Below are 56,485 nucleotides of genomic sequence, written 5' to 3'. Positions count from 1 at the left end.
TCTGCGAGCGGGCCGAGGACGGGGCGTCCGTCACCGCGCGCGTGCATCCCGCGATGATCCCGCTGAGCCACCCGCTGGCCTCCGTGCGCGGCGCCTACAACGCCGTGTTCGTCGAGTCCGACGCCGCCGGGCAGCTCATGTTCTACGGCCCCGGAGCGGGCGGTTCCCCGACGGCCTCGGCCGTGCTCGGCGACCTCGTCGCCGTCTGCCGCAACCGGCTCAACGGCGCGACCGGACCGGGCGAGTCCGCCTACGCCGCCCTCACCGTGTCCCCGATGGGCGACGTCGTCACGCGCTACCACATCAGCCTGGACGTGGCTGACAAACCGGGTGTTCTCGCCCAGGTCGCGACCGTCTTCGCCGAGCACGGAGTCTCGATCGATACGGTTCGCCAATCGGGGAAGGACGGCGAGGCCTCCCTCGTCGTCGTCACGCACCGCGCGTCCGACGCCGCCCTCACCGGGACCGTCGAGGCGTTGCGCAAGCTCGACACCGTGCGTGGTGTCGCCAGCATCATGCGGGTTGAAGGAGAGTAACCAGCAATGACCCACCAGTGGCGCGGAATCATCGAGGAGTACCGGGACCGTCTGCCGGTATCGGACACCACGCCGGTCGTGACGCTCCGCGAGGGCGGTACGCCGCTCGTGCCCGCGCAGGTGCTCTCCGAGCGCACGGGCTGCGAGGTCCACCTCAAGGTGGAGGGCGCGAACCCGACCGGGTCCTTCAAGGACCGCGGTATGACCATGGCCATCACCCGGGCCAAGGAGGAGGGCGCGAAGGCCGTCATCTGCGCCTCCACCGGCAACACGTCGGCCTCCGCCGCCGCGTACGCCGTGCGGGCCGGGATGGTCTGTGCCGTGCTCGTGCCGCAGGGCAAGATCGCGCTCGGCAAGATGGGCCAGGCCCTCGTGCACGGCGCGAAGATCCTCCAGGTCGACGGCAACTTCGACGACTGCCTCACGCTCGCGCGCGGGCTGAGCGACAACTACCCCGTGGCGCTGGTCAATTCGGTCAACCCCGTGCGTATCGAGGGCCAGAAGACGGCCGCGTTCGAGATCGTGGACATGCTGGGCGACGCCCCCGACATCCACGTCCTGCCGGTGGGCAACGCGGGCAACATCACGGCCTATTGGAAGGGCTACAAGGAGTACGCCGCCGACGGCGTCGCCTCCCGGACGCCCCGGATGTGGGGCTTCCAGGCATCGGGCAGCGCCCCGATCGTGCGGGGCGAGATCGTCAAGGACCCGTCGACCATCGCCACCGCCATCCGCATCGGCAACCCGGCCTCGTGGCAGTACGCGCTCGCCGCGCGGGAGGAGTCGGGCGGCTTCATCGACGAGGTGACGGACCGTGAGATCCTGCGCGCCTACCGGCTGTTGGCCTCGCAGGAGGGTGTCTTCGTCGAGCCCGCGTCCGCCGCGTCCGTCGCCGGTCTGCTGAAGGCCGCCGAGCAGGGCAAGGTCGACCCGGGGCAGCGGATCGTGTGCACCGTCACGGGCAACGGGCTGAAGGACCCCGACTGGGCCGTCGCGGGTGCCCCGCAGCCGGTCACCGTACCCGTCGACTCGGCGGCCGCCGCGGAGCGCCTCGGACTGGTCTGACGTGCGCCGACGCGCCGAGCGCCGGTGTAACGCTCGACACGGTCCGGCGTAAGACGGCGCTTGACCGGGGAGGCTCCCTACGGGGGGTGCACAGGGGGCTTACGACACGCATCGTGCGCCTCCTGTGCGCCCTATGTCGCCACGGAACCTTCCTTCGATAGGCTGTACTGAACCCGCCCGCCGCATATGCCGCGGAGCCGCGCCGTCTCCGCGGCCCCCAGGGTTCTCGTACACCATCGAATGTCCGTCCCACGTCATTCGACAATCACGCAGCTCAAGGAGAGTCATCGAGCGATGGCCGGTCCAGCGTTCCGCGCCGCCGCCGTCCGGGTGCGCGTCCCCGCCACCAGCGCCAACCTCGGCCCGGGCTTCGACGCCCTCGGCCTCGCGCTGGGGTTGTACGACGACGTGGTCGTCCGGGTGGCCGACTCCGGGCTGCACATCGACATCGCGGGGGAGGGCGGCGAGACGCTCCCGCGCGACGAGCGGCACCTTCTCGTACGTTCCCTGCGCACCGCCTTCGATCTGCTGGGCGGACAGCCGCGCGGCCTGGAGATCGTCTGCGCCAACCGCATTCCGCACGGCCGGGGCCTGGGCTCCTCCTCGGCCGCCATCTGCGCCGGAATCGTCGCCGCCCGGGCCGTGACCATAGGCGCCGAGGCCAAGCTCGACGACACCGCGCTGCTGGAGCTCGCCACCGAGATCGAGGGCCACCCCGACAACGTCGCCGCGTGTCTGCTGGGCGGCTTCACGCTGTCCTGGATGGAGGGCGGCGCCGCCCGGGCGATCAGGATGGAGCCCGCCGATTCCATCGTTCCGGTGGTTTTCGTGCCCGGAAAGCCGGTACTCACCGAAACCGCGCGCGGCCTGCTCCCGCGCTCCGTGCCGCACGTCGACGCCGCCACCAACGCGGGCCGGGCCGCCCTGCTCGTCGAGGCCATGACGCGTCGCCCCGAGCTGCTGCTGCCCGCCACCGAGGACCGCCTGCACCAGGAGTACCGCGCCCCGGCCATGCCCGAGAGCGCGGCGCTGGTGGAGCGGCTGCGGGGCGAGGGCGTCCCCGCGGTGATCTCCGGCGCCGGCCCGACGGTCATGGCGCTGACCGACGCGGGCACCGCCGACAAGGTCCAGGCCCTGGCGGGCGCGGACTGGGCCGCGAACCGGCTGAGCCTCGATCCGCAGGGCGCGGTCGTACTGCCGCTCGCGACCTCCAGTGACATTTAAAAGCGCACGGTTGCCGGATTTCGAGAGGGGGAATGTTTGTTGGATCCGGTAGTGTTAACCTCAAGTCTGCACCCGACCCCACCATGGCGAGGTGCCTCGTGTCCCCGTCCGGGACAGACATTCTTCCGGGAGCCCCCCAAGCCGCACTGTGTTCCGTACGTCGGACCGTACGCCGTACACGGACACTGAGCGGGGCGCAGGGCACGCTCCGGAACCGGTGCGACCACGCCGCGTGACACTGACACTGGGTGCCACGGCATACGGAAGCGCCATCACCAGATTCCTCCGCCGCTGAGGCGGACCACCGCCCCGGCACGGTTCACACCAAACGGACCGAAGCCGGACAGCACAACCGGTCGCCGAGCCAGACAGGCCGACGTCCGCTCCAGGGAAGGACCCTTCGTGAGCGACACCACCGATCTGATGGGCGCACGTGTCGAGGAGACCGCTGCCGCGCCCGCCACGGACGCCTCCGCGCCTGCCACCGGTGCCGGCTCCCGGCGGCGCCGCGGTACCGGCCTCGAGGGCATGGTGCTGGCCGAGCTGCAACAGGTCGCATCCGGCCTCGGTATCAGGGGCACCGCGCGTATGCGCAAGAGCCAGCTGATCGAGGTCATCAAGGAGGCGCAGGCATCCGGCGGCGCCGCTCCGGCCGCGAAGGCCGAGGCCCCCGCCGAGACCAAGCCGAAGCGCCGCGCCACCTCCCGGACCCGTACGGGGGACAACGCCGACAAGGCGGAGAAGAAGGCGGACGCGAAGCAGGCCTCCGAGGCCCCCGCCGAGAAGGCCGAGAAGGCCGTGGCCCAGCAGCAGATCGAGATCCCCGGCCAGCCGGCCAGCGATGACGCGCCCTCCGAGCGCCGCCGTCGCCGGGCCACCGCCGACGCCGGTGCCCCGGCCGCCGCCGAGACGGTCGCCGCCGAGGCGAAGAACGAGCCCAAGGGCGAGTCGCAGGCGCAGCAGCAGTCCCAGAACGACGCCAAGTCCGACGGGGGCGAGGGCGGCGAGGGCCGCCGTCGCGACCGCCGTGACCGTGACCGTGACCGCGGTCGGGACCGCGACGGCGGTCGGGACCGCGACGGCGGTCGGGACCGCGACCGTCGTGGCAACAAGGGCGACGACCAGCAGGGCGGCCAGCGCGGCCAGCAGAACCAGCAGCAGGGCGGCGGCCGTCAGGACCGTGACCGTCAGCAGGACGACGACGACTTCGAGGGCGGCCGGCGTGGCCGTCGCGGGCGTTACCGCGACCGCCGTGGCCGTCGCGGCCGCGACGACGTCGCCTCCGAGCCGCAGATCGCCGAGGACGACGTCCTGATCCCCGTCGCGGGCATCCTGGACATCCTCGACAACTACGCCTTCATCCGCACGTCCGGCTACCTGCCCGGGCCGAACGACGTGTACGTCTCCCTCGCCCAGGTCCGCAAGAACGGCCTGCGCAAGGGCGACCACATCACCGGTGCGGTCCGCCAGCCGAAGGAGGGCGAGCGCCGCGAGAAGTTCAACGCGCTGGTGCGCCTGGACTCCGTCAACGGCATGGCGCCCGAACACGGCCGCGGCCGCCCGGAGTTCAACAAGCTCACGCCGCTGTACCCGCAGGACCGGCTCCGCCTGGAGACCGACCCGGGCGTGCTCACCACCCGCATCATCGACCTCGTGTCGCCGATCGGTAAGGGCCAGCGCGGTCTGATCGTGGCCCCGCCGAAGACCGGCAAGACCATGATCATGCAGGCGATCGCCAACGCGATCACGCACAACAACCCCGAGTGCCACCTGATGGTCGTCCTCGTCGACGAGCGTCCGGAAGAGGTCACCGACATGCAGCGGTCGGTCAAGGGCGAGGTCATCTCCTCGACCTTCGACCGCCCGGCCGAGGACCACACCACGGTCGCGGAGCTCGCCATCGAGCGTGCGAAGCGGCTGGTCGAGCTCGGTCACGACGTGGTCGTCCTGCTGGACTCCATCACGCGTCTGGGCCGTGCGTACAACCTCGCCGCCCCGGCCTCCGGCCGCATCCTGTCCGGTGGTGTCGACTCGACGGCGCTGTACCCGCCGAAGCGCTTCTTCGGTGCGGCCCGCAACATCGAGGACGGCGGCTCGCTGACCATCCTCGCCACCGCCCTGGTGGACACCGGGTCCCGCATGGACGAGGTGATCTTCGAGGAGTTCAAGGGCACGGGCAACGCCGAGCTCAAGCTCGACCGGAAGCTCGCCGACAAGCGCATCTTCCCGGCGGTGGACGTCGACGCGTCCGGCACCCGTAAGGAAGAGATCCTGCTCGCCAACGACGAGCTCGCCATCGTCTGGAAGCTGCGCCGGGTGCTGCACGCCCTCGACCAGCAGCAGGCGGTCGAGCTGCTCCTCGACAAGATGAAGCAGACGAAGTCGAACGCCGAGTTCCTGATGCAGATCCAGAAGACCACTCCGACGCCGGGCAACGGCGACTGAGGTAGGCACTGCGCAAAGGGCCGCTCCCGTGCACGGGGGCGGCCCTTTGCCGTGTTCGCGTGCAGGTAGGATCACGCTCTCTTCGAACTTGTGATCCCGAGGGGGGACATTCGTGGGTAGAACCATGCCTGGGGGCGGTCGGCACAGACGCCGGATACGCATCGCCGTTCCCATCGCCGCGGCAGGCGTCGCCGCCGCCGTGGCCGCCGCGCTGCTGACGTCGTCCGCCGGCGCGGCCACCGCACTGCCGCAGCCGACAATCGAGCCCGCCATCAGCTCACCGTCGCTCGCCGAGCTGGAGAAGCGCGTCGCGGGCGCCATGGCCGGTGACGACACCGCGGGCAAGACGAGCAAGGCGTCGCTGAGCGCGAGCACGAACACGAGCCCGTCCACCGTCGACCCGAAGATCATCGGCGGCAACGAGACCACCATCACCTCGGCCCCGTGGATGGCGCAGCTCCACTACTACGACGACCGGGGCACCTCCAGCGCCGGCGACGACATCGGCTTCTTCTGCGGCGGTGCGGTCGTCGCGCCGACGAAGATCCTCACCGCCGCGCACTGCGTCAAGGGCTACAACTGGAACGCCAACGGCGCCATCGTCACCGGCACCGCCCAGCTGCCCTCGGCCGACGGCAGCGACCTGCACGGCGGCACCGTCACCGGTGTCTGGCGGCAGTGGAACCACCCGTCGTACAACGCGACGACCATCGACAACGACATCGCGGTGCTCACCCTGCCCGTCCCGGTCAAGGCCACCCCGATCCGCATGACGACGTCCGGCGACACCACGTCGTACAAGGCCGGCACCAGCGCCAAGGTCTACGGCTGGGGCCGCACCAGCTCCACCAGCGACGCCATCTCCGAGACGCTGAAGACGGCCACGCTGCCCGTCCAGTCCGACACCACCTGCGCCGGGGCGTACGGCAGCGACTTCGTCAAGGGGCACATGGTCTGCGCGGGCCAGCCCGCCACCGGCAGCGACACCGGCACCACCAGCGCCTGCAACGGCGACTCCGGCGGCCCCCTGGTCGTGAACAACCGGATCGTCGGTGTCGTGTCCTGGGGTGTGACGGACTGCGTGGCGAAGGGCGCCTACAGCGTCTTCAGCAAGGTCAGCTCCTACGTCGGCGCGACCTACCCGCGTCTCGACGACACCAACGTCAACGGTGACCACAAGGCCGACCTGTGGGTGCGCAACGCCTCCACCAAGACCGGCTACTCCAAGAACTCCAACGGCACGTCCTTCGCCGCCCGCGAGTCCTGGGGCAACTGGAACGGCGTCAACGTCGTCCTCCAGACCGACCTCGACCGCGACGGCTACCAGGACCTGGTCTACCGGCGCAGCAGTGACGGCGACCTCTTCTGGACCCACTACGTGATCTCCAGCGGCACCTGGTCCACCAAGCAGATCGCCGACAACTGGAGCACCCGCACCCGCATCATCACCCCCGGTGACGTCACCGGCGACTACCTGCCCGACCTGCTCTCGGTCGACTCCGCGGGCGTGATGTGGATCTACCCGGGCAAGGGCAACGGCACCTTCGCGCCCCGTGTGAAGGTCGGCTCCGGCTGGAACCAGTACAACTCCGTGCGCGGCCACGGCGACTTCACCGGGGACGGCAAGACCGACCTGATCGCCCGCAGCAAGTCGGGCGGCTACGTGTACCTCTACAAGGGCACCGGCACGGCCGGCCCGGGCGCGTTCTCCAGCCGTATCAAGGTGCGCACCTGGAGCAGCACGACGTACAACGCCTTCGACGCGACCGGCGACATCACCGGCGACGGCAAGGCCGACTTCCTGGCCCGCACGCCCGGCGGCACGCTCTACCTGTACCCGGGCACCGGCAAGGCGACCAGCGAGATCTTTGCCACAAGGAAGTCCGTCGGTACCGATTTCAAGCAGTACGACATCTTCGGCTGAATCCGCAGGTGAGCGAGGTACCCCTCGCTGTGCCGAACACACACTGTGCCCACCGCCGCACGCGGTGGGCACAGTCCGTTGTGCAACCCTTTCCCGAGTTTCTCCGTCTGACCAGGCGGAGTGACGATGGTGCCAGGAGGAACTCCCCGACCGATCACGCCTGGCACTGACCGCAGGGGGTAACCGACCGTAGACGAGCTGAGGAGCACATGTCTGCCGAGAGCACGCCGGGTCCGGGCATACCGGGCGATACCGGCACCACCGGGTCGCGCCACCGCGCCAAGGGCCGACGCCGCAAGCCCCGTAAGCGTCACACGGGCCTGATGGTGACGGCCTGGACCGCCGCGGGCATCGTCGCCCTGGGCGGCGCCGGGGCGGGGTACCTGTACTTCAAGCTCAACGGCAACCTGAAGAGCGTCGACATCGACCAGGCCCTCGGCACCGACCGGCCCAAGAAGGCCGACAACGGCTCGGAGAACATCCTCGTCCTCGGCTCCGACACCCGCGCCGGCGGCAACAAGAAGCTCGGCGGCGGCACCGACGACGGCAGCGCCCGTTCCGACACGGCGATGATCGTGCACGTCTACAAGGGCCACAAGAAGGCCAGCGTGGTCTCCATCCCGCGTGACACCCTCATCGACCGGCCCGCGTGCACGGACACCAAGGGCGACGAGCACCCCGCCGCGAACGGCGTGATGTTCAACTCCGCGTACTCCACCGGCGGGGCCGCCTGCGCCGTGAAGACCGTCGAGTCGATCACCGACCTGCGCATGGACCACTACCTGGAGGTCGACTTCGCCGGCTTCCAGAAGCTCATCGACGACCTCGGCGGTGTCGAGGTCACCACGACCAAGAGCATCGACGACCCCGACAGCCACCTGAAGCTGAAGGCCGGCACCCACAGACTCGACGGCGAGCAGGCCCTCGGCCTGGTCCGCACCCGCCACGGCGTCGGCGACGGCTCCGACCTGGGCCGCATCCAGCTCCAGCAGGCCTTCATCAAGGCCCTGGTCAGCCAGATCAAGGACGTCGGCGTCTTCACGAACCCCAAGAAGCTGCTCGACCTCGCGGAGACCGCGACCAGGACGGTGACGACCGACTCCGACCTCGGCTCGGTCAACAAGCTCGCGTCCTTCGCGGGAGGCCTCAAGGGCATCACCCCGTCCAACATGCACATGGTCACGATGCCGGTCGCCTACGACCCGGCCGACCCCAACCGCGTCCTCCTCCAGAAGAAGAAGGCCGACCAGATCTGGAAGGCCCTGGAGAACGACAAGCCGATCCCGAAGAGCGCGACCGAGGGCACGGCGACAGGTGAGGCCAAGGGCGTCGTGAGCGGCTCCTGAGGGTCGTGCCCCAAGGGGCGCGGGGCTGTGTCGATGTGCGGCTCCCCGCCTGGGCGCGAACAACCCCCACCGGCCCGCAGGGAATAGATCACAACAACCCCCGGTTTTGGGGGATGGCCCCAGTCCTGGCAGACTGGTACGTCGGCTCCGGTTCACGCTCCCGCACCCCGCGGCAGCGACCCGGCGCCCTCCCGAAACCTAGGAGACACCTTGAAGCGCGACATCCACCCCGCGTACGTCGAGACGCAGGTCAGCTGCACCTGCGGCGCGTCGTTCACCACCCGCAGCACCATCGAGTCCGGCGCGATCCGTGCCGATGTGTGCTCCGAGTGCCACCCGTTCTACACGGGCAAGCAGAAGATCCTCGACACCGGTGGCCGCGTGGCCCGCTTCGAGGCCCGCTTCGGCAAGGCCGCCGGCTCCAAGAAGTAGCGAGCCCCATTTCGCCGGTCCGCGGACGCGCCCCCTCACCGGGCGCTCCGGGACCGGCGTTTTTGGTCGCCGCCCTTCACCCCCGCCAGTACACAGGAGCCCAAGATGTTCGAGGCCGTCGAGGATCTCGTCGCCGAGCACGCCGACCTGGAGAAGAAGCTCGCCGACCCGTCGGTCCACAACGACCAGGCCAACGCGCGCAAGCTGAACAAGCGTTACGCCGAGCTCACCCCGATCGTCGCCACCTACCGCTCCTGGACGCAGACGGGCGACGACATCGAGACCGCGCGCGAGTTCGCCGCCGACGACCCCGACTTCGTGGCCGAGGTCAAGGAGCTGGAACAGCGCCGCGAGGAGCTGACCGAGAAGCTGCGCCTTCTCCTCGTCCCGCGCGACCCCAGCGACGACAAGGACGTCATCCTCGAGATCAAGGCGGGCGCGGGCGGCGACGAGTCGGCCCTGTTCGCCGGCGACCTGCTGCGCATGTACCTGCGGTACGCCGAGCGGGTCGGCTGGAAGACCGAGATCATCGACGCCACCGAGTCCGAGCTGGGCGGCTACAAGGACGTCCAGGTGGCCGTGAAGACCAAGGGCGGCCAGGGCGCGACGGAGCCCGGACAGGGCGTGTGGGCCCGCCTGAAGTACGAGGGCGGCGTGCACCGCGTGCAGCGCGTGCCGGCCACCGAGTCCCAGGGCCGTATCCACACCTCCGCCGCCGGTGTCCTCGTCACCCCCGAGGCCGAGGAGGTCGACGTCGAGATCAACCCGAACGACCTCCGCATCGACGTCTACCGCTCCTCCGGTCCTGGCGGACAGTCCGTCAACACCACCGACTCCGCCGTGCGCATCACGCACGTCCCGACCGGAGTCGTCGCCTCCTGCCAGAACGAGAAGAGCCAGTTGCAGAACAAGGAGCAGGCACTGCGTATCCTGCGCTCCAGGCTGCTCGCCATCGCGCAGGAGGAAGCGGAGAGGAACGCCGCCGACGCCCGCCGCAGCCAGGTCCGCACCGTCGACCGCTCCGAGAAGATCCGCACGTACAACTACCCGGAGAACCGCATCTCGGACCACCGTGTCGGCTACAAGGCGTACAACCTGGACCAGGTCCTGGACGGCGACCTCGACGCGGTGATCCAGGCCTGCGTCGACGCGGACTCGGCGGCGAAGCTCGCGGCCGCGTAGGACCCATTCAGGAGTACCGACTACCGGAGGACATGCGTGCAGCAGTCATTTGGGGGGCGACCCCCAAGCCCCCGCAGCGTGCTGCTCGCGGAGGTGGCCCAGGCCACCCAGCGGCTCGCCGACGCCGGCGTGCCCTCGCCGCGCACCGACGCGGAGGAGCTCGCCGCGTTCGTGCACGGCGTCAAGCGCGGCGAGCTGCACTCCGTCAAGGACTCCGACTTCGACGCCCGCTACTGGGAGGTCATCGCCCGCCGCGAGGCCCGCGAGCCGCTCCAGCACATCACCGGGCGGGCCTACTTCCGGTACCTGGAACTCCAGGTCGGCCCCGGAGTCTTCGTGCCACGGCCCGAGACGGAGTCCGTGGTCGGCTGGGCCATAGACGCGGTACGGGCCATGGACGTCGTCGAGCCGTGCATCGTCGACCTGTGCACCGGCTCCGGCGCCATCGCGCTCGCCCTCGCCCAGGAGGTGCCGCGCTCGCGCGTGTACGCCGTGGAGCTGTCCGAGGACGCCCTCAGGTGGACCCGCAAGAACGTGGAGGGGTCCAGGGTGGAGCTGCGCCAGGGAGACGCCCTGACGGCCTTCCCGGACCTCGACGGACAGGTCGACCTGGTCATCTCCAACCCGCCGTACATCCCGCTCACCGAGTGGGAGTACGTCGCTCCCGAGGCGCGCGACCACGACCCGGAACTGGCCCTCTTCTCCGGCGAGGACGGCCTCGATCTCATCCGCGGCCTGGAGCGCACCGCGCACCGGCTGCTGCGCCCCGGCGGTGTCGTGGTCGTGGAGCACGCCGACACCCAGGGCGGCCAGGTGCCGTGGATCTTCGCCGAGGACCGCGGCTGGACCGACGCCGCCGACCACCCGGACCTGAACAACCGCCCGCGTTTCGCCACGGCCCGCAAGGCACTGCCGTGAGCACACCGGGCACCCCGCGGTCTTCGCGGACTTCATCCCAGCAGCACGTGTACGAGGAGGCCAGCTAAAGATGGCACGGCGATACGACACCAACGACGCGACCGACCGTGTGACCGGTCTGCGCGAGGCAGCGTCCGCCGTCCGCCGTGGCGAGCTCGTGGTGCTGCCGACGGACACGGTGTACGGCATCGGCGCCGACGCGTTCTCCTCGGAGGCGGTCGCCGACCTGCTGGAGGCCAAGGGCCGGGGCCGCAACATGCCCACCCCCGTGCTCATCGGCTCCCCGAACACGCTGCACGGGCTCGTCACGGACTTCTCGGAGCTGGCCTGGGAACTGGTCGACGCCTTCTGGCCGGGCGCGCTGACGCTCGTCGCCAAGCACCAGCCGTCCCTCCAGTGGGACCTGGGCGACACCCGTGGCACGGTCGCCGTGCGCATGCCGCTGCACCCCGTCGCCATCGAGCTGCTGACGGAGGTGGGCCCCATGGCCGTCTCCTCCGCCAACCTGACCGGCCACCCGGCGCCGGAGGACTGCGACGCCGCGCAGGAGATGCTCGGCGACTCCGTCTCCGTCTACCTGGACGGCGGCCCGACCCCCGGCAACGTCCCGTCGTCGATCGTCGACGTGACCCGTGAGGTGCCGCTGCTGCTGCGCGCCGGCGCGCTCTCCGCGGAAGAGCTGCGAAAGGTCGTACCCGACCTCGAGGTGGCGAATTGACGGCCCCTGGAGCGGGGCGTGGCATAGGCAACGGGGAAAGCGCGGCGGAGATCACGACGACGTTCGTGGGGCTGCCGCGCGACAGCTTCCGCATCCTCCACGTCAGCACCGGCAACGTATGCCGCTCGCCCATCACCGAGCGGCTGACCCGCCATTTCGTGCGGGAGCGGCTCGGGATCCTGGGCGGCGGGCTGATCGTGGAGAGCGCGGGCACCTGGGGCCACGAGGGCGCCCCCATGGAGGCCAACGCGGAGACCGTGCTGGCCGACTTCGGCGCGGACGCCTCCGGCTTCACCGGGCGCGAACTCCTCGACGAGCACGTGATCCGCGCCGACCTGGTGCTGACCGCCACCCGGGACCACCGGGCGCAGGTCATCTCCATGGGGCACTCGGCGGGCCTGCGGACCTTCACGCTCAAGGAGTTCACCCGCCTGGTGAAGGCCATCGACCCGGCGACCCTGCCGCCCCTGGAGGAGGGCGTGGTCACCCGCGCGCGTGCGCTGGTGCGTGCCGCGGCGGCTCTACGCGGGTGGCTGCTGGCACCGAACGCCGAGGCGGACGAGGTGTACGACCCGTACGGGGCGCCCCTGACGTTCTTCCGGTCCATCGGGGACGAGATACACCAGGCACTCGATCCGGTCGTCACGGCCCTCACGGGCGTCCCCGCAAAGACGTAACGGCCGAGCGCCCCGGGGGCCCCGGGCCTACATTGGACGTACGTCACCGCCGACGCCGCCCGGAGCCCACCATGACGGTCACCCCTGCCATCGCGGCCGACCTCCTGCGCCGCCAGGACCCCGAACTCGCCGACATCCTGCTCGGCGAGCGGGAGCGGCAGGCGACGACGCTCCAGCTGATCGCCGCCGAGAACTTCAGCTCGCCGGCCGTCCTGGCCGCCCTCGGCTCGCCGCTCGCGAACAAGTACGCCGAGGGCTACCCGGGAGCGCGGCACCACGGCGGCTGCGAGATCGTCGATGTCGCCGAACGCGTCGCCGTGGACCGGGCCAGAGCGCTGTTCGGCGCCGAGCACGCCAACGTGCAGTCCCACTCCGGCTCTTCGGCCGTCCTGGCCGCCTACGCCGCCCTGCTGCGCCCCGGCGACACCGTCCTCGCCCTCGGCCTGCCGTACGGCGGCCATCTCACGCACGGCTCGCCCGCCAACTTCTCCGGCCGCTGGTTCGACTTCGTCGGATACGGCGTGGAGGCCGAGTCCGGGCTGATCGACCACGACCAGGTGCGCACCCTGGCCCGCACGCGCCGGCCCAAGGCGATCGTGTGCGGTTCGATCGCCTACCCCCGGCACATCGACTACGCGTTCTTCCGGGAGGTCGCCGACGAGGTGGGCGCGTACCTCGTCGCGGACGCCGCGCATCCCATCGGCCTCGTCGCCGGGGGAGCGGCGCCGAACCCGGTGCCGTACGCGGACATCGTCTGTGCGACGACCCACAAGGTGCTGCGGGGCCCGCGCGGCGGCATGATCCTGTGCCGCGCGGAGCTGGCCGAGCGGGTGGACCGGGCCGTGTTCCCTTTCACACAGGGCGGTGCGCAGATGCACACGATCGCCGCGAAGGCGGTCGCGTTCGGGGAGGCGGCAACACCGGCGTTCGCCGTGTACGCCCATCAGGTGGTCGCCAATGCGAGGGTTCTCGCGGCCCGGCTGGCCGCCGAGGGCCTGGTCGTCACCACGGGCGGCACGGACACCCACCTGATCACCGCCGACCCGGCGCCGCTCGGCGTCGACGGCCGCACCGCCCGGGGCCGTCTCGCCGCGGCAGGCCTGGTCATGGACTGCTGCGCGCTGCCGCACGGCGACACCCGGGGACTCAGGCTGGGCACGGCCGCCGTCACCACGCAGGGCATGGGGGAGGCGGAGATGGCGCGGATCGCCAAGCTGCTCGCGGGAGTGCTCAGGGGCGTGACCGAGACCGCGAGGGCCCGTGAAGAAGTGCGGGAGCTGGCCGGTGGATTTCCGCCGTATCCGGCTTGAGTCGGGGTAAGCGCACCAGGGTGCACAGCTACTCGTGCAACCATCGTCGCTACCCGGAAGTCCCCACCCATATGCGCGCATCGCTAGGGTGTGGGGCTGAGGATGGCCAGCGAGACCTGTGGGGAAGCCCGTGCGTGAATACCTGCTGACGCTCTGCATCACGGCCGCGGTGACGTATCTGCTGACAGGGCCGGTACGGAAGTTCGCGATCGTGGCCGGAGCGATGCCGGAGATCCGGGCACGTGACGTGCACCGGGAACCCACTCCGCGCCTCGGCGGGATCGCGATGTTCTTCGGCCTGTGCGCCGGCCTGCTGGTCGCCGACCACCTGACCAACCTCAGCCAGGTCTTCGAGACGTCGAACGAACCCCGGGCGCTGCTGTCCGGGGCGGCGGTGATCTGGCTGATCGGTGTGCTGGACGACAAGTTCGAGATCGACGCCCTGATCAAGCTGGGCGGCCAGATGATCGCCGCGGGCGTGATGGTCGTGCAGGGTCTGACGATCCTGTGGCTGCCGATCCCGGGCATCGGCTCGGTCGCGCTCACTCAGTGGCAGGGCACTCTGCTGACGGTGGCGCTGGTCGTCATCACCATCAACGCGGTCAACTTCGTCGACGGCCTGGACGGTCTCGCGGCCGGCATGGTCTGCATCGCCGCCACCGCGTTCTTCCTGTACGCCTACCGGATCTGGTACTCGTACGGCATCGAGGCCGCCGCCCCCGCCACGCTCTTCTCGGCGATCCTGATGGGCATGTGCCTGGGCTTCCTGCCGCACAACATGCACCCGGCGCGGATCTTCATGGGTGACTCGGGCTCGATGCTGATCGGCCTGGTGCTGGCCGCCGGCGCGATCTCCGTCACGGGGCAGGTCGACCCGGACGCGCTCAACCTGTACGTCGGGTCGGAGAAGGAGGCCGTGCACCAGACGGTCCCGGTCTACATCCCGCTGCTGCTGCCGCTCACGATCATCGCGGTCCCGGCCGCCGACCTGATCCTGGCGATCGTGCGCCGCACCTGGCGCGGCCAGTCGCCGTTCGCGGCCGACCGCGGCCACCTGCACCACCGCCTGCTGGAGATCGGCCACTCGCACAGCCGCGCGGTGCTGATCATGTACTTCTGGTCGGCGCTGATCGCCTTCGGGGCGCTGGCCTACTCGGTCAACTCGGCGTCCATGTGGATCGTGCTCGGCATCGTGTTCCTCAGCGCGATCGGCCTGGCCCTGCTCCTGCTGCCGCGCTTCACGCCGCGCACCCCGCGCTGGATGGAGCGGTTCGTGCCGCCGCGCTACCGGCGCCGCGGCATCCCGGCCCTCGCGCCCAACGCCTCGACGCCGGCGTCCGCCGCGGAGCAGGCGGCCTCGGTCGCGCACGAGACCCGTGCCCCCGTCGTGTCCGGCGTCTCAGGAGTCAACGGGGCGACCGCCATCGGCGGCCGCTCGCGTCCGGCGGACCGGCGCAAAGCCGGGACAAGGTAAGAATCTGACTAGAGCATTGCCAAGTCGTGGGGTTGTGATGGGGGAGCGAAGCGCCCCAATACCAGACAAGTCGGTGCTGTTCTTGCACGGACGCGCAGCTTCACTCTCATGTGTGACTGCCCGCACACCCTCAGGTAAAGACTGCATCAAATAGTTTGTGATACGGTTCACGAGAACCCCCCGGATAGAGCCGAAGGACCGTAGTGCGACGGTCCATTGGTGTGAGGTCTCCACTCAGCCCGGGACTACGCTCGTCCATGACGACACCCCTGCCCCCTGCGAAAGCGGAGTTGCCGCCATGCCGTCCAATGACGCCCGGAACCTTCTGCAGTGCGCTGTGCCCACAGCGGCTGCCGGTGTGGCCGTGGTCGCCGTCAGCGGTGTGGTGGCCGGAGGCAAGGGTGCCATCGGGGCCGCCGTCGGTACGGTGCTGGCCATCCTCTTCATGGGGGTCGGCCTGTTCGTTCTCCAGTGGACGGCAAAAACGCTCCCGCAGTTGTTCCAGGCCATGGGGCTGATGCTCTATGTCGCCCAGCTGCTGCTTCTCCTGATCTTCGTCGCCCTCTTCAAGGACACCTCTCTCTTCAACGCGAAGGCGTTCGCCCTCGGGCTCGTCATCGCGACGGTCGTGTGGATGGCCGCGCAGGCTCGTGCGCATATGAAGGCCAAGATCTTCTACATCGATCCGGACTCCGAGAAGAGCGAGAAGCCCGAGAAGACCGGGTCGTCGTCGTGACGAGTAGGGGCGCGATAAAGAGCACTGGGAACTCCTGCTATCGTCCGGTGCCAACTGCGGCATCGCGGGCGCGGGCATCTGAGCTGACGCCTGTTCGAACGCGAGGCTCGATGCCCCTCAGCCGCCCCCACATCCGTAACACCAGTCCGGTGCCGATCCGCGGCTGCGCGCCGCGCCGACACAACGAGGTTGCCGTACCTATGCGTCACGCCGAAGGAGCCCGTGGTGAGTGCTGACCAGACCCAGCTCGCCTTTGACTGGAGCTGTCGGATCATGTCCGACGGGTGTGGTTTTCCGGCACCGGGCCTGCACTCGTTCCTCTTCAAGCCGATCGCCACGGTTGGAGGGTTCGAGTTCAACAAGGTGATGCTGCTCGCGATCATCACCACCATCCTCGTCATCGGCTTCTTCTACGCGGCCTTCGGCAAGGCCAAGGTCGTGCCGGGCAAGCTCCAGATGGTCGGTGAAGCCGGATACGACTTCGTCCGCCGCGGCATCGTCTACGAGACCCTCGGAAAGAAGGAGGGCGAGAAGTACGTCCCCTTGATGGTCTCGCTGTTCTTCTTCATCTGGATCATGAACATCTGGTCCGTGATCCCGCTGGCGCAGTTCCCGGTGTCGTCGATCATCGCCTTCCCGGCGGTCCTCGCCGCGATCGTCTACGTCACCTGGGTCTCGCTGACCTTCAAGCGGCACGGCTTCGTCGGGTTCTTCAAGAACGTCACCGGCTACGACAAGTCGCTCGGCCCGGTGCTGCCGCTCGTGATGGTCATCGAGTTCTTCTCGAACCTGCTCGTCCGGCCGTTCACGCACGCGGTGCGACTGTTCGCCAACATGTTCGCCGGTCACCTGATGCTGGTCATGTTCACCGTCGCCTCCTGGTACCTGCTGAACAGCTGGATGGTCCCGGCGGCTGGCATCTCCTTCGTCATGACCATCGCCATGATCGGCTTCGAGCTTTTCGTGCAGGCCGTCCAGGCGTACGTCTTCGTACTCCTCGCCTGCACGTACATCCAGGGCGCTCTGGCCGAGCACCACTGAGCCACGCCCGCTCCGCAAGTCCCAAGAACGTCCGGTGGCCAACCCCCGCCGGTCCGTGAAAGAGAAGGAAGATTCAGCATGGCTGCCACTGAGACCCTCGCCGCTGTCTCCGGTTCGCTCGGCTCCATCGGCTACGGCCTCTCCGCCATCGGCCCCGGCATCGGCGTCGGCATCATCTTCGGTAACGGCACCCAGGCCCTGGCCCGTCAGCCCGAGGCCGCCGGTCTGATCCGTGCCAACCAGATCCTGGGCTTCGCGTTCTGTGAGGCGCTCGCCCTCATCGGCATCGTTATGCCGTTCGTGTTCGGTAAGTAATCACCCGCTTATCGACACGCATCGACGAAAGGCACTGATGTGATCGCCAACCTGGTACAGCTGGCGGCCGAGGAGGAGCAGAACCCGCTCCTTCCTCCGGGCCCCGAGCTGCTCGTCGGCACCATCGCCTTCGCCATCGTGTTCTTCTTCTTCTGGAAGAAGCTGCTTCCGAACATCAACAAGGTTCTGGAGGAGCGCCGCGCGGCGATCGAAGGCGGTATCGAAGAGGCCGAGACCATGAAGGTCGAGGCCCAGAGCGTCCTTGAGCAGTACAAGGCACAGCTCGCCGAGGCCCGGCACGAGGCCGCGCGCCTGCGCCAGGAGGCGCAGGAGCAGGGTGCCGCCCTCATCGCCGAGATGCGGGCCGAGGGCCAGCGGCAGCGCGAGGAGATCGTCGCCGCCGGTCACGCCCAGATCGAGGCCGACCGCAAGGCCGCGTCGTCCGCGCTGCGTCAGGACGTCGGCAAGCTCGCCACCGACCTGGCCGGCAAGCTCGTCGGCGAGTCCCTCGAGGACCACGCCCGTCAGAGCCGCGTGATCGACCGGTTCCTCGACGACCTCGAGGAGAAGGCCGAGGCCGGCCGATGAACGGAGCGAGCCGCGAGGCCCTGGCAGCCGCACGTGAGCGTCTCGACGCGCTGACGGACTCCACGTCCGTGGACGCCGGCTCGCTCGCCGACGAGCTGGCCGCCGTCACCGCGCTGCTCGACCGCGAGGTGTCGCTGCGTCGGGTCCTCACCGACCCGGCGCAGGCCGGTGAGGCCAAGGCCGAACTGGCCCAGCGCCTGCTCGGCACCCAGGTCAGCGGCCCGGCCGCCGACCTGGTCGCCGGAATGGTGCGCTCCCGCTGGTCGCAGTCGCGCGACCTGGTGGACGCCCTGGAGACGCTGGCCGACACCGCCGACCTCACCGCCGCGCAGCAGGCGGGCAAGCTCGACGACGTCGAGGACGAGCTGTTCCGCTTCGGGCGGATCGTCTCCGGCAGCACCGAGCTGCGTGCCGCGCTGACCGACCGCAAGGCCACCACCTCGGCCAAGAGCCAGCTGCTGCGCGGCCTGCTCGGCGGCCGGGCGCAGGCGGCCACCGAGCGTCTGGTCACGCGCCTTGTGACCGCGCCGCGGGGACGTAGCCTGGAGTCGGGACTGGAGTCCCTGTCCAAGCTCGCCGCCGAGCGCCGGGACCGCATGGTGGCCATCGTCACCTCGGCGGTACCGCTGAGCGACGCGCAGAAGCAGCGCCTGGGCGCCGCCCTCGCGAAGCTCTACGGCCGCAAGATGCACCTCAACCTGGACGTGGACCCCGAGGTCCTCGGCGGGATCCGGGTGCAGGTCGGCGACGAGGTCATCAACGGCTCCCTCGCGGACCGCATCGAGGACGCCAGCCGCCGGCTCGCCGGCTGAGCCAGCAACTCAATAGCAGTACGTACTTACGACGGCCCTGGTTGGGCCGTGCAGAAGAATCCTGGGGGTCGCCCCCAGACCCCCAAAGTGAAACTTCGGGCCCAACAAGGAGAGCAGGGAACCCAGATGGCGGAGCTCACGATCCGGCCGGAGGAGATCCGGGACGCGCTGGAGAACTTCGTCCAGGCGTACAAGCCGGACGCGGCCTCGCGCGAGGAGGTCGGTACGGTCACCTTCGCCGGCGACGGTATCGCGAAGGTCGAGGGTCTGCCCTCGGTCATGGCCAACGAGCTGCTGAAGTTCGAGGACGGCAGCCTCGGTCTCGCCCTCAACCTCGAGGAGCGCGAGATCGGCTGCGTCGTCCTCGGTGAGTTCAGCGGCATCGAGGAGGGGCAGCCGGTCAGCCGTACCGGCGAGGTCCTGTCCGTCGCTGTCGGCGAGGGCTACCTCGGCCGCGTGGTGGACCCCCTCGGCAACCCGATCGACGGCCTCGGCGAGATCGAGACCGACAGCCGTCGCGCCCTGGAGCTTCAGGCTCCGGGCGTCATGGTCCGTAAGTCGGTGCACGAGCCGATGGAGACGGGCTACAAGGCCGTCGACACGATGACCCCGATCGGCCGTGGCCAGCGTCAGCTGATCATCGGTGACCGCCAGACCGGCAAGACCGCCCTGGCCGTCGACACCATCATCAACCAGCGCGACAACTGGCGCACCGGCGACCCGAACAAGCAGGTCCGCTGCATCTACGTCGCCATCGGCCAGAAGGGCTCCACCATCGCCGGCGTGCGCGGCGCTCTGGAGGAGGCCGGCGCGCTGGAGTACACGACCATCGTCGCCGCCCCGGCGTCCGACCCGGCCGGCTTCAAGTACCTGGCGCCGTACACCGGTTCGGCCATCGGCCAGCACTGGATGTACCAGGGCAAGCACGTCCTGATCATCTTCGACGACCTGTCGAAGCAGGCCGACGCCTACCGCGCCGTGTCGCTGCTGCTGCGCCGCCCGCCGGGCCGTGAGGCCTACCCGGGTGACGTCTTCTACCTGCACTCCCGTCTGCTGGAGCGCTGCGCGAAGCTCTCCGACGAGATGGGTGCCGGCTCGATGACCGGTCTGCCGATCGTCGAGACGAAGGCCAACGACGTCTCGGCGTTCATCCCGACCAACGTCATCTCCATCACCGACGGCCAGTGCTTCCTGGAGTCGGACCTGTTCAACGCCGGTCAGCGCCCCGCGCTGAACGTCGGTATCTCGGTCTCCCGAGTCGGTGGTTCCGCCCAGCACAAGGCGATCCGCCAGGTCTCCGGCCGTCTGCGTGTGGACCTCGCCCAGTTCCGTGAGCTGGAGGCGTTCGCCGCCTTCGGTTCCGACCTGGACGCCGCGTCCAAGGCGCAGCTGGAGCGCGGTCAGCGCATGGTCGAGCTGCTGAAGCAGCCGCAGTACCAGCCGATGGCCACCGAGGACCAGGTCGTCTCCATCTGGGCCGGCACCACCGGCAAGATGGACGAGGTTCCGGTCGCCGACATCCGCCGCTTCGAGAAGGAGCTGCTGGAGTACCTGCACCGCAAGGAGCAGGGTCTGCTGACCTCCATCCGCGAGGGCGGGAAGATGTCGGACGACACGCTCCAGGCCATGGCCGACGCCATCGCGGAGTTCAAGAAGCAGTTCGAGACCTCCGACGGCAAGCTGCTCGGCGAGGACGCCCCGGCTGCCGGCAAGTGACGTAAGGAAGGGACCTGACTCATGGGAGCCCAGCTCCGGGTCTACAAGCGTCGCATCCGTTCCGTCACCGCGACCAAGAAGATCACGAAGGCGATGGAGATGATCGCCGCCTCGCGCGTCGTCAAGGCGCAGCGCAAGGTGGCGGCGTCCACGCCGTACGCGACCGAGCTCACCCGGGCGGTCGCGGCGGTCGCCACCGGATCGAACACCAAGCACCCGCTGACGACGGAGCCGGAGAACCCGACCCGCGCCGCGGTCCTGCTCCTCACGAGCGACCGCGGCCTGGCCGGTGCCTTCAATTCCAACGCCATCAAGGCCGCGGAGAGGCTCACGGCGAAGCTCGAAGGTGAGGGCAAGGAGGTCGTCAGCTACATCGTCGGCCGCCGTGGTCTCGCCCACTACAACTTCCGCGAGCGCAAGGTCGCGGAGTCGTTCACGGGCTTCACCGACGAGCCGTCGTACGCGGACGCCAAGAAGGTCGCGGCCCCGCTGATCGAGGCCATCGAGACGGAGACGGCGGAAGGCGGCGTGGACGAGCTCCACATCGTCTACACCGAGTTCGTGTCGATGATGACGCAGACGGCCATCGAGGCCCGGCTGCTGCCGCTCAGCCTCGACGAGGTCGCGCAGGAGGCCAAGCCCAAGGGCGAGATCCTCCCGCTGTTCGACTTCGAGCCCTCGGCGGAGGACGTCCTGGACGCCCTGCTGCCGCGCTACGTGGAGAGCCGGATCTACAACGCGCTGCTCCAGTCGGCCGCCTCCAAGCACGCCGCCACGCGGCGCGCGATGAAGTCGGCCACCGACAACGCCGGAGAGCTCATCGAGACGCTCACCCGGCTTGCCAACCAGGCCCGCCAGGCCGAAATCACCCAGGAAATCAGCGAGATCGTCGGTGGCGCCAGTGCCCTGGCCGACGCGACCGCGGGGAGTGACCGATAAATGACCACCACTGTTGAGACCGCGACGGCTACGGGCCGCGTCGCCCGGGTCATCGGCCCGGTCGTCGACGTGGAGTTCCCCGTCGACGCGATGCCCGAGATCTACAACGCCCTGCACGTCGAGGTCGCCGACCCGGCGCTCGCGGGCGAGAAGAAGACGCTGACCCTGGAGGTCGCCCAGCACCTGGGTGACGGCCTGGTCCGCGCGATCTCCATGCAGCCCACCGACGGCCTGGTCCGCCAGGCTCCCGTCGTCGACACCGGCGCGGGCATCTCCGTCCCGGTCGGCGACTTCACCAAGGGCAAGGTGTTCAACACCCTCGGTGAGGTGCTGAACAGCGACGAGACCTTCGAGGGCGAGCGCTGGCCCATCCACCGCAAGGCTCCCGCGTTCGACCAGCTCGAGTCGAAGACCGAGATGTTCGAGACGGGCCTGAAGGTCGTCGACCTTCTCACCCCGTACGTCAAGGGCGGCAAGATCGGTCTGTTCGGTGGTGCCGGTGTCGGCAAGACCGTGCTGATCCAGGAAATGATCATGCGTGTCGCCAACCTCCACGAGGGCGTCTCCGTCTTCGCGGGCGTCGGCGAGCGCACCCGTGAGGGCAACGACCTCATCGCGGAGATGGAAGAGTCCGGCGTTCTGGACAAGACCGCCCTGGTCTTCGGTCAGATGGACGAGCCCCCGGGCACCCGTCTGCGCGTGGCCCTGGCCGGCCTGACGATGGCGGAGTACTTCCGTGACGTCCAGAAGCAGGACGTGCTGTTCTTCATCGACAACATCTTCCGCTTCACCCAGGCCGGTTCCGAGGTGTCGACCCTGCTCGGCCGTATGCCCTCCGCGGTGGGCTACCAGCCGAACCTGGCCGACGAGATGGGTGTCCTCCAGGAGCGCATCACCTCGACCCGTGGTCACTCGATCACCTCGATGCAGGCGATCTACGTCCCCGCGGACGACCTGACCGACCCGGCCCCGGCCACCACCTTCGCCCACCTCGACGCGACGACGGTGCTCTCCCGTCCGATCTCCGAGAAGGGCATCTACCCGGCCGTGGACCCGCTGGACTCCACGTCCCGGATCCTCGACCCGCGGTACATCTCGGCGGACCACTACAACGCCGCGATGCGCGTGAAGAACATCCTGCAGAAGTACAAGGACCTGCAGGACATCATCGCGATCCTCGGTATCGACGAGCTCGGCGAGGAGGACAAGCTCGTCGTCCACCGTGCCCGTCGCGTGGAGCGCTTCCTGTCCCAGAACACCCACGCCGCCAAGCAGTTCACAGGCGTGGACGGTTCGGACGTGCCGCTGGACGAGTCGATCGCCGCGTTCAACGCGATCTGCGACGGCGAGTACGACCACTTCCCGGAGCAGGCGTTCTTCATGTGCGGTGGTCTCGAGGACCTGAAGAAGAACGCGAAGGAGCTGGGCGTCTCCTGAGCCTCGCGCTCGACATGTGAGCCTCGTGCTCATGACGGAGGGGGCGGGCGCGTCCCGCCCCCTCCGTCACGCCTACTAGACTTGTAACCAACACCCGGCACCCCCGCCGGGTGGTGACCCGAGGAGCCACCCTTGGCTGCTGAGCTGCACGTCGCGCTGGTCGCGGCCGACCGTGAGGTCTGGTCCGGCCAGGCCACCCTGGTCGTCGCGCGCACCACGTCCGGCGACATCGGCGTCATGCCCGGTCACCAGCCGCTGCTCGGTGTGCTGGAGTCGGGCCCGGTGACCATCCGTACGAGTGATGGCGGGACGGTCGTCGCCGCGGTCCACGGCGGTTTCATCTCGTTCGCGGACGACAAGCTCTCGCTGCTGGCCGAAGTCGCGGAGCTGTCGGACGAGATCGATGTCCAGCGCGCGGAGCAGGAGCTCGAGCGTGCGAAGGCGGAGGACGACGCGGAGGCCCAGCGCCGCGCGGACGTCCGTCTGCGTGCGGCCACGGCGGCGCGCTGACCCCGCCCGCCGTGTGATGACGTCACTCAGCCGCGGCTGGGTACCGGAGAGATCCGGACCCAGCCGCGGCTGAGGCGGATGTGGGTGATTTTTACGTTCCGTTACCTAGGAGACGAGGAGGTCGGTGTCGATGGTCCTCGCTCTGACTGTGTGCGGAATTGTCGTGGCTCTCGTCGTGGTGGGACTTTTCGTCTTCGGTCTGCGCCGCCGGCTGATCCAGCGCTCGGGCGGCACCTTCGACGCCAGCCTGCGCTGGGACACCCCGGAGCAGGGTGACGCCAACGGCAAGGGCTGGGCCTACGGAGTGGCCCGGTACAACGGCGACCGCGTCGAGTGGTTCCGTGTCTTCTCGTACTCCCCGCGCCCCCGCCGGATCCTGGAGCGGTCCGCGATCGAGGTGGCCGGCCGCCGGGTCCCGGAGGGCGAGGAGGAGCTGGCGCTCCTCTCCGACCACGTGATCCTCGCGTGTCTGCACCGGGGTACCCGGCTGGAGCTGGCCATGAGCGAGGACGCGCTGACCGGTTTCCTGGCGTGGCTGGAGGCGGCCCCGCCCGGTCAGCGAGTGAATGTGGCGTAGCCACATTCACTCGCTGGGTGGGGGTCCCCCCGGACGAAGTCTGGGGGAGCGTGAATGGTGCCTGGTGTCGTCTGTCAGTCGAGCCCGTTGTCGATGGCGGTCACCAGCTCACCGTTGCCGGTGTCGCCGCTGAACTCCCAGAAGAAGGCGCCGCCCAGGCCCTGGTTCTTGGCCCAGGTCATCTTCCCGGCGATCGTCGAGGGAGTGTCGTACGACCACCAGTTGCTGCCGCAGTGCGCGTACGCGGTGCCCGCGATCGTGCCGGTGGCCGGGCAGGAGTTCTTGAGGACCTTGTAGTCCTCGATGCCCGCCTCGTACGTCCCGGGAGCCGCTCCGGTCGCCGTGCCGCCGGGGGCGGACTGGGTGACGCCGGTCCAGCCGCGGCCGTAGAAGCCGATGCCGAGCAGGAGCTTGGCGGACGGGACGCCCTTCGCCTTCAGCTTGGCGATCGCGTCGGCCGAGTTGAAGCCCGCCTGCGGGATGCCGGGGTACGAGGTGAGCGGGGAGTGCGGGGCGGTCGGGCCGTCCTTGTCGAAGGCGCCGAAGTAGTCGTACGTCATCACGTTGTACCAGTCGAGGTACTGCGCGGCGCCGCCGTAGTCGGCCGCGTCGATCTTGCCGCCGCCGGAGGCGTCGGCCGTGATCGCGGCGGTGACCAGGTAGTCCTTGCCGAATTCGGCGCGCAGGGCCCTGGACAGGGTGGTGAACGCGGCCGGGCCCGAGGTGTCGCAGGTCAGGCCGCAGGCGTTCGGGTACTCCCAGTCGATGTCGATGCCGTCGAAGACGTCGGCCCAGCGCGGGTCCTCCACCACGGCCTTGCAGGACTTGGCGAAGGCGGCGGCGCCCGCCGCGGCCTGGCCGAAGCCGCCGGAGTAGGTCCAGCCGCCGAACGAGTACAGCACCTTGATGTGCGGGTACTTGGCCTTGAGCTGGCGGAGCTGGTTGAAGTTGCCGCGCAGCGGCTGGTCCCAGGTGTCGGCGGTGCCGCTGACGGACTGGTCGGCGGTGTAGGCCTTGTCGTAGGCGGCGTAGGTGTCGTCGACCGTGCACTGGCCGTTCTTGACGTTGCCGAAGGCGTAGTTGATGTGCGTGATCTTCGATGCCGAGCCCGAGGTCACCAGGTTCTTGACGTGGTAGTTGCGGCCGTAGACGCCCCACTCCGTGAAGTAGCCGAGCTTGATCTTGTCGCCGGGGGGCGGGGGTTCCTCGGAGCCGCCGGTGGTGCGGACCTTCACCGCGCCGCTGACCGGGCCGGTCTGGTCGGCGGTGTCGCGGGCCCGGACGGTGTAGGAGTAGTCGGTGCCGGCGGTCAGGCCGGTGTTCGTGTACGAGGTGGCCGTCACCGTGGCGATCTTCGTGCCGTCGCGCAGGAGGTCGTAGTTCTTGACGCCCTTGTCGTCGGTGGCGGCGGACCAGCTCAGCCTCACCGAGGTGTCGGTGGTGCCGGAGGCGGTGGGTGTGCCGGGTGCGGAGGGCGGGGCGTCTCCGGGGACGCTGCCGCCGTCGCAGCTGCCGCCGTTGAGCCGGCAGTCGGCGGGGGAGCCGGAACCGGAGCCGTTGAAGCCGAAGGAGACGGAGGCGCCGGGGGCGAGGGTGCCGTTCCAGGGCTTGTTCTTCGCGGTCCAGTGGGTGCCGGAGGAGGTGACGTCGGCGTCCCAGGCCGAGGTGACGGACGTGCCGGAGGGGAAGTCCCACTCGACGGTCCAGGAGCTGAGGGTCGTGGTGCCGGTGTTCTTCACCGTCCACTTGCCTTCGAAGCCGGAGCCCCAGTCCTGCGTCTTGGTGTAGCTCGCGGTGGCGGATGTCGCGGCCTGGGCCGGGCTCGCGAGGCCGACGAGACCGGCCAGCGGGAGCAACAGGGTCGCGAACCCTGCCGCGGCTCTGTGTCTGAAGCGCATACTGCGCCTCCTCGATGGAGTTGTGGGGGCGCGACTGAGCCTCACGCCCACTCATGGTGCGGTGAGAATAGGAAGGTCTGGACCACCGGTCAATAGGTCTGGACCACTGTGACCGTAGTGATCTGCGGCCGGATCACACCCCCAACTCCTGTGCCAGGACGGCCGCTTGCACCCGGCTGCGCAGCTCCAGCTTCCCCAGCAGGCGGCTGACGTGCGTCTTCACGGTCGCCTCGGCCATGTCGAGCCGCTCGGCGATGCCCGCGTTGGACAGACCCTCGCCGAGGCAGGCCAGCACCTCGCGCTCGCGCCGGGTCAGCCGGTCGAGGACCGCGGGGTCGGCCGCGGGCTCCCGTGCCGGCTTCGCCGCGAACTCCGCGATCAGCCGCCGGGTGACCGCCGGGGCGATCAGTCCCTCCCCGCGCCCGACCGTCCGGACGGCCTCCAGCAGGTCCTTCGCCTCGGTGTTCTTCAGCAGGAAGCCGGACGCGCCCGCCCGCAGCGCCCCGAAGACGTACTCGTCGAGGTCGAAGGTGGTCAGCACCAGCACGTCGGCGAGCTGTTCCGCGACGACCTGCCGGGTCGCCGACACCCCGTCCAGGCGCGGCATCTGAACGTCCATCAGCACCAGGTCCGGTCGCAGCTCGCGGGCCAGCGCCACCGCCTGTTCGCCGTCCGCCGCCTCGCCGACCACCTCGATGTCGGGCGCGCTGCGCAGGATGAGGACCAGGCCTGCACGGACGGCGGACTGGTCCTCGGCGACCAGGACGCGGATCATGCGGTGTCTCCTTCGACGGTTTCGTGTACGGGGAGGGTGGCGCGTACGGCCCAGATCTTGCCGTCGGGCGAGTCCTCGGGGCCGGCTTCGAACGTGCCGTCCAGCAGGGCTGTGCGCTCGCGCATGCCGATGAGCCCGGCGCCGGAGCCGGGGGCGCTCGGCTGGTCCCGGTCGCCGTACGGGCTGGTCACCGAGACGGTCAGCGCACCATCCTGCCGCGCGAGGGTGACGGTGACCCGGCCGGGGCCGGCGTGCTTGAAGGCGTTGGTGAGGGACTCCTGCACGATGCGGTAGGCGGCGAGTTCGACGGGTGCGGGGACCGTCCCGTGGGCGGCGTCGAGGGTGATGTGGAGGCCGTTGGTGCGGGCGTTCTCGACCAGGGCGCCGAGTCCGTCGAGGGTGGGGGCGGCGACCGGCTCGACGTCACCGCTGGAGTCGCGGAGGATCCCGATCAGCCGGCGCATCTCCGCGAGCCCCGCCACGCTGTTCTCCCGGATGACGGTCAGGGCCTCCTGGGAGGTCTTCTGGTCCTGGAGGGAGAGCGCGGCGGTGGAGTGGATGGCGATCGCGGACAGGTGGTTGGCGACCATGTCGTGCAGCTCGCGGGCCATCCTGGCGCGCTCGGCGGTGACCGCCTGGGTGCGGTCCATCTCGGCGAGCAGCGCGGTCTGCCCGGCACGCAGCCGGGCCGCCTCCGCGGCCTCGCGGTGGTTGCGGACGATCAGGCCGGTGGAGGCGGGGCCGAAGGTCACGAGGCCGGTGATCACGCCGATCAGCAGCGCCTCCGGCTCGCGCCACAGTGCGAACGGCACCACGGTCCCGGCCAGCGAGAGCAGCCCGGTGATCCGCGGGATGCGGTGGGCCGAGGCGGGCGGGCCGTACAGGACGGCCGCGTACATGAGGTCGGTGTACATCAGGACCGTGACCAGGTTGCCCTGGGTGACGGTGTCCAGGACGATCGCGGCCGTGCCGGTCAGCAGGGCCGTGCGCGGGGCGGTCCGGCGCAGCAGCTCGCAGCCGGCCATGACGAGCAGCGGCAGCAGGACCGGCCAGCGGCCCGGCAGGAGCACGTACGCCTCGGTGTGCGGACGGGTGGCCAGACCGACGCCCCAGAGCAGCAGCCCGCCGAGCAGGCCGCCGAGCGCGACGTAGACGTCGAAACGGCGTGGGCGGGGGAGTCGTACGGCCATGACACCATCCAACACGGCCGTCGCGCCGTGTGCGTGGACCCCGCGAAGGGTCCCCTGCTGCATCTTTCGATGTACCGCGGGTTCGTCAGCCGTGACGACGATTCCGGCCGCTGGGCACGGGAGCCTGAAGGGGTGACCGAGAGGAGCGAACCGTGATCGTCGCCTTGATCGCCGCCTGTGAGATCGGCTTCTGGGTGCTGCTGGCTGCCGGGCTGGCCTTCCGCTACCTGCTGCGCATGCCGCGTACGGGGCTGGCGCTGCTGCTGTGCGAGCCGCTGCTGGAGGTCGTCCTGCTGGTCGCCACCGCGCTGGACCTGAAGAACGGCGCAGAGCCGAACTGGACGCACGGGCTGGCCGCGCTGTACATCGGCTACACCGTGGGGCACGGTCACCGCACCGTGAAATGGCTCGACGGCCACGCGGCCCACCGTTTCGGCGGCGCCCCGCCGCCACAGCGGCCCCCGCTCTACGGCATGGCCCGGGCCCGTCACGAGGCCAAGGTCTGGACGGGCACGCTGGTGGGCGCGGCCGTCGCGACCGTGCTGCTCCAGCTCGCCATCTGGTACGTCGACGACCCGAGCCGCGTCACCTCCCTGGAGAGCTGGCGCTACGTGGCCTGGCGCGCGGCCGGCATCCACGGCCTGGTCGCCCTGAGCTACTGGATCTGGCCGCGGAAGGCTCCCGCGGGGGAGTCCGAGATGACGCTGGAGAAGGAGAGGGTGCAGCGATGAGCAAGGCGCGCGGAAACCTGGTGGAAGGTGCCGTCACCTTCGTGATCGGCCTGGGGCTGTGGCTGTTCACCGGCGACGTGGAGTTCCCCGTCGTCACCCTCACGAAGGTCGGCATCGTGATGATGTGCGTCGGCGGCGTGCTGGTCGCCGCCGGGCTGTGGCAGGGGGCGCGGCGTAGGGCCTGAGCGCGGCCCCCAGGGTCAGCGCTCCCCGCCCGGCACCCACAGCACGTCCCCGACCTCCTTGTTCGCCGTCCTCGCAAGGATGAACAGGAGGTCGGAGAGGCGGTTGAGGTAGGTGGCCGTCAGCGGGTTCATGACCTCGCCGTGGGCCTCCAGGGCCGCCCACGTCGAGCGCTCCGCCCGGCGTACGACCGTGCAGGCCTGGTGGAGCAGCGCCGCGCCGGGGGTGCCGCCGGGGAGGATGAAGGAGCGGAGCTTCTCCAGGCCCTCCAGGAAGTGGTCGCAGTCCGCCTCCAGCTTGTCGACGTACGACTGCTCGACCCGCAGGGGCGGGAACTCCGGATTCTCGACCACGGGTGTCGACAGGTCCGCGCCCACGTCGAACAGGTCGTTCTGCACGCGGGTGAGGACCTTGACGACCTCCTCGTCCAGGCCGCCCAGCGCGATCGCCGTGCCGATCACCGCGTTCGCCTCGTTGGCGTCGGCGTACGCGGCGATCCGCAGGTCGGTCTTGGCGACCCGGCTCATGTCACCGAGGGCGGTGGTGCCCTGGTCGCCGGTCCTGGTGTAGATGCGCGTCAGATTGACCATGTGGCCAGCGTAGTTACCGGCGATCTTGCGTGAAAGCCCCGGCGTTCGCGCCGGGGATGAAACGCATCTCACGACTGCTCTGACGTGCACCTTGGAGGGGACGTTTCGCTGCTCGATGCATCCGGCCGGGAACTCCTGGCTGATCCGGCGGGCGGAGACGCTCGGTGTCCGGCCTCGGCCGCACCCGGCTCGCCGAATCCGTGCACGACGCGGGATGGTCCGCGTTCGTCGGCATGCCGGAGTACAAGCGATCAGGCGCGGCCGCACCTTCGCCGAGGTGGACCGCTCCTTCCCGTCCTCCCAGGTCTGCTCGGTCTGCGGATTCCGGGACGGCCCCAAGCCCCTGCACGTCCGGGAATGGACGTGTGGCGCATGCGGCACCGTGCACGACCGCGACCACAACGCCGCCCGCAACGTCCTCGTCGAAGGACGCCGTATCGTCGCCGCCGGACGGGCGGAGACGCTCAATGCCTGTGGAGCGCCGGTAAGACGGGCGCAGGTGCCCGCACAGCGCGGTGAAGCAGGAAGCCCCCGGAAGGGTCAGCCACCCAGGCCGGAATCCCTGGACTTCAGGCCAGGGAGCGTCAAGCTCCGGCGGTTCGGAACACGCGTGTGCCCACTGTCACGGACAGGACCGTGAAGCCGACGGCCACCAGGACGCCGTACAGCATGTGTGCCGTGGCGTAGGAGCCGACGTAGGCGTCCCGGACGGCGTCGACCAGATAGCGGAACGGTATGAGGTGGGAGAGGACGTCCAGCCAGTCCGGTCCCAGGGTCATCGGCAGCATCAGGCCCGACAGGAGCATGGACGGCATGGTGAGCGCGTTGATCGCCGGGCCGAAGCTCTGCGGGGTGCTCAGCTTCATGGCCAGCGCGTACGACAGTGAGGCCAGCGAGAGCGAGAGCAGGGCGACGAAGGCGAACCCGATCATGACGCCGGGCAGCGGGGCCCGCAGGCCCATCGCCACCGCCGCCAGCACCAGCAGCACGGCCTGGAAGACGAACACCGTGGCGTCCCGCAGCACCCGGCCGAGCAGCAGGGCCAGTCGGCTGACGGGGGTGACGCGCATGCGCTCGACCACCCCCTGGCCCTTCTCGAGGATGATCGCGAAGCCCGCGAACGACGCCCCGAACAAGCCGAGTTGCAGCAGCAGGCCGGGGACGAGCACCTGCCAGGAGCTGCCCCGCCCGCCGAGCGGCAGATCCGTCAGCAGGGGGCCGAAGAACAGCAGGTACAGCAGCGGCATCAGCACGCCGAAGAGCAGCGCGAAGCGGGAGCGCAGGGACTGACGGAGATAACGCCCGTAGACGAGCGCGGTGTCGTGCAACAGCATCGGGAGTCCTCTGCGTCCTAGACGGCTACGGGAGTCTGGTCGGCCGGCGCGGCACTGCGGCCGGTGATGGCGAGGAAGGTGTCCTGGAGCGAAGCGTCGAGCGAGCCGCCGTACCGGAGCTTCAGCGCGCTGGGGGTGCCCTCGGCGACGACCACGCCGTGGTCGACGACGACCAGCCGGTCGGAGAGGGCGTCGGCCTCGTCCAGGTAGTGCGTGGTGAGGAAGACCGTCGTGCCGTGCTCGTCGCGCAGCCGCCGCACCAGGTCCCACAGGTCGGCGCGGCTGCCGGGGTCGAGTCCGGTCGTCGGCTCGTCCAGGAACAGCACCTTCGGGTGGTGGGTGAGCGCCATCGCGATGTCCAGCCGCCGCCGCTGACCGCCGGAGAGCGCCGCGCACTTGCGGTCGAGCAGCTCGGTGAGGTCCAGGTCGCGGGCGAGTTCCTCGGCGCGCTCGGCGGCCCGAGCCTTGGCCAGCCGGTACAGACGCCCCTGGGTGACGAGCTCCTCCCGCACGCTGATCTGCGGGTCGACCCCGCCGGACTGCGCCACGTAGCCGCAGGCCCGCCGCACCCCGGCCGGGTCGGTCGCCAGGTCGCAGCCCGCCACCGTGGCGGCGCCGCCGGTCGGTTCCAGCAAGGTCGTCAGCATCCGCAGGGTGGTCGTCTTGCCGGCCCCGTTCGGGCCGAGGAAGCCGAGGATCTCGCCCTCGCGGACGGTCAGGTCGATGCCGCGCACGGCCTGGACCGGGCCGCGTTTGGTCTGGAAGGTACGCGCCAGGGCGGACGTGCTGATGATTGCCATGCCCACAGAAAAACAGAGGCTCTTAAATTTTGCAATGGCCACAAGTTTTGGGAGTCACCAGGGAAGCTAGGATTCGGACATGGCAGAGGGACTCAGAGAGCGGAAGAAGCGCGAGACCAGGCAGCGCATCTCGGACATCGCCACCGGGCTGTTCCTGGAGCACGGATTCGTGACCGTGACGATCGCGGACGTGGCGGAGGCGGCCGACGTCTCCGTGAACACCGTCTACAACTACTTCCCGGCCAAGGAGGACCTCTTCTTCGACCGCTCCCAGGGGGTCGTCGACCGGCTCTCCCGCTGGGTGCGCGGCCGGGACGCGGGGGAGTCGGCCGCCCGGGCGGTGCTGCGCGAACTGCGCGCCGAGATCGAGGCCGTCTCGCCCCGGATGGGCCTCGTCGAGGGCTACGACCGTTTCATGCGCTGCATCGAGGAGGCGCCGCCGCTGCGCTCCCGGCTGTGGAGCATCCAGCAGGAGGTCCAGGACAACCTGGAGGCGACCCTCCGCGAGGATACGGGTGCCGGGGGCGCCGACCCGCTGCCGAGGCTGATCGCCGGTCAGATCTGCTGGGTCCACGGCACCGTCTTCGTCGCGATCGGCCGCGAGATGGCCAAGGGGCGCAACCCGGACGAAGTGTCACGGGAGGTGCTCGTCCTCCTCGACGACATCGAGGAGCTGTTGAGCGAGAAGGTGCTCAACTATGCCGTCCGGGGCGCGGGATGACCCCTGCCGGTGTGATGTCCGTCATGTGAGACGTGACGCGCATTACTTACTGGTCACACAGGCCCTCACGAACGCTAGTGTCCGCCCGAGAGGCAGACATAAGCAGCGCGTCAGGGGAGTCGCACAGTGGCACGGAAGCTCGCCGTCATCGGAGCCGGCCTGATGGGATCCGGCATCGCCCAGGTCTCCGCACAGGCGGGCTGGGACGTGGTCCTGCGCGACGTCACCGACGAGGCGCTGAAGCGGGGCACCGACGGCATCAAGGCCTCGTACGACAAGTTCGTCGCCAAGGGCAAGCTGGAGGCGCACGACGCCGACGCTGCCCTCGCCCGCATCACCGCGACCACCGACCTGGAGGCCGCGGCCGACGCGGACGTCGTCGTCGAGGCCGTGTTCGAGAAGCTCGAGGTCAAGCACGAGATCTTCCGTGCTCTCGACAAGCTCGTGAAGGACGAGGCGATCCTCGCCTCCAACACCTCCGCCATCCCGATCACCAAGATCGCGGCCGCGACGGAGCGCCCCGAGCGGGTCGTCGGCACGCACTTCTTCTCGCCGGTGCCGATGATGCAGCTGTGCGAACTGGTCCGCGGCTACAAGACCAGCGACGAAACCCTCGCCAAGGCGCGGGAGTTCGCCGAGTCGGTCGGCAAGACCTGCATCGTCGTCAACCGTGACGTCGCCGGCTTCGTGACGACCCGTCTCATCTGCGCCCTGGTCGTCGAGGCCGCCAAGCTGCAGGAGTCGGGCGTGGCGAGCGCCGAGGACATCGACCTGGCCTGCAAGCTGGGCTTCGGTCACGCCATGGGCCCGCTGGCGACGGCGGACCTGACGGGCGTCGACATCCTGCTGCACGCCACGAGCAACATCTACACCGAGTCCCAGGACGAGAAGTTCGCGCCGCCCGAGTCGATGCGCCGGATGGTTGACGCCGGTGACATCGGACGCAAGAGCGGGCAGGGCTTCTACAAGCACTGAAACCGCACATGCCCCGGGACCATCACCCCCCGGGGTGAATTCGGTATCGGTTCGCTTACAGGAAGCAACCTCTGCCCCCCTCACGCAGTCAGAGGTTGCATCACCGGCATCAGAACGCGGAGCACGAGACGCACGCACGGGGAGCGCATATGCACATCAGGGGCGACCACGCCGAGCTGGTCGTCGGGGGCCGCCTCGACGTCCGGAGCGCGGCGGACGCCCGTACGGTCCTGCACTCGGCCGTCGACGACGGAGTCGGCGACCTGGTGCTGGACCTGTCCGAACTGGACTCCTGGGACGCCACCGGACTCGGTGTGATCATGGGGGCTCACCGGCGGGCCGGCCGCTGCGGCCGGCGCCTGGTCCTGCGCGGCGTGCCGCCGCAGATGCAGCGCCTGCTGGTGGCCACCCGTCTGCACCGGATCCTGGCGATCGAGGGGGGCATCGGGGTGGAGACATTGCCTCGCGTGTGACGACCTGTGCGGGTGTGAACCGGGAGACCGGGGAGACCCGGACGGACGTTGTCGAATCGTGCGACGTGCACAATCCTCACGAGACCGTGACGTCTCGGACGGCGCGGTACCCCGGACTGTCGTAGATACTGTGCGAAGGTTTAGGGTTCGGCTGCCCGCTGCCTTGAAACCCTATCTGCGGGCCCGGACCAGAAGCGACAGCGCGGTGTGCAGCAAGGCCGGGAGGGGCTTTTCAGAGCACACACACGCTTTTGGGGGGCTTTGACCTATGGACCCGAACACCCGGGGACCCGAGGAGTACGGCCACAGCGGCGACGAGCAGTCGCCGCGCCAGCGCCCGCCCAGGGAATCCCTCACACCCGACTTCAGCCAGCATGCGCCCGCGCTCGCCCGCACCGTGCAGCTGGTCTCCGGCGACTTCCTGCTGACCGTCAACCCCGTCGACGGCAGCGAGATAGAAGCCTGCCCGCCCGCCGAACGGCCCGCCCGGCCCGTGAAGCTCACGACGGCAGAGCGTGCTGAAGCCGAGCGCGCGGCCCGGCCCCCCGTCCCGCCCGGCCCCGCGCAGCCCAGCCTGCCGCTGCTGGCCCGCCAGGACGAACGCGAGCGCCTGGTGCGCCTGCTCGCCCGCGGCCGCTCGGTCCGCCTCACCGGCCCCGCCGGCTGCGGCCGCACTCGTCTCCTCGACCTCGTCTCCGAGGACTGCTCCGACCTCGCCCCCGACGGCGTCGTCCGCCTGAACGGCTTCGGCCGCACCTCAAGCGACCTGCTGTACGACCTCTTCTACGCGGTCTACAACGCCCCCCTGCACCGCCCGGACCGGGACGAACTGCTCAGCTACGTCCGTGAGATCGGCGCGGTCGTCGTCCTCGACGACCTCGAGTTCGGCGGCGCCGGGCTCGACGAGTTGCTGGAGGCGACCCCCGAGTGCGCCTTCCTGCTCGGCGCCACCCCGGACGTGCCGGCGCCCTCCGCCGACGCCGCCGTCGAGGAGGTCTTCCTCGGCGGCCTGGAGCGCGCGGCCGGGCTCGACCTGCTGGAACACGCCGTCGGCCGGCCCCTCACCGACGAGGAGTCCAACTGGGCGGGCGACCTCTGGTTCGAGTCCGAGGGCCTGCCGCTGCGCTTCGTCCAGGCCGGTGCCCTGCTGCGGCAGCGCGACCGGCTGCGCGCCGGAACGAGTGCCGTCGACGAGTTCGGCGTCTTCGAGGACGCGCCCCCGGCCGACGCGTACGAGGCCGCCGACGGCGACGACGTACCGCTGCCCTCGCTCGGCGAGGCCGCCGCCCCCGCGCCGCTGCTCGCCTCCCGGCTGAGCGCCTCCGCGCGCGCCACCCTGCGGTTCGCCGTCGCGCTCGGCGGCGAGGTGCCGCACCAGGCGCATCTGCCCGCCCTGGTCGGCGACACCCACGCGGACGCCGCGCTCGGCGAACTGGCCGCCTGCGGCCTGGTCTCCCCGGTCGGCTCCCGCTACCGGCTCGCCGCCGGTGTCCTGACCCAGCTGGAGGCCGCCGGATACGCGGACGAGGCCGAGGCCGGCGCCCGCAGCGCCGCCCAGCACTACTCCTGGTGGGCGGGGCACCCCTCGGTAACCCCGGAGCGCGTGTGCGCCGAAGCCGACGCGCTCCTGGCCGCCCTGGCCGTGCTCGGGCCGCTCACCAGCCCGCCCGCCGAGGGCGAGGAGAGCCCGGCCGTGCACCTGGCGCGCACCGCCGCACCCGCGTTCGCCGCCGGACTGCACTGGAGCGCCTGGGAACGCGTCCTGCGCACCGGCGCCGAGGCCGCCCGGCTCGCCGGGGACGTCGCCGAAGAGGCGTACTTCCACCACGAGCTCGGCATCCTCGCCCTGTGCGGCGGGCAGCTCGACCGGGCGCGCGCCGAACTGGAGGCCTCCATCGGCCTGCGCGGCGCCCTCTCCGACAAGCGCGGCACCGTCGCCGGCCGCCGTGCCCTCGTCCTGGTCGCCGACCGCTCGGGCACCCCGATCGGACTCGGGCCGACCGCGGGTGAGGAGGTCCCTGACGCCCGGTACGAGGAGTCGGAGTCCCCGGCCGGTGGTGTTCCGGCGGCCTTCCCGACCCTCCAGCAGCCCCCTTCGCCGGCCCTGGTCACCCACCACAGTTCGCCCGCTCCCTCCGCCAAGGCCCGGGGCGGCCTCAAGGGCCTGGCCCGGCGCAACCTCGTGGCCTCCGGCGCCGGTGCCCTGCTCGTCGCCGTCCTCGGCACGGTGGTGACGCTCGGCGCCACCTCCGACAACGACCCGAACAACCCGCCGTCCGACCGGGTCGGCGTCAACCCGTCCGCCAGCCAGGGCATCAACGACGGCAGCCTGGGCGCCGACCGGCCGGCGAACGACAGCGACAGCGACGGCGACCCGGGCGCGGCGACGAGCCGCCCGACCGACCCGGGCCCGGACGGCACGCCGGGCACCTCGGACGATCCGACGCCGACGGGCGATCCCAGCGGTTCCCCGGACCCCAGCGACCCCGGGTCGACGTCGAAGCCGCCCACGACCTCGAAGCCGCCGACCACGTCGAGGCCGCCGACGACGTCCAAGCCCCCCACGACGTCGAGGCCGCCGACGACATCCAAGCCGCCGACCTCCCAGCCGCCCACCTCTCAGCCGCCGACCTCTCAGCCGCCGACGTCCCAGCCTCCGACCTCGCAGCCGTCCACCTCGGACTCGGCCAGCGGCCCGGCGCCGAGCACCACCGTGAGCGCGCCGCAGAGCGGTGAAGGGACGCCGAGCAGCTCGGAGTCGGTGATCTGACAGCCCTACACGCAGCAGGGCCGGGTCCGTTCCTCGGACCCGGCCCTTTTCGTCGTGTACGTGCGGCGTGTCAGAACAGCCGCAGCTTGTCGTCCTCGATGCCCCGCAGCGCGTCGTAGTCGAGGACCTGGCAGCCGATGCCGCGGTCGGTCGCGAGGACGCGGGCCTGGGGCTTGATCTCCTGCGCGGCGAAGATGCCGCGGACGGGGGCGAGATGGGGATCGCGGTTCAGCAGCTCCAGATAGCGCGTCAGCTGCTCCACGCCGTCGATCTCACCGCGCCGCTTGATCTCCACCGCGACGGTCTTGCCGTCGGCGTCCCGGCACAGGATGTCGACCGGCCCGATGGCCGTCGGGTACTCACGGCGGATCAGGGTGTAGCCGTCGCCGAGTGTCTCGATGCGGTCGGCGAGCAGCTCCTGGAGGTGTGCTTCCACGCCGTCCTTGATCAGGCCGGGATCGACGCCCAGTTCGTGCGAGGAGTCGTGGAGGACTTCCTCCATCGTGATGATGAGCTTCTCGCCCGCCTTGTTGATGACGGTCCAGACGCCCTCGTCCTCGCCGGTGCCCTCCTTCAGCGTGCAGGGCGGCGACATCCAGTTCAGGGGCTTGTAGGCCCGGTCGTCGGCGTGGATCGAGACGCTGCCGTCCGCCTTCACCAGGATCAGGCGCGGGGCCGAGGGGAGGTGGGCGGTGAGCCGCCCGGCGTAGTCCACGGAGCAGCGGGCAATGACGAGACGCATGGTCGGCAACGCTACTCGACAGGCACCTGTCGACGCGATTCGCCCTGGAAAACGCGTGTTCGGTATTGGCCGATTGTGTGCAGGGTGTGGTCATTGTGAGTGCCTCATCTGCGCATTCTCCTGGTGCCGTCACCGCCGGTTGCTTACGGTATGAACGGGAGGTCGCGATGCGTGTACGCAGCGTGTCCGGTATCGCGAACTTCCTTATCTGTCCGGCAACCCCTGCCCGTCGGGCGGGGGTGCGAGAGGAGAACTCATGTCGCTCGACGTCTCACCGGCCCTACTCGAACAGGCCGAGCGAGGCGAGGTCGACGAAGTGGAATTCGTCGACTGCGTCCGGACCTCCCTGCCCTACGCGTGGGAGATGATCAGCTCCCTGGTGGTCCAGCTGAAGGTGGACGGCGGTGCGTTCGCCGACAACCAGACGCCTCCGCCGGACGAGCAGGCACGCGGTCAGTTGCTGCGTGCGCTTGCGAGTGACGCGATACGCGGCGCGCTGCAACGGCACTTCGGTGTGCGACTGGCCTTCCAGAACTGCCACCGGGTGGCGGTGTTCCCGCTTGACTCCTCGGTCGACGAGACGCTGGGCCGCTTCACGTCGGTCCGCAGCCAGGTGCTCAACCAGTCACCCGAGTTCCGGGACTGCTGACGCGGCGCCGTTTGCTTGCCGCTCCGTACGCGGGAGGTGCAGTTTTGTACCGGAGCGGCAAGCCCCAGGAACCCACCGTGCCTTCAGGCGAGTTGGGGGAGCACCTCGGCCCCCAGCCGCCGTACGTTCTCCTCCGTCGCCGCCAGGTCCCCGGAGCCCTCGACGAGCAGGGCGAAGCGGGAGATGCCGGTCCGCTCGCTGGTCGCCGCCAGCCGGTCGGCGCACAGCCGTGGTGTGCCCACCGGGTGCAGCCCGCAGAGCAGTTCGGTGTACGCCAGCGGGTCGCGCATCCGGCGCGTGCGCCCGTCGACCGTGACATGCGCCTCCAGGCCCTGCTTCAGCCAGCCCGGCATCGCCTTGATCAGCGTCTCCGCCGCGTCGACCCGCCGGTCCGCGATCTGGCAGACGCCCGCCGACACATGGGACGCGCCCAGGATCTCCTCGGCCGGCCGGCCGCACGCCCGCGCGTGCTGCCGCCACAGGGCGACCATCTCGGCCTTCTCCTCGTCCCCGACGTGCATCCCGAGCAGCATCGCAAGGCCGCGCTCGGCCGCCAGCCGCACACTCGCCGGCGACGTGCAGGCGACGACGAGCTCGGGCCCCTCGACCTCGGTCAGGGCCTCCGACGGCCGGGGAACCACCGGGACTTCACGGAAGCGGAAGCGCTCTCCGTCGGCCGCCACGGACGCGTCCCGCAGCCAGCGCACCAGGACGTCCAGGGACTCCGGGAAGCCCTTCTCGTACGCGTCCAGGCCCGCACCGAACACCTCCAGGTCGACCCACGGGCCGCCGCGCCCGACACCGAGTGTGAAACGGCCGTCGCTCGTGTGGTGCAGCAGCGCCGCCTGTTCGCCGAGGGCCACGGGGTGGGTGGTTGGCAGGACGCTGACCGCCGTACCGACCCGGATACGGCGGGTGCGGCCGAGCAGTAAAGCGGCCAGGGTGACGGCCGACGGGCACGTGCCGTACGGCACGAAGTGGTGCTCGGCCAGCCAGACCGTGTCGAGCCCGGCCTCCTCGGCGGCCTCGGCCGAGCGGACCGCGCGGTGCAGCGCCTCTCCCTCGCCCTGACCGGGGAACTGGGCCGCCAACACGAAACTTCCAACGCGCATTGCTTTCCTGCTTCCTTGGCTCCGACACGGAGCTCCCCTACAGGGCATAACCGTCTGACACGTGCCGAGGACACGGCCGGTAGGGGTATTTTGCGGATTGTCTGCAGAATGGGGGCGTTCCGCGCGGAGCCCGGGGAGAGGCCCGGCGGGGGCGCGCCTTGCCCGGCGAGGGACTTGTGGCGATTGGATGGCGTACGTGTACCCCCGTCCGCGCCGCGTAGGCTGGGTACGCCACGTGTCCTGTATAGCCCCGAGAGGTGTCCCGTGTCCCCGCGTCGCAACCGAGCCAAGGGCGCCGCTTCGTCCGGCCGGAGCGCCGAGGCCGACAGCCCCGGCCGTTACGGCGGTTGGCAGTCCTCGGAGAACTGGCAGGGCGAGAACTGGAGCGTGCGGCACGTGGCCGGCGCGAGCGCGCAGGGCAAGGCGTACCGCTGCCCCGGCTGCGACCAGCTGATCCCGGACGGGGTGCCGCACGTGGTGGCCTGGTCCGAGCACACGGGCGTCGACGACCGCCGGCACTGGCACAAGGCCTGCTGGAACGCGCGGGACCGCCGCACCCCCGGGGTGCGGCGGTCCCGAAACGCGCCGAGGTTCTAGGCCGTTCACGGCCGATGGCTACACGTCCCGCTTCTCCAGCAGCGCGAAGGCGGCGGCGAACGCGACGGCCGTCGCGCCGAGGATGATCCACAGCGGGTCCCAGCCGGACGGGCCGGACTGGCTCAGGGAGTTGGAGTAGAAGACACTCAGCTGGTTCGGGATCGAGTACTCGAACAGCGCGTCGCGGACGTCCCGCAGCGACTCCGAGAACATGAACAGCGCGATGACCAGCGGGGCGAGCACGGTACCGATCATGATGGTGATGGCGCCGGCCGAGTGCCGGATGATCGAGCCGACGGCGAGCGAGAGCAGGCCCAGCAGCGCGATGTACGCCGCGATGCCGACCGTGCCCCTCAGCCACTCCCCGCCGGACGGGGCCTTGGCGCCCTGGCCCTCCAGCATCGCCACGTGCAGGAACGCGACGAGGGACGCGGACACCAGCGTCACCACGAACGCGACCAGGAAGAACACGATGCCCTTCGCCGCCAGCACCCGGCCCCGGCTCGGGCACGCGACCATCGTCGTGCGGACCATGCCCGTGCCGTACTCCGAGGCCGTGGTCAGCACGCCCAGCGTGATGATGCACATGCTGCCGAGCAGCAGCCCGAAGAAGCCCAGGCCGAGCGGGCTCTCGCCGGACAGGGCCGGATCGGAGTTCGCCACCACCACGCCGGTCAGCGTGCCGATGCCGATGACGAGCAGGACGAACACGCCGAGCGTCCACATCGTGGAGCGCACCGATCTGATCTTCGTCCACTCGGAGGCGATGGCATGCCCGAGGTGCGTCCGCACGACCGGGATCGGCGAGGTGTAGCCGGGGTACGAAGAACCGGGCGCCGCCTCCCAGGTGGGTGCGGCCGGCGGCATCTGGGGCTGGGGGCTGCTCATCGGGGGTCCTCGGGCTTGGTCAGGTCGGAGGTCGGGGCGGGCGCGGGCGCGGCGGGCACGGCCGGGGCCTGAGGTGCCTGGCCCGCCGGCTGCGCGGGCATCTGCGGCGCCTGCGGTGCGCCCTGCGCGGGCGTCTGCGGCGGCTGACCTGCCGGCTGGGCGTAGGGGTTGGGCGTTCCCGCGCCGGAGGCGACAGGGGTGATCGCAGCGGTCCCGGGCGCTCCCGGGGCCCCCGGTGCGCCGTACGGGCCCGCCGGTGCCTGGCCCGGCGCGCCCTGCGGCGCCATCGTGAACGGCTGCCCGCCCTGCTGGGGCGGCGGCGGGGCGTACCAGTCGGGCTGGCCCTGTCCGGGCACCGGCATCGGGGGCTGCGCCCCGGGCGGCAGCGGCTGCTGGAGCCCTTCCTTCTGGTCGATGGTCGAGCGGTAGTCGACCGCGCCCTGCGTCATCCGCATGTACGCCTCCTCCAGCGAGGCCTGGTGCGGCGACAGCTCCCACAGCCGGACGTCGTGGTCGTGCGCGATGTCGCTGATGCGGGGGAGCGGCAGCCCGGTCACGCGCAGCGCGCCGTCCTGCTCGGGCAGCACGTGCCCGCCCGACTCGGTGAGCGCGGCCGACAGCTTCTCGCGCTGCTGCGGCTCGGTGTCGGGCGTCCGCACGCGCGCGAAGTCCGCGGAGTTGGCCGAGATGAAAGCCGTGACACTCATGTCGGCGAGCAGCTGTCCGCGTCCGATGACGATGAGGTGGTCGGCGGTGAGCGCCATCTCGCTCATCAGGTGGGAGGAGACGAAGACCGTACGGCCCTCCGCCGCGAGCGCCTTCATCAGGTTGCGCACCCAGAGGATGCCCTCGGGGTCGAGGCCGTTGACCGGCTCGTCGAACAGCAGCACCTGCGGGTCGCCCAGCAGCGCGGCGGCGATGCCGAGCCGTTGCCCCATGCCGAGGGAGAAGCCCTTGGAGCGCTTCTTGGCCACGTCCTGGAGGCCGACGACCCCGAGCACCTCGTCCACTCGCTTGGCCGGGATACCGGACAGCTGGGCCAGGCACAGCAGATGGTTGCGGGCGGCCCGGCCGCCGTGCACGGCCTTGGCGTCCAGGAGGGCACCGACCTGGCGGGGGGCGTTGGGCAGCTTGCGGTACGGGTGGCCGCCGATCGTCACATGCCCGGCCGTCGGGTTGTCCAGGCCGAGGATCATCCGCATCGTCGTCGACTTGCCCGAGCCGTTCGGCCCGAGGAAGCCGGTGACCGCTCCCGGCCGCACCTGAAAGGAAAGGTTGTACACAGCGGTCTTGTCGCCGTAGCGCTTGGTCAGGCCGACTGCTTCGATCATGCTCCGCACCCATCGCAAGGTTCAGGACAGCGGGGCACACGCCCCCGTAAGGGTTAGGAGGATATCGAGGCGCTGACGGTTCCGCCCAAATGAAAGTAAAGGGTGGAGCGCGACCCGCCCCGGCGGCCCCTCCTAGGCGTCGCGCTTCTTCAGCAGCACGTACCCGCCGATCAGTGCCGCGAGCACCCACAACCCCATGATCCCGAGGCCGCCCCACGGACCGTACGGGGTGTCGTCGTCGATGGGCGTGACCACCTGCATGATCTTGCTGCCGGCCTGGTCGGGCAGAAACCGGCCGACCTTCTTCGTCGCGTCGACATTGCCCAGGATGCTGGAGATCAGGAAGAAGAACGGCATCAGGATGCCCAGCGACAGCATCGGCGAGCGCAGCATCGCGGCGACGCCCATGGAGAACATCGCGATCAGCGCCATGTAGAGGCCGCCGCCGAACACCGCGCGCAGCACCCCCGGGTCGCCGATCTCCGCCCGGTGCTCACCCAGCATCGCCTGCCCCAGGAAGAAGGCGGCGAAGCTGGTGACGAGCCCGACCAGGAGGGCGAGCGCACTGGCGACCGCGATCTTGCTGAACAGGAAGGATCCGCGCTGCGGCACGGCGGCCAGCGAGCTGCGGATCATGCCGGTGCTGTACTCGTTCGACACCACCAGCACCCCGAACACGATCATCGCGAGCTGCCCGAGGCTCATCCCCGCGAAGCTGATGAACGTCGGGTCGAACTCCGCCCGCTGCTGCGCGCCCATGGAGTCGAACTCGTTCTTGGACAGGGCCGAGATCAGCATGCCGAGGGCGACCGTCACGACCACCACCAGCGAGAGGGTCCACACCGTGGACGCCACCGACCGGATCTTCGTCCACTCCGACCGTACGATCTGCGTCGTCGCCATGTTCAGCCCCTCTTCCAGCCGTCGCCCCACTGCTGCCCTGAAGGCTCGGGACTCGTCTCGCTGTGCGCGTGGTACTCCACCGACTCCGCGGTCAGCCGCATGAACGCCTCCTCCAGCGACGCCTGTTGCGGGCTCAGCTCGTGCAACGTGATCCCGTGCTGCGCCGCCAGCTCGCCGACGTGCTCGGCCTTGCCGCCGTCCACCTCCAGCACCCCCTCACCGCTCTCGACGGCGACGATCCCGGCCTGGTGCAGCACGTCGAGCAGCCGCTCCCGCTGCGGGCTGCGGACCCGGACGTACGACCGTGAGTTGCGCGCGATGAAGTCGGCCATGGAGGTGTCCGCGAGCAGCCGCCCCTGCCCGATCACGACGAGGTGGTCGGCCGTCAGCGCCATCTCGCTCATCAGATGGGAGGAGACGAACACGGTCCGGCCCTGCGCCGCCAGGGACTTCATCAGGGTGCGGATCCAGTGGATGCCCTCGGGGTCGAGGCCGTTGACCGGCTCGTCGAACATCAGGATCCGCGGATCGCCGAGCAGCGCGGCCGCGATGCCGAGCCGCTGCCCCATGCCCATCGAGAAGCCCTTGGTCTTCTTCTTCGCGACCGCCGTCAGCCCGACCGTGTCCAGCACCTCCCGCACCCGGCTGCGCGGAATGCCGTTGCTCTGCGCCAGGCACAGCAGGTGGTTGTAGGCGCTGCGCCCGCCGTGCCAGGCCTTGGCCTCCAGCAGGGCGCCGATGTACGTCAGCGGGTCCTTCAGCTGCTGGTAGTGCTTGCCGTCGATACGGACGTCGCCGGCGGTCGGGTGGTCGAGACCCAGGATCATCCGCATGGTCGTGGACTTGCCCGCGCCGTTGGGCCCGAGAAAGCCGGTGACGATGCCTGGTCTGACGGTGAAGGACAGGTTGTTGACCGCCACCTTCTCGCCGTAACGCTTGGTCAGCCCCTCGAGCTCAATCATGCCCGCCACGCTAGAACGGGAGAAAGCCCTCTGCCACCCGAGCGGCAGAGGGCTTTGCGGAGGTTCAGACTCCGTATGCCCCGGTGTTACCGGGACTGCTGGGCCGGGACCCCGCGGGAGATCGGCTCGTCCTCGGCCGGCGTGCCGGCGGCGGCCACCGCGGCGCCCGTGAGCGTCGCGAGCATCTCGCGGACGTTCGTCAGCTGGGCGTTGATGCTGTCGCGGCGGTTGGTGAGGGCCGCGAGCTCGCGCTCGGATTCCGAACGGATGCGGTCGGCCTTGGCGTTGGCGTCGGCCACGATGTCCTCGGCCTGACGCTGGGCAGTCTCCACCGTCTGGCGGGCGCGGCGCTCGGCGTCCGTGCGCAGCTTCTCCGCCTCCAGGCGGAGCTGCTCGGCGCGGTGCTCGATCTCGGCCAGGCGCTTCTCGGCCTTGGCCTGACGGGACGCCAGGTCGCGCTCGGACTGCTCGCGGCGCTTGGCGAGGTTCGTCTCGAAGTCGGCGGCGGCCTGCGCGGCCTTGGCGCGGGTCTCCTCGAAGAGGGCGTCCGCCTCCTCGCGCTTGGACTGCGCGTCCTTCTGCGCCTCGGAACGCAGCTGGGCGGCGTCGCTCTTGGCCTTCTCGACGATCCGCAGGCCCTCGTCCTCGGCCTTGGCCTTGCGCTCCGCCGAGTACGACTCGGCGTCGTTGCGCACCTGCTGGGCCGCCGACTCGGCGAGCTCGCGGTGCTGCTCGGCCGCGCGCCGCGCCTCCTCGCGCAGGTCCTTCGCCTCTTCCTCGGCGAGGCGGAGGATCTTCTCCACGCGCGCGCCGAGGCCCGCGTACGACGGCTCGGCGTCGCTGATCTGGGCCTGGGCGTTCTGCGTCTCGAGGTGGAGCTCCTCGATGCGCTTTTCCAGAGCGGTGATGCGGGCGAGAGCGCTGTCACGGTCGGAGACGAGCTTGGAGATACGTTCGTCCACCTGAGCGCGGTCGTACCCACGCCGCACAAGCTCGAAGCCGTAGGGGGAAGTGTCGCTCATGGGGTTCCTGTCGAATGAGACCGGTGAGGTGATAGGTGGAATCCTAGGGGCCGAAACGGTGTGTCATCGAGCGGATGCGCGTTTGGTCTGCAAAATGAGACCCCTTTTGGGTGGCTGACCGCAGGACTGCTTGCAAAGACTCGGTCAAAGGCCCCAGCACACACCCGTTTCGCCCCGGTTCGCTAGCTTTCCGAGGACTTGCCACCCGAACGGGGTGCGCCGACTGTTGCGCCTGCCTTGACTCCGTTGTCCTTGGCCGGGGACGGGGCCTCGAAGGATTCCAGCGCCTCCAGGACGTCCTGGACACGGGAGATCTCGGCGTTGATGTCCTCGCGGCGGCGGACCAGGACCTCCAGCTCGCGCTTGCCCTCCTCGACCGTGCGCTTGGCCTCGCGGATCGCCTCGGCCTTGAGCTCCTCGGCCTCCCGGACCAGCGTGGCCTTCTTCTGCTCGGCCTCCTTGAGCAGACCCTCGGCCTTCTTCACCGCGGCGATACGCACCTTGCCCGCCTCGGAGTTGGCCTCCGAGACGATCTCCTTGGCCTGCGCCTGCGCCTTCGCGAGCTGCTCCTCCGCGGCCTTGACGAGCGCGTCGCAGCGGTCGCCCGCCGACTTCATCGTCTCTGCCGACTCCCGGCGGGCCCGCTCGTGCAGCTCCTCGATCTCCGCCGTGATGCGCTCGCGCAGCTCCTCGGCACGCTCCCTGATCTGCGTGGCGTCCCGGCGCGCGCCGACCAGCAGCTCGTCCGCGTCCGTACGGGCCTTCTCCACCAGCGAGTTGCCCTCGACCGTCGCCTCGGAAACGAGCCGGTCGGCCTCCTTGCGGGCCGCGCCCACCATCGTGTCGGCCTGCGACTCGGCCTCCGCGGTGGTCTTGTGCGCCTGCTGCTGCGCCTCGGTGAGAAGCTTGTCGGCCTCCGCCGTGGTCTCGGTGATGAGCTTGTCGACCTGCTCGGCCGCCTCGGAGCGCCGCTTGTTGGCGTCCTTGCGGGCCGCGTCCAGCGTGCGGTCGGCCTCCTCGCGCGCGGAGTTGACGAGCCGCTCCGCCTCCGCCTCGGCGTCGGCCTTGACGCGCTGGGCCTCGCTGCGGACCCGCTCGGCGTGCTGCTGCGCCGAGCCGACCGTCTCGGCGGCCTCGGCCCGCAGCCGCTCCGCCTCGGCGGTGGCCTCCCCGACCAGCTGGTCGGCCTTGGCGACCGACTCGGCCCGCACCCGCTCGGCCTCCGTGACCGCCTCGGAACGGACGCGCTCGGCCTCGGCGATGGCTTCCGTACGGACCCGCTCCGCCTCGGCGACCGTCTCCATCCGCAGCCGGTCCGTCTCCTGGACCGTCTCGGTCGTGAGTCGCTCCGCCTCGTTGCGCGCCTCGGTGATGAGCGTGTCCGCCTGCGTCGCCGCGTCCGAGCGGATGCGGTTGGCGTCCTCGCGGGCGTCCGCCCGGGTACGCGAGGCGCTCTGCTCGGCCTCCGCGATGGTGTCCGACGCCTCCGTGCGCACCCGCTGGGCGTGCTCGGCGACGTCCGCGCGGATCCGCTCCGCCTCCGCGATCGCCTCGGACATCGTCCGCTCGGCGAGCGCCTTGGCGGCCTCGGACTCCTCGTGCGCCTCGCGCCGCAGCCGGCCGGCGTCCTCGCTCGCCCGCTCCCGCTCGGCGTAGGCGTCGGAGCGGACCCGGTCCGCCTCCTCCTGCGCCTCGCGCCGCGTACGGTCCGCCACGTGCTCGGCGGCACTGCGCAGCCCGGCGATCTCGTCCTGGGCCTGCTCGTGCAGCCCCGCGACGGAGTCCCGGACCTGCTGCGCGTGCTGCTCGGCCGCCGACACCATCTCCGTGGCACGCCGGTCGGCCTCCTCGACCAGCCGTACGGCCTCGGTCTGCGCCTCCTCCACGCGCTTGCGCGCGGAAGCCAGCAGCTCCTCGCTCTGCTCGCGGGCCCGCTCGCGCTCCTGGTCGGCCTCCTGCCGGGCGGAGCCGAGGACCTCATCGGCCTCGCGGCGGCGCCGGTTGGCCTCCTCCTGGGCGGCGGCCAGCGTCTCGGACGCCTCCACGGCCAGCCGCTCGGCGGCGGCCTGCGCCTCCGCGCGCACCCGGTCGGCGCTCTCCTGCGCCTCCGACTTCAGCCGCTCGGCCTCGCTCGCGGCCTCCGACCGCAGACGTACGGCGACGGCCTCGCCCTCGGCACGCGCGTCCGACGCGTCGGACGCGGCCTCGTCGCGCAGCCGTTCGGCCTCGGCCTCGGCCTGCTGCTGGAGCGCCCGGATCCGCTCGGCGGCCTCGGCGCGCAGCCGCTCGTTCTCCTCGGCGGCCTCGCGGCGGATCCGCGCGGCCTCCTCCCGGGCGTCGGACAGCGCCAGCTCGGCGGCGGTGAGCCGCTCCTCCGCCTCCGTCTGGAGCCGCGTCAGCTCCTGGGCGGCCTCCGTGCGGCGGGCCTCTACGGCCCGGTCGGTCTCCTCGTGCAGCTCCCGCGCCGCACGCTCGGCGTCCGCCTTGAGGGCCTCGGCCTGCTCGACGACCTCCTCGCGGTGCCGCTCGGCCTCCTGCCGGGTGCGCTGAAGGGTCTCCTCGGCCTGCCGGCGCAGGGTCGTCGCCCGCTCGATGGCCTCGGTGCGGACCTTCTCGCTGTCCGTCTGGGCCGTCGTACGCAGCTCGTCCGCGTCCGCCTTCGCCTTGGCGAGCAGCTCCTCGGCGGACCTCGCCGCCTCCTCGATCTGCGCCACGGCCTCCTTGCGGGCCTCGGCGCGGATCTTCTCGCCCTCGTCGACCGCGTCGGCCCGGAGCTGCTCGGCCTCGCCGCGCAGGCGGCGGGCCTCCTCCTGGAGCTCGACCGTCTTGGCGCGGTACTCCTTGGTGTCGTCCTTCGCCGCGCCCTTGAGCTGCTCGGCGATGTCATGCGCCTCGGCGCGCAGCCGGTCCGCCTCGGCCTCGGCCTCCCTGCGGATCCGCTCGGCCTCCTCGGCCGCGGCCTTGGTGGTCTTCTTGGCGTCCTCCGACGCCTTGTTGAGCACGTCCTCGGCGGTCTTGGCCGCCTTGGACAGCTGGGTCGCCGTCTCCTCGGCGGTGAGCGTGCGGGCCTTCTCGGAGGCCTCCGCGACGATCTTCTCCGCCTCGGCGCGGGCGTCGGCGACGAGCTGCTCGGCCTCGGACTTGGTGTTCTCGGCCTCCTTTGTGGCCTCCTCGACCAGCCGGGCGACCTGCTCCTTGGCGGTGCGCGTGCGCGTCTCGTTCGCGGACTCCGCGCTCGCCAGGGCCTTGGCGGCGGCCTCCTTGGCCTCGGCGACCAGCTTCTCCGACTCGGCCTGCGCCTTGCGCAGCGCCTCCTCGGCCTCGGCCATCCGCTGCTCGGCGGCCTTGCTCAGCTCCTGGGCCTGGCGGCGCGCGGACTCCGACTCCGTGGCCGTGGACGTCCGCAGCTGTTCGGCGTGGTCGGTGGCCTCCTGGGCCTGCGTCGAGGCGGCGTTGAGCAGCCGCTCGGCGTCCGTGCGGGCACGCCGCAGGATCTGCTCGGCCTCGGCCCGGGCCTCCTCGGCTGCGCCCGTCAGCCGCTGCCGGGCCTCGGTCGTCAGCCGCTCGGCCTCGGCGCGGGCGGTCGCCAGGGCCTGCTCGGCCTCGGCGCGGGACTCGTCCAGCAGCCGGCGGGCCTGCTGCTCGGTGCGGGCCCGCAGCTGCTCCGCCCACGCCACGTTCTCGTTGACGTGCGACTCGACCGTCTGGCGGCGCTCGGCCAGCTCCTGGTCCAGCTGCTGGCGCCGGGTCACCGCCTCCTGGTGCAGCTCCGCCTGGAGCCGGGCCGCCTGCTCGGCGTGCTCCTGGAGGATCCGCTGGGTCTGGGCCCGGGCCTCGCTCAGCTCCCGGTCGGCGTCCGCGCGGATCTGGTCGGCCTGCATCTGCGCGTTGCGCAGCAACTGCTCGGCCTGCCAGCCGATGTCGCCGCCGTCGAAGGAGGGCCGGGACATGATGGTGCGCCGCGCCTCGTGCAGCTTGGCGCGCAGCACCTCGACCTGGTAGCCGAGGTCCTCGGCGTGCTGGATCGCCTTTTCCCGCTCGGTCTTCAGCCGCTTCATCTCGGCTTCGAACCGAGAGAGGTGGTCGACGTCAGCCGCCGGCTCTCGCTCCTGGCTCTCGTAGCCCCGCACTGCGCGGTCCCATCCGTCCCCTGGTCGCAACTCTCTCCAAACGAGCTCCGTCCATCCGCCGGACGGGGCCCCCGGGGAATGGTGTCAGATCATCGGCGGAGCAGAGGCTGCTGCCCCGACGCTCGTCCCCCGAAACCCGGACCCCGGTGGTCCTGCCGTCGCACGGCGGGACCGCGGTCACCCTGGCTGAGCGGCGACCGCCCCCAACCCTACCGGCCCCTATGTACGAGGGTCAGTGCTCAGGTGACTCAACGGCCGCCGAAGTGACCAGTTCTGTCAGTACGCCATGGCAGTCCTTGGGGTGCAGGAAGGTGATCCGTGACCCCATGGAACCGCGCCGCGGCTCTTCGTAGAGCACGCGTACGCCCTTGTCCTTGATGTCCGCGGCCTCGGCGTCCACGTCCGCCGTGCCGAAAGCGATGTGGTGGACGCCCTCCCCGTTCTTCGCCAGCCACTTCGCGACGGTGGAGTCCTCGCGGGTCGGCTCCAGGAGCTGGAGGTACGAGGCGCCGCCGTCGGACGTATCGTTGATCTTGAGCATGGCCTCGCGCACGCCCTGCTCCTCGTTGACCTCGGAGTGGAACACCTCGAAGCCGTAGGTGGCACGGTAGAACTCGACGGTCTTGTCGAGGTCGAAACAGGCGATCCCGATGTGGTCGATTCGCGTCAGCATGGATTCAGTGCAGCGCTCCGGAGGTGGTTACGCAACGTGCGCGCGATCACACCGACAGCCCGATGACGCGGTGGAGTACTGGTCAGTACATTCGAAGTAAACCCTCGTTCACTCCTCGGCTGTGCAGCCGGTAAGGGGATCGCAGCTCATGTCTTCTGGAACGTCTGGAACGTCCGGGGCCAACGGCTCCACGTCTGTGATCGTCGCGGGCGCCCGTACTCCGATGGGGCGGTTGCTCGGTTCGCTGAAGTCCTTCTCCGGAGCCGACCTCGGCGGCTTCGCGATCAAGGCCGCCCTCGACCGTGCGGGGATCGGTGGCGACCAGGTGCAGTACGTGATCATGGGGCAGGTGCTCCAGGCCGGGGCGGGGCAGATCCCGGCGCGCCAGGCCGCCGTCAAGGCGGGTATCCCGATGAATGTGCCCGCGCTGACCATCAACAAGGTGTGTCTGTCGGGCCTCGACGCCATCGCGCTCGCCGACCAGCTGATCCGCGCGGGTGAGTTCGACGTGGTCGTCGCCGGCGGCCAGGAGTCCATGACCAACGCCCCGCACCTGCTGCCGAAGTCCCGCGAGGGCTTCAAGTACGGCGCCGTCCAGATGCTCGACGCCATGGCCCACGACGGGCTGACCGACTCCTTCGACGGTGTCGCCATGGGCGAGTCGACGGAGAGGCACAACACGCGCCTCGGCATCGGCCGCGCCGAGCAGGACGAGATCGCCGCGCTGTCGCACCAGCGGGCCGCCGCCGCGCAGAAGAACGGCCTGTTCGAGGCCGAGATCACGCCGGTGGAGATCCCGCAGCGCAAGGGCGACCCGGTGCTGTTCAGCAAGGACGAGGGAATCCGGGGCGACACCACCGCGGAGTCCCTCGGGAAGCTGCGTCCCGCCTTCGCCAAGGACGGCACGATCACGGCCGGTTCGGCGTCGCAGATCTCCGACGGCGCCGCCGCCGTCGTGGTGATGAGCAAGGCCAAGGCGCAGGAGCTCGGCCTGGAGTGGATCGCCGAGATCGGGGCGCACGGGAACGTGGCCGGGCCGGACAACTCGCTCCAGTCCCAGCCGTCCAACGCGATCCTGCACGCGCTCAAGAAGGAGGGACTGGAGGTCTCGGACCTCGACCTCATCGAGATCAACGAGGCGTTCGCGGCGGTCGCCGTGCAGTCGATGAAGGACCTCGGGGTGTCCTCCGAAAAGGTGAACGTCAACGGCGGTGCCATTGCCCTGGGTCACCCGATCGGGATGTCCGGTGCGCGGCTCGTGCTGCACCTCGCGCTGGAGCTGAAGCGGCGCGGCGGTGGCGTGGGCGCGGCCGCGCTGTGCGGTGGCGGTGGTCAGGGTGACGCGCTGATCGTGCGGGTACCGAAGGCCTGAGCACCCGGTTTTTGGACCTCCCTCGTCTGAACGGAGCTGTGATGCAGGACGTCTCCACGCTGGTCGCCCAGGCCAGGGAGGGCCGGCCGCGGGCCGTGGCCCGGCTGATCTCCCTGGTGGAGGGGGCGTCCCCGCAGCTCAGGGAGGTCATGGCGGCGCTCGCGCCGTTGGCGGGCAACGCGTACGTGGTCGGGCTGACCGGGTCGCCGGGGGTCGGCAAGTCCACGTCGACGTCGGCGCTGGTGACCGCGTACCGCAAGCAGGACAAGCGGGTCGGCGTGCTGGCCGTCGACCCGTCGTCCCCGTTCTCCGGGGGTGCGCTGCTCGGGGACCGGGTGCGGATGTCGGAGCACGCGTCGGACCCGGGTGTGTACATCCGGTCCATGGCGACGCGCGGGCACCTGGGCGGCCTCGCGTGGGCCGCGCCGCAGGCCATCCGGGTACTGGACGCGGCGGGGTGTGACGTGATCCTCGTCGAGACGGTGGGTGTGGGGCAGTCCGAGGTGGAGATCGCCTCGCAGGCGGACACGTCCGTCGTGCTGCTCGCGCCGGGGATGGGCGACGGGATCCAGGCGGCCAAGGCCGGGATCCTGGAGATCGGTGACGTGTACGTCGTGAACAAGGCCGACCGCGACGGGGCGGATGCGACGGCTCGCGAGCTGAACCACATGCTCGGGCTGGGGGAGGCCCGTGCCCCCGGGGACTGGCGCCCGCCCATCGTGAAGACGGTCGCCGCGCGTGGGGAGGGCATGGACGAGGTCGTCGAGGCCCTGGAGAAGCATCGGGCCTGGATGGAGGAGCGGGGTGTGCTCGCGGAGCGGCGCATGGCCCGTGCGGCGCGGGAGGTCGAGACGATCGCGGTGACGGCGCTGCGGGAGCGGATCGGGGACCTGCACGGGGATCGACGCCTCGGGGCGCTCGCGGAGCGGATCGTGGCGGGGGAGCTGGATCCGTACCGTGCGGCTGACGAACTGGTCGCGGGGTTGACGGAGGGCTGAGCGGCGGTGCGGGTGCCTCCGGCGGTTGGGCGGGGGTGCCTGCGGCGGCCTGTGGCTGCTTCGGTGGGGGATCGTGTCGCGCCTGCGCGCGGGTTGTGGGTCGGGGCCGCGCCGGGGGGTGTCCGTCCTCGGAACGGCGCGATGGGGTCGTACGCCGACTGGCTGTCCGTTGACGCGCCAACCGCTGCGGGCGGACACCCCTCGACACGTCCCCTTCTCGCCGTAGGCGGGTTCGCGTCCGCTCAGCTGCCGCAGGCCGCCGCGCTGCGGGCTGCTGGGGCCGCCCTGGCTGCGGGCAGTCGTGCCGCTTGGGGCGGCACGGGTGGGCGCAGCGGCACCCCGCAGCGCCGGGTTGCGCAGCGCCCCGGCCTCAGCAGCCGCTGGCGGCGCCTCGCGACGCCGGGCTGCGGACCCACCCGGCCCCGGCGACAACGCCGAGCACCTCGACGCCCCGGCGTCAGCAGCGACACCGGGGCGGCAGGAAAGCGGCTGGACCTGATCAGTCCTGGTCGTCGGAGTCGTCGTCCTGGTCGCGGTCCGCCGTGACCTTGCCCGTGCCGAGGTCGATCTTCCAGTCCTGCTTGGTTCCGCCGGACTTGCGGGTCTCGGCCTCCCAGGACTTGTTCTTGCCGTCCTCGTCCAGATCCACGGACGTCACCGTGCCCTTGCCGGCGGCAGCCTTCGCGGCCTCCTCAGCCGTCACGGAAGAGCTCTTCAGCGCCGCCCGCACCTGCGCCGTGTCGTCCTCGTCGTCGGCGTGCGAGCCGAGGACCTTGCCGTTGGACGGGTCGATACGGACGCTGTGCCAGCTGTTGTCGCCGGAGAGGACGTCGACCTTCCAGATCACCTTGGCGCTGTCGTCCTCGTCGTCCAGCTCGGCGGACACGGCCGTGCCAGGCGTGTGCTTCAGCGCGGAGGCGATGGCCTCGGACGCCGTCACGTCGGCGGAAGCAGCCCGCGCGGCGTCGTCCTCGCGGCCGTGGTCGTCGTCGCGGTCGTCCTGCGCGTCCGCGCCGTCCTGGTCGTCGCGGCCGTCGTCGTCCGACAGCCGGGTGTTCGCCGCCTGCCGCGCCGAGCCCTGGTCGTCTCCCGTGGTCGCGAGCGCCGTGGCCGTACCGCCTCCGATCAGAGCGGCAGCGGTCACAGCGGCGATCACGATGTTGCGCTTCATGCGGATTCCTCCCGAGTCATTTCGTTTTCGACGTGTTCCAATCTGGCTGACCGACGCTGAGAGGAACCTGAAGACCCCTGAAGGGATCTTCAGGTTGGCTTTGCCACTCTTTACCCATGCGCCTGTTGATCGTGGAGGACGAGAAGCGGCTGGCCCTGTCGCTCGCCAAGGGCCTGACGGCCGAGGGGTACGCCGTGGATGTCGTCCACGACGGACGGGAGGGCCTGCACCAGGCATCGGAGGGCTCGTACGACCTGGTGATCCTGGACATCATGCTGCCCGGGCTCAACGGCTACCGGGTCTGCGCCGCCCTGCGCGCCGCCGGGCACGAGGTGCCGATCCTGATGCTCACCGCCAAGGACGGCGAGTACGACGAGGCCGAGGGGCTCGACACCGGCGCGGACGACTACCTGACCAAGCCCTTCTCGTACGTCGTGCTCGTCGCCCGGGTCAAGGCGCTGTTGCGGCGGCGCGGGGTGGGTGCCGGGACCTCGCCCGTGCATGTGCACGGGGATCTGAAGGTGGACACCGCGGCCCGGCGGGTGTTCCTGGGGGAGGACGAGGTCGCCCTGACCGCCAAGGAGTTCTCCGTGCTGGAGCACCTCGTGCTGCGGGCCGGGGAGGTCGTGTCCAAGTCCGAGATCCTCGAACACGTGTGGGACTTCGCGTACGACGGGGATCCCAACATCGTCGAGGTGTACGTCAGTACCCTGCGGCGGAAGCTGCGGGCAGGGCTGATCCGGACCGTGCGCGGCGCCGGGTACCGGCTGGAGAGGTCGCCATGAGGCGGCTGTTCGGGTCCGTCCGGGCGCGGGCCACGCTGGGAGCCACGCTCGTGGTCGCGGTGGCGCTCGTCGCCGCCGGGGCCGCCGTCCTGCTGTCTCTGAAGTCCAACCTGATGGGCGAGGCCGGCACCCGGGCGGAGCGCTCCGCGCGGGCGGTCGCCTCACAGCTCGGCGCCGGGACGCCGTACGACAAGCTGTCCGGGCTGGACGGCGACGACGGGCCGGTCCAGGTCCTCGCCGAGAAGAAGCGGCTGGTGGCGGCCAGCGAGAATCTGGAGAAGATCAGCGGTACCGACTCCGACCGGGTGAAGCCGCAGCCGCCGGTGGCGCCCGGCGGGGACGATGACGACGACTCCGACGACCACGAGGACCTCGACCCCGGGGAGATAGCCGGGGAGAGCATCTTCCGGAACGGGTCCGCGACGATCGACGGCGAAACGGAGGACTACCGGTTCGCCGCCGTCGAGGTCGAGACGCACGACCGGGGGCGTCTGAAGGTCTACGCCGGTGCCCCGCTGGCCGCCGAGCACGGGGCCGTGCAGACCGCGCTGACGGTGATGCTGATCGGGTTCCCGCTGCTGCTCGGCGTCGTCGCGGGGGTGACCTGGCTGGTCACCCGGCGGGCGCTGCGGCCGGTGGAGGGCATCCGGAGCGAGATGGCCGCGATCACCGCCTCCCAGGACCTCGCGCGCCGTGTCCCGGAGCCGCAGACGCACGACGAGGTCGCCCGGCTCGCCCGGACGACGAACGAGACGCTCGCGGCCCTGGAGACCTCCGTGGAGCGGCAGCGGCGCTTCGTCGCCGACGCCTCCCACGAGCTGCGGAGCCCGATCGCCTCGCTGCGCACGCAGTTGGAGGTGGCCGCCGCGCATCCCGAGCTGCTGGACCTCGACGGGGCCGTGGAGGACACCGTACGGCTCCAGCGGCTCGCCGCCGACCTGCTGCTGCTCGCCCGGCTGGACGCGGGGGAGCGGCCCAACGATGCGAAGGTCGACCTCGCCGGGCTGGCCCGGGAGGAGGCCGAGGGGCGGACGGGCGTGACGGTGGACGCGGAGCCGGTGAACGTGGCCGGATCGCGCGGGCAGTTGGGACGGGTGCTGGCCAATCTGCTCGACAACGCCCAGCGGCATGCCCGGTCGGCCGTCACCGTGAGCGTGCGACGGGAGGGTGACCTCGCCGTGGTCGGGGTGGCGGACGACGGGGACGGCGTGCCCGAGTCCGACCGCGAGCGGATCTTCGAGCGGTTCGTACGGCTGGACGCCGCCCGCAGCCGTGACGACGGCGGTGCCGGGCTGGGCCTCGCCATCGCCCGGGACGTCGCCGTACGGCACGGCGGCACGCTCACGGCCGGTCAGGGGTCCGCAGGCGGAGCCCTGTTCGAACTCCGCCTGCCGCTCGCCTAGGACCTGTCGTTCGGGTCATGCCGCAGACGTGTGGCCTGTCGTCGCGCCGGGGCCGCACGGCCCCGGCGCGACGACAGGGTTACGGGCGTCCGCGCTCGCCGCGCAGGTGCTCCGCGATGGGCTTGAGGGCCTTGTCGAGCTCCGTCAGGGCCTCGGGGGACAGCAGGTCGATGAAGTGCCTCCGCACGGACGCCACATGGTGGGGCGCGACCTTCTGCATCGTCGCCATGCCGTGCTCGGTGAGGACCGCGTAGAGCCCCCGGCGGTCGGACTCGCAGTTCTCCCGCCGGACCAGGTTCGCGTTCTCCATGCGCGTGATCTGGTGCGAGAGGCGGCTCTTGGACTGGAGGGTGGCGGAGGCGAGGTCGCTCATCCGCATCCGCTGGTCCTCCGACTCGGAGAGATTCACCAGGATCTCGTAGTCGTTCATTGTCAGGCCGAACGGCTGCAGGTCCTTTTCGAGCTGGTACGTCAACAGCCTGTTGACCTCCAGGTGGGTGCGCCAAGCGCACTGCTCCGCATCGGTCAGCCAGCGGGTGGCCGTCTCGGTCTCCATGAATGAAGTCTACCTAAAATGTTGAAAGGTGAACTAGTGAGGGTTTTCGTGTGACATCGCGCACCCGCCGAACATCGGTGCGCAGACGTTCGATGTCACACTCCGCAGACTACCGCTCACAGCCCGAAGCGACGCTGGAGGTCCCCCAGCTGTCCGGGAAGACGCGGTACGCCGGACTGGCCTGCCTGGGGGCTGTGCGCACCGCCGCCGGGCACTCCGGCCTGGTGCGGAACGGCCCCCGTGGCCTGCTCCGTCATGAGGGTCTCGGACGACTGGAGCAGGACCGTGCCGGCGCCGACGAACTCGAACTGGTGCTCCTCCCCGGAGGCCCCGCCGAGGCCCGTCAGTGCACGTAGACCACCCATTACGCCGGTCATGTACCCGTGGTCGTAGTGGTGGCAGGGCGAGGGGCAGTCGGCCCATCCGACCAGGGCCTGGGGGTCGACCCGGATCGGGGGTTCCATGAACACCACGGGGCCGTTCGACGCGGCCACGAACTTTCCGGTTCCGATGAGGGTCAGGAAACCCGGCACGATTGATTGCTTCAGCGACAGAGTTGGCTGAAAAGCGAGGAGGTTGCCCGAGCGAATGGTCAGATTGCCGTTCTCGAGGTCGTACGAGTTCACGTCGAAGGCCCGGTCGGCGAGGAGCATCTTGCCCGAGCCCTCCGCCACGACCCAGTCGCTCGCGTGCAGTGGCGAATGGAAGGACGTGCGGACGAGACGGTCCAGCCGGCCGTGTCCTACGCCGTTGAAGTCGATCGAGCCGTAGTAGGCGATCATCTTCCCCTTCTGGAGGAACCACTGGCTCCCCTTGAGCTCCACACAGA

General features: G+C 70.4%; 54 protein-coding genes (1 of these 54 cut by a window edge). 36 read left to right on the top strand and 18 right to left on the bottom strand.

What is annotated here, in order from left to right:
* The 23 genes from AOQ53_RS42805 to AOQ53_RS13080 form a co-directional block, all read left to right on the top strand.
* Positions 1–536 carry the final stretch of a homoserine dehydrogenase gene (locus AOQ53_RS42805; RefSeq protein ID WP_059417226.1) on the top strand. Its footprint begins 757 nt before the window's first position, so only the last 536 of its 1,293 coding nucleotides appear in the window; its start codon lies off the left edge, out of view; it ends in the stop codon at positions 534–536.
* Positions 537–542: 6 nt separating this feature from the next.
* Positions 543–1,601: a threonine synthase gene (gene thrC, locus AOQ53_RS42800; protein ID WP_059417225.1), complete on the top strand. Its 1,059-nt coding sequence runs from the start codon at positions 543–545 to the stop codon at positions 1,599–1,601.
* Positions 1,602–1,895: 294 nt separating this feature from the next.
* A complete protein-coding gene (thrB, locus tag AOQ53_RS13180) occupies positions 1,896–2,825 on the top strand; it encodes a homoserine kinase (protein WP_059417224.1) in 930 nt (309 codons plus the stop codon).
* A gap of 402 nt (positions 2,826–3,227) precedes the next feature.
* Complete coding sequence (gene rho, locus AOQ53_RS13175) at positions 3,228–5,270, top strand: transcription termination factor Rho (RefSeq protein ID WP_059417223.1); 2,043 nt, start codon at positions 3,228–3,230, stop codon at positions 5,268–5,270.
* A 124-nt stretch (positions 5,271–5,394) separates the two neighbouring features.
* Entirely contained in the window at positions 5,395–7,194 is a 1,800-nt protein-coding gene (locus tag AOQ53_RS13170; protein ID WP_059417222.1) for a trypsin-like serine protease, read from the top strand.
* Between the two features lie 209 nt (positions 7,195–7,403).
* Positions 7,404–8,540 carry an LCP family protein gene (locus tag AOQ53_RS13165; protein ID WP_059417221.1) on the top strand — a complete coding sequence of 379 codons (1,137 nt, stop codon included), beginning with the start codon at positions 7,404–7,406 and terminating at the stop codon, positions 8,538–8,540.
* Positions 8,541–8,750: 210 nt separating this feature from the next.
* Positions 8,751–8,972, top strand: a complete 222-nt coding sequence (rpmE, locus tag AOQ53_RS13160; RefSeq protein ID WP_010040182.1) for a 50S ribosomal protein L31 — start codon at positions 8,751–8,753, stop codon at positions 8,970–8,972.
* Between the two features lie 105 nt (positions 8,973–9,077).
* Complete coding sequence (gene prfA, locus AOQ53_RS13155; RefSeq protein ID WP_059417220.1) at positions 9,078–10,154, top strand: peptide chain release factor 1; 1,077 nt, start codon at positions 9,078–9,080, stop codon at positions 10,152–10,154.
* Positions 10,155–10,232: 78 nt separating this feature from the next.
* Positions 10,233–11,072: a peptide chain release factor N(5)-glutamine methyltransferase gene (gene prmC / locus AOQ53_RS13150; protein WP_059417219.1), complete on the top strand. Its 840-nt coding sequence runs from the start codon at positions 10,233–10,235 to the stop codon at positions 11,070–11,072.
* A gap of 70 nt (positions 11,073–11,142) precedes the next feature.
* Positions 11,143–11,790, top strand: coding sequence for an L-threonylcarbamoyladenylate synthase (locus AOQ53_RS13145; RefSeq protein WP_020272587.1), 648 nt, complete (start codon positions 11,143–11,145; stop codon positions 11,788–11,790).
* Positions 11,787–12,467 (top strand): arsenate reductase/protein-tyrosine-phosphatase family protein, encoded by a 681-nt coding sequence (locus AOQ53_RS13140; protein ID WP_059417218.1) that lies wholly within the window; start codon positions 11,787–11,789, stop codon positions 12,465–12,467. The genes AOQ53_RS13145 and AOQ53_RS13140 overlap by 4 nt, the downstream gene beginning before the upstream one ends.
* Before the next feature lie 71 nt (positions 12,468–12,538).
* Positions 12,539–13,777 (top strand): serine hydroxymethyltransferase, encoded by a 1,239-nt coding sequence (locus AOQ53_RS13135; RefSeq protein ID WP_059417217.1) that lies wholly within the window; start codon positions 12,539–12,541, stop codon positions 13,775–13,777.
* Positions 13,778–13,907: 130 nt separating this feature from the next.
* Positions 13,908–15,251 carry an MraY family glycosyltransferase gene (locus tag AOQ53_RS13130; protein WP_059417228.1) on the top strand — a complete coding sequence of 448 codons (1,344 nt, stop codon included), beginning with the start codon at positions 13,908–13,910 and terminating at the stop codon, positions 15,249–15,251.
* 298 nt (positions 15,252–15,549) lie between these two features.
* Positions 15,550–15,987 (top strand): hypothetical protein, encoded by a 438-nt coding sequence (locus AOQ53_RS13125; protein ID WP_059417216.1) that lies wholly within the window; start codon positions 15,550–15,552, stop codon positions 15,985–15,987.
* A gap of 273 nt (positions 15,988–16,260) precedes the next feature.
* Positions 16,261–17,028 carry a F0F1 ATP synthase subunit A gene (atpB, locus tag AOQ53_RS13120; RefSeq protein ID WP_059417215.1) on the top strand — a complete coding sequence of 256 codons (768 nt, stop codon included), beginning with the start codon at positions 16,261–16,263 and terminating at the stop codon, positions 17,026–17,028.
* A 78-nt stretch (positions 17,029–17,106) separates the two neighbouring features.
* On the top strand, positions 17,107–17,343 hold the full coding sequence (locus AOQ53_RS13115) for an ATP synthase subunit c family protein (protein WP_031104199.1): 237 nt from the start codon (positions 17,107–17,109) through the stop codon (positions 17,341–17,343).
* Positions 17,344–17,382: 39 nt separating this feature from the next.
* Positions 17,383–17,931, top strand: coding sequence for a F0F1 ATP synthase subunit B (locus tag AOQ53_RS13110; RefSeq protein WP_059417214.1), 549 nt, complete (start codon positions 17,383–17,385; stop codon positions 17,929–17,931).
* Positions 17,928–18,743, top strand: coding sequence for a F0F1 ATP synthase subunit delta (locus tag AOQ53_RS13105; RefSeq protein WP_059417213.1), 816 nt, complete (start codon positions 17,928–17,930; stop codon positions 18,741–18,743). Before AOQ53_RS13110 ends, AOQ53_RS13105 begins: the two co-directional genes overlap by 4 nt.
* 126 nt (positions 18,744–18,869) lie before the next feature.
* Positions 18,870–20,459 (top strand): F0F1 ATP synthase subunit alpha, encoded by a 1,590-nt coding sequence (atpA, locus tag AOQ53_RS13100; protein WP_059417212.1) that lies wholly within the window; start codon positions 18,870–18,872, stop codon positions 20,457–20,459.
* A gap of 21 nt (positions 20,460–20,480) precedes the next feature.
* Positions 20,481–21,398, top strand: coding sequence for a F0F1 ATP synthase subunit gamma (locus AOQ53_RS13095; protein WP_059417211.1), 918 nt, complete (start codon positions 20,481–20,483; stop codon positions 21,396–21,398).
* A complete protein-coding gene (gene atpD, locus AOQ53_RS13090) occupies positions 21,399–22,835 on the top strand; it encodes a F0F1 ATP synthase subunit beta (RefSeq protein ID WP_059417210.1) in 1,437 nt (478 codons plus the stop codon).
* Between the two features lie 132 nt (positions 22,836–22,967).
* Entirely contained in the window at positions 22,968–23,345 is a 378-nt protein-coding gene (locus AOQ53_RS13085; protein ID WP_053670581.1) for a F0F1 ATP synthase subunit epsilon, read from the top strand.
* Positions 23,346–23,475: 130 nt separating this feature from the next.
* Positions 23,476–23,922, top strand: a complete 447-nt coding sequence (locus tag AOQ53_RS13080) for a DUF2550 domain-containing protein (protein ID WP_059417209.1) — start codon at positions 23,476–23,478, stop codon at positions 23,920–23,922.
* A 74-nt stretch (positions 23,923–23,996) separates the two neighbouring features.
* Here AOQ53_RS13080 and AOQ53_RS13075 read toward each other — a convergent pair whose 3' ends face one another.
* From AOQ53_RS13075 to AOQ53_RS13065, 3 genes are all read right to left on the bottom strand, one after another.
* Positions 23,997–25,820 carry a glycoside hydrolase family 18 chitinase gene (locus AOQ53_RS13075; protein ID WP_059417208.1) on the bottom strand — a complete coding sequence of 608 codons (1,824 nt, stop codon included), beginning with the start codon at positions 25,818–25,820 and terminating at the stop codon, positions 23,997–23,999.
* Positions 25,821–25,953: 133 nt separating this feature from the next.
* On the bottom strand, positions 25,954–26,595 hold the full coding sequence (locus AOQ53_RS13070; RefSeq protein ID WP_059417207.1) for a response regulator: 642 nt from the start codon (positions 26,593–26,595) through the stop codon (positions 25,954–25,956).
* Positions 26,592–27,785: a sensor histidine kinase gene (locus AOQ53_RS13065; RefSeq protein WP_059417206.1), complete on the bottom strand. Its 1,194-nt coding sequence runs from the start codon at positions 27,783–27,785 to the stop codon at positions 26,592–26,594. The genes AOQ53_RS13070 and AOQ53_RS13065 overlap by 4 nt, the downstream gene beginning before the upstream one ends.
* Before the next feature lie 152 nt (positions 27,786–27,937).
* Between AOQ53_RS13065 and AOQ53_RS13060 the strand changes: the two genes are divergently transcribed.
* The gene (locus AOQ53_RS13060) at positions 27,938–28,516 is read left to right on the top strand and encodes a hypothetical protein (protein WP_059417205.1); all 579 of its coding nucleotides are present in this window, start codon (positions 27,938–27,940) and stop codon (positions 28,514–28,516) included.
* Positions 28,513–28,701 (top strand): DUF5708 family protein, encoded by a 189-nt coding sequence (locus AOQ53_RS13055; RefSeq protein WP_059417204.1) that lies wholly within the window; start codon positions 28,513–28,515, stop codon positions 28,699–28,701. Before AOQ53_RS13060 ends, AOQ53_RS13055 begins: the two co-directional genes overlap by 4 nt.
* A gap of 15 nt (positions 28,702–28,716) precedes the next feature.
* On the opposite strand, the gene AOQ53_RS13050 is transcribed toward AOQ53_RS13055, so the two are convergent.
* On the bottom strand, positions 28,717–29,289 hold the full coding sequence (locus tag AOQ53_RS13050; RefSeq protein WP_059417203.1) for a cob(I)yrinic acid a,c-diamide adenosyltransferase: 573 nt from the start codon (positions 29,287–29,289) through the stop codon (positions 28,717–28,719).
* 115 nt (positions 29,290–29,404) lie between these two features.
* Here AOQ53_RS13050 and AOQ53_RS40875 point away from each other — a divergent pair, with 115 nt between their 5' ends.
* Entirely contained in the window at positions 29,405–29,929 is a 525-nt protein-coding gene (locus AOQ53_RS40875) for a zinc ribbon domain-containing protein (protein ID WP_408055160.1), read from the top strand.
* Here AOQ53_RS40875 and AOQ53_RS13045 read toward each other — a convergent pair.
* Together AOQ53_RS13045 and AOQ53_RS13040 are read right to left on the bottom strand one after the other, a co-directional pair.
* On the bottom strand, positions 29,874–30,623 hold the full coding sequence (locus AOQ53_RS13045) for an ABC transporter permease (RefSeq protein WP_059417202.1): 750 nt from the start codon (positions 30,621–30,623) through the stop codon (positions 29,874–29,876). The two genes, AOQ53_RS40875 and AOQ53_RS13045, sit on opposite strands and share 56 nt — an antisense overlap.
* Before the next feature lie 17 nt (positions 30,624–30,640).
* The gene (locus tag AOQ53_RS13040) at positions 30,641–31,423 is read right to left on the bottom strand and encodes an ABC transporter ATP-binding protein (RefSeq protein WP_059417201.1); all 783 of its coding nucleotides are present in this window, start codon (positions 31,421–31,423) and stop codon (positions 30,641–30,643) included.
* A 79-nt stretch (positions 31,424–31,502) separates the two neighbouring features.
* Here AOQ53_RS13040 and AOQ53_RS13035 point away from each other — a divergent pair, with 79 nt between their 5' ends.
* From AOQ53_RS13035 to AOQ53_RS13020, 4 genes are all read left to right on the top strand, one after another.
* A complete protein-coding gene (locus AOQ53_RS13035) occupies positions 31,503–32,144 on the top strand; it encodes a TetR/AcrR family transcriptional regulator (protein ID WP_059417200.1) in 642 nt (213 codons plus the stop codon).
* A gap of 126 nt (positions 32,145–32,270) precedes the next feature.
* A complete protein-coding gene (locus tag AOQ53_RS13030; RefSeq protein WP_059417199.1) occupies positions 32,271–33,119 on the top strand; it encodes a 3-hydroxyacyl-CoA dehydrogenase family protein in 849 nt (282 codons plus the stop codon).
* A gap of 149 nt (positions 33,120–33,268) precedes the next feature.
* Entirely contained in the window at positions 33,269–33,592 is a 324-nt protein-coding gene (locus AOQ53_RS13025) for an STAS domain-containing protein (protein WP_003993003.1), read from the top strand.
* Between the two features lie 268 nt (positions 33,593–33,860).
* Entirely contained in the window at positions 33,861–36,362 is a 2,502-nt protein-coding gene (locus AOQ53_RS13020) for an AAA family ATPase (RefSeq protein ID WP_059417198.1), read from the top strand.
* Between the two features lie 70 nt (positions 36,363–36,432).
* On the opposite strand, the gene nucS is transcribed toward AOQ53_RS13020, so the two are convergent.
* Positions 36,433–37,104: an endonuclease NucS gene (nucS, locus tag AOQ53_RS13015; RefSeq protein ID WP_059417197.1), complete on the bottom strand. Its 672-nt coding sequence runs from the start codon at positions 37,102–37,104 to the stop codon at positions 36,433–36,435.
* Between the two features lie 256 nt (positions 37,105–37,360).
* Between nucS and AOQ53_RS13010 the strand changes: the two genes are divergently transcribed.
* Positions 37,361–37,753, top strand: coding sequence for an SCO5389 family protein (locus AOQ53_RS13010; protein ID WP_059417196.1), 393 nt, complete (start codon positions 37,361–37,363; stop codon positions 37,751–37,753).
* Between the two features lie 83 nt (positions 37,754–37,836).
* Here AOQ53_RS13010 and AOQ53_RS13005 read toward each other — a convergent pair whose 3' ends face one another.
* A complete protein-coding gene (locus tag AOQ53_RS13005; protein ID WP_059417195.1) occupies positions 37,837–38,865 on the bottom strand; it encodes an LLM class flavin-dependent oxidoreductase in 1,029 nt (342 codons plus the stop codon).
* A gap of 264 nt (positions 38,866–39,129) precedes the next feature.
* Between AOQ53_RS13005 and AOQ53_RS13000 the strand changes: the two genes are divergently transcribed.
* Positions 39,130–39,462, top strand: coding sequence for a hypothetical protein (locus AOQ53_RS13000; protein ID WP_059417194.1), 333 nt, complete (start codon positions 39,130–39,132; stop codon positions 39,460–39,462).
* Positions 39,463–39,480: 18 nt separating this feature from the next.
* Here AOQ53_RS13000 and AOQ53_RS12995 read toward each other — a convergent pair whose 3' ends face one another.
* The 7 genes from AOQ53_RS12995 to mce form a co-directional block, all read right to left on the bottom strand.
* On the bottom strand, positions 39,481–40,350 hold the full coding sequence (locus AOQ53_RS12995) for an ABC transporter permease subunit (protein WP_059417193.1): 870 nt from the start codon (positions 40,348–40,350) through the stop codon (positions 39,481–39,483).
* Entirely contained in the window at positions 40,347–41,681 is a 1,335-nt protein-coding gene (locus AOQ53_RS12990) for an ABC transporter ATP-binding protein (protein ID WP_059417192.1), read from the bottom strand. Before AOQ53_RS12990 ends, AOQ53_RS12995 begins: the two co-directional genes overlap by 4 nt.
* Before the next feature lie 132 nt (positions 41,682–41,813).
* Positions 41,814–42,584, bottom strand: coding sequence for an ABC transporter permease (locus AOQ53_RS12985; protein ID WP_059417191.1), 771 nt, complete (start codon positions 42,582–42,584; stop codon positions 41,814–41,816).
* Positions 42,585–42,586: 2 nt separating this feature from the next.
* A complete protein-coding gene (locus AOQ53_RS12980; RefSeq protein ID WP_059417190.1) occupies positions 42,587–43,546 on the bottom strand; it encodes an ABC transporter ATP-binding protein in 960 nt (319 codons plus the stop codon).
* 86 nt (positions 43,547–43,632) lie between these two features.
* Entirely contained in the window at positions 43,633–44,568 is a 936-nt protein-coding gene (locus tag AOQ53_RS12975) for a coiled-coil domain-containing protein (protein WP_059417189.1), read from the bottom strand.
* Positions 44,569–44,750: 182 nt separating this feature from the next.
* Positions 44,751–48,698 carry a polarized growth protein Scy gene (scy, locus tag AOQ53_RS12970; protein ID WP_059417188.1) on the bottom strand — a complete coding sequence of 1,316 codons (3,948 nt, stop codon included), beginning with the start codon at positions 48,696–48,698 and terminating at the stop codon, positions 44,751–44,753.
* A gap of 232 nt (positions 48,699–48,930) precedes the next feature.
* A complete protein-coding gene (gene mce / locus AOQ53_RS12965; RefSeq protein WP_059417187.1) occupies positions 48,931–49,371 on the bottom strand; it encodes a methylmalonyl-CoA epimerase in 441 nt (146 codons plus the stop codon).
* 148 nt (positions 49,372–49,519) lie between these two features.
* Here mce and AOQ53_RS12960 point away from each other — a divergent pair, with 148 nt between their 5' ends.
* A complete protein-coding gene (locus AOQ53_RS12960) occupies positions 49,520–50,743 on the top strand; it encodes an acetyl-CoA C-acetyltransferase (RefSeq protein WP_174523278.1) in 1,224 nt (407 codons plus the stop codon).
* A 41-nt stretch (positions 50,744–50,784) separates the two neighbouring features.
* Positions 50,785–51,741, top strand: a complete 957-nt coding sequence (gene meaB, locus AOQ53_RS12955) for a methylmalonyl Co-A mutase-associated GTPase MeaB (protein WP_059417185.1) — start codon at positions 50,785–50,787, stop codon at positions 51,739–51,741.
* Between the two features lie 499 nt (positions 51,742–52,240).
* On the opposite strand, the gene AOQ53_RS12950 is transcribed toward meaB, so the two are convergent.
* A complete protein-coding gene (locus AOQ53_RS12950; protein WP_059417184.1) occupies positions 52,241–52,912 on the bottom strand; it encodes a PepSY domain-containing protein in 672 nt (223 codons plus the stop codon).
* 116 nt (positions 52,913–53,028) lie between these two features.
* Here AOQ53_RS12950 and AOQ53_RS12945 point away from each other — a divergent pair, with 116 nt between their 5' ends.
* On the top strand, positions 53,029–53,697 hold the full coding sequence (locus AOQ53_RS12945; protein WP_059417183.1) for a response regulator transcription factor: 669 nt from the start codon (positions 53,029–53,031) through the stop codon (positions 53,695–53,697).
* Positions 53,694–55,100, top strand: a complete 1,407-nt coding sequence (locus AOQ53_RS12940) for a sensor histidine kinase (protein WP_059417182.1) — start codon at positions 53,694–53,696, stop codon at positions 55,098–55,100. Before AOQ53_RS12945 ends, AOQ53_RS12940 begins: the two co-directional genes overlap by 4 nt.
* 79 nt (positions 55,101–55,179) lie before the next feature.
* Here AOQ53_RS12940 and AOQ53_RS12935 read toward each other — a convergent pair whose 3' ends face one another.
* Complete coding sequence (locus AOQ53_RS12935) at positions 55,180–55,656, bottom strand: MarR family winged helix-turn-helix transcriptional regulator (RefSeq protein ID WP_059417181.1); 477 nt, start codon at positions 55,654–55,656, stop codon at positions 55,180–55,182.
* A 116-nt stretch (positions 55,657–55,772) separates the two neighbouring features.
* The coding region (locus AOQ53_RS12930) for an AIM24 family protein (RefSeq protein ID WP_059417180.1) at positions 55,773–56,485 on the bottom strand (713 nt) is incomplete at its 5' end.

Origin of the sequence: Streptomyces azureus (assembly GCF_001270025.1) — a bacterium.
In the GTDB taxonomy this organism is placed as follows: Bacteria; Actinomycetota; Actinomycetes; order Streptomycetales; family Streptomycetaceae; genus Streptomyces; species Streptomyces azureus.
Note: the sequence above shows the minus strand (reverse complement) of the source record. Positions and strands in the feature narration are given on the sequence as shown.

Bases quoted from the DNA above. Each gene is read 5' to 3' on its own strand.
- thrC (WP_059417225.1), top strand. From the start codon at position 543: ATGACCCACCAGTGGCGCGGAATCATCGAGGAGTACCGGGACCGTCTG.
- thrB (WP_059417224.1), top strand. From the start codon at position 1,896: ATGGCCGGTCCAGCGTTCCGCGCCGCCGCCGTCCGGGTGCGCGTCCCC.
- AOQ53_RS13170 (WP_059417222.1), top strand. From the start codon at position 5,395: ATGCCTGGGGGCGGTCGGCACAGACGCCGGATACGCATCGCCGTTCCC.
- AOQ53_RS13165 (WP_059417221.1), top strand. From the start codon at position 7,404: ATGTCTGCCGAGAGCACGCCGGGTCCGGGCATACCGGGCGATACCGGC.
- prfA (WP_059417220.1), top strand. From the start codon at position 9,078: ATGTTCGAGGCCGTCGAGGATCTCGTCGCCGAGCACGCCGACCTGGAG.
- AOQ53_RS13145 (WP_020272587.1), top strand. From the start codon at position 11,143: ATGGCACGGCGATACGACACCAACGACGCGACCGACCGTGTGACCGGT.
- AOQ53_RS13135 (WP_059417217.1), top strand. From the start codon at position 12,539: ATGACGGTCACCCCTGCCATCGCGGCCGACCTCCTGCGCCGCCAGGAC.
- AOQ53_RS13125 (WP_059417216.1), top strand. From the start codon at position 15,550: ATGCCGTCCAATGACGCCCGGAACCTTCTGCAGTGCGCTGTGCCCACA.
- atpB (WP_059417215.1), top strand. From the start codon at position 16,261: ATGTCCGACGGGTGTGGTTTTCCGGCACCGGGCCTGCACTCGTTCCTC.
- AOQ53_RS13115 (WP_031104199.1), top strand. From the start codon at position 17,107: ATGGCTGCCACTGAGACCCTCGCCGCTGTCTCCGGTTCGCTCGGCTCC.
- AOQ53_RS13105 (WP_059417213.1), top strand. From the start codon at position 17,928: ATGAACGGAGCGAGCCGCGAGGCCCTGGCAGCCGCACGTGAGCGTCTC.
- atpA (WP_059417212.1), top strand. From the start codon at position 18,870: ATGGCGGAGCTCACGATCCGGCCGGAGGAGATCCGGGACGCGCTGGAG.
- AOQ53_RS13095 (WP_059417211.1), top strand. From the start codon at position 20,481: ATGGGAGCCCAGCTCCGGGTCTACAAGCGTCGCATCCGTTCCGTCACC.
- atpD (WP_059417210.1), top strand. From the start codon at position 21,399: ATGACCACCACTGTTGAGACCGCGACGGCTACGGGCCGCGTCGCCCGG.
- AOQ53_RS13080 (WP_059417209.1), top strand. From the start codon at position 23,476: ATGGTCCTCGCTCTGACTGTGTGCGGAATTGTCGTGGCTCTCGTCGTG.
- AOQ53_RS13075 (WP_059417208.1), bottom strand. From the start codon at position 25,820: ATGCGCTTCAGACACAGAGCCGCGGCAGGGTTCGCGACCCTGTTGCTC.
- AOQ53_RS13070 (WP_059417207.1), bottom strand. From the start codon at position 26,595: ATGATCCGCGTCCTGGTCGCCGAGGACCAGTCCGCCGTCCGTGCAGGC.
- AOQ53_RS13065 (WP_059417206.1), bottom strand. From the start codon at position 27,785: ATGGCCGTACGACTCCCCCGCCCACGCCGTTTCGACGTCTACGTCGCG.
- AOQ53_RS13055 (WP_059417204.1), top strand. From the start codon at position 28,513: ATGAGCAAGGCGCGCGGAAACCTGGTGGAAGGTGCCGTCACCTTCGTG.
- AOQ53_RS13050 (WP_059417203.1), bottom strand. From the start codon at position 29,289: ATGGTCAATCTGACGCGCATCTACACCAGGACCGGCGACCAGGGCACC.
- AOQ53_RS40875 (WP_408055160.1), top strand. From the start codon at position 29,405: ATGCATCCGGCCGGGAACTCCTGGCTGATCCGGCGGGCGGAGACGCTC.
- AOQ53_RS13045 (WP_059417202.1), bottom strand. From the start codon at position 30,623: ATGCTGTTGCACGACACCGCGCTCGTCTACGGGCGTTATCTCCGTCAG.
- AOQ53_RS13040 (WP_059417201.1), bottom strand. From the start codon at position 31,423: ATGGCAATCATCAGCACGTCCGCCCTGGCGCGTACCTTCCAGACCAAA.
- AOQ53_RS13035 (WP_059417200.1), top strand. From the start codon at position 31,503: ATGGCAGAGGGACTCAGAGAGCGGAAGAAGCGCGAGACCAGGCAGCGC.
- AOQ53_RS13025 (WP_003993003.1), top strand. From the start codon at position 33,269: ATGCACATCAGGGGCGACCACGCCGAGCTGGTCGTCGGGGGCCGCCTC.
- AOQ53_RS13020 (WP_059417198.1), top strand. From the start codon at position 33,861: ATGGACCCGAACACCCGGGGACCCGAGGAGTACGGCCACAGCGGCGAC.
- nucS (WP_059417197.1), bottom strand. From the start codon at position 37,104: ATGCGTCTCGTCATTGCCCGCTGCTCCGTGGACTACGCCGGGCGGCTC.
- AOQ53_RS13010 (WP_059417196.1), top strand. From the start codon at position 37,361: ATGTCGCTCGACGTCTCACCGGCCCTACTCGAACAGGCCGAGCGAGGC.
- AOQ53_RS13005 (WP_059417195.1), bottom strand. From the start codon at position 38,865: ATGCGCGTTGGAAGTTTCGTGTTGGCGGCCCAGTTCCCCGGTCAGGGC.
- AOQ53_RS12995 (WP_059417193.1), bottom strand. From the start codon at position 40,350: ATGAGCAGCCCCCAGCCCCAGATGCCGCCGGCCGCACCCACCTGGGAG.
- AOQ53_RS12990 (WP_059417192.1), bottom strand. From the start codon at position 41,681: ATGATCGAAGCAGTCGGCCTGACCAAGCGCTACGGCGACAAGACCGCT.
- AOQ53_RS12985 (WP_059417191.1), bottom strand. From the start codon at position 42,584: ATGGCGACGACGCAGATCGTACGGTCGGAGTGGACGAAGATCCGGTCG.
- AOQ53_RS12980 (WP_059417190.1), bottom strand. From the start codon at position 43,546: ATGATTGAGCTCGAGGGGCTGACCAAGCGTTACGGCGAGAAGGTGGCG.
- AOQ53_RS12975 (WP_059417189.1), bottom strand. From the start codon at position 44,568: ATGAGCGACACTTCCCCCTACGGCTTCGAGCTTGTGCGGCGTGGGTAC.
- mce (WP_059417187.1), bottom strand. From the start codon at position 49,371: ATGCTGACGCGAATCGACCACATCGGGATCGCCTGTTTCGACCTCGAC.
- AOQ53_RS12960 (WP_174523278.1), top strand. From the start codon at position 49,520: ATGTCTTCTGGAACGTCTGGAACGTCCGGGGCCAACGGCTCCACGTCT.
- meaB (WP_059417185.1), top strand. From the start codon at position 50,785: ATGCAGGACGTCTCCACGCTGGTCGCCCAGGCCAGGGAGGGCCGGCCG.
- AOQ53_RS12950 (WP_059417184.1), bottom strand. From the start codon at position 52,912: ATGAAGCGCAACATCGTGATCGCCGCTGTGACCGCTGCCGCTCTGATC.
- AOQ53_RS12945 (WP_059417183.1), top strand. From the start codon at position 53,029: ATGCGCCTGTTGATCGTGGAGGACGAGAAGCGGCTGGCCCTGTCGCTC.
- AOQ53_RS12940 (WP_059417182.1), top strand. From the start codon at position 53,694: ATGAGGCGGCTGTTCGGGTCCGTCCGGGCGCGGGCCACGCTGGGAGCC.
- AOQ53_RS12935 (WP_059417181.1), bottom strand. From the start codon at position 55,656: ATGGAGACCGAGACGGCCACCCGCTGGCTGACCGATGCGGAGCAGTGC.